We start from the raw sequence: 57345 nt of genomic DNA, 5'->3' as shown, positions 1-57345 counted from the left end.
TGAAGAATAAGCCGCGCCACGGTAAGTATGCAGGGCGAAATTACTGCTGCCTGTATCACGATGCTTCGGTAGTTCAACACTCTGTTTCAACTGACCAAAGAAGGTCATCTGTAACGGTTTTTCCGTCGTGTTATTAATATGGTAATCCACACTAATCGCGTATTCACCACGTTTCAGGACAAATGTTTTAACATAAACAATGCCATCTTTAGTGACGAAATTCATCGGAATACGCAATTCATCCTGCCCATCAGCCAATACATAGCTATCCTGTACTGCGGTATACAGCGGGCGTTCACTATTCAGCGGATTATCTGGGCCATCTTTCCCCGTTAATCCACTTTGTGCTTGATAAGTGAAAGCAGATGTTGTTTCCAACAGCTTGAATGGTTGGTTTGAACCTAGGGTATCAGGATAGGCTAACAGGTCAGCCTCTTCGATATCACCGCCACGAGTATTGATGGTCAAAGAGAGCACATCAGTTTTAACTGTGATAAGTTTACCTTTTCCACTGCCTGGTACAGCCTGATTCTCACTGCTCGGCATATCCGTTTGTTGCGTGGCCTGTACTGTCGTTGGCTGCGGATTTTTATCTGCTTCCCATGCTTGCCAGACCAAGAAAGAAACGAACAGCAAAGCGATGAGAAGAAGATTACGTTGCGAATCCATCGTTAGTGTTCTCTGTTATCGTTGTTTTTTACGGGTGGGACAGGATCATCACCACCTTCATGTAAAGGGTGGCATTTTAATATGCGTTTCACCGTTAACCAACCGCCTTTTATCACCCCAAATCGGCATAACGCCTCAATGCCATATTGAGAGCATGTAGGATTAAAGCGACAACGGGGTCCCAACAGCGGGCTTATGACCAACTGATATCCTCGGATTAATCCGATCAGGAAGCGCGAGCCAAGCGACAGTGACGACGCCATAATTTACCCAAAGCTTCCGTTAACGCACGGTTATCAAGCTCAGCAACGCCTTTCTTAACCAATACCACAAAATCCATAGGAGGCAACTGATGTTGGTTTAAACGGAAGCTTTCACGGGCCAACCGCTTAATCCGGTTACGCTCATGAGCACGTTTAACATTTTTCTTGGCTATAGTAAGACCGATGCGGGGATGCCCCAGCTCGTTAAGGCGGCCAAGGATCGTAATCTCTGGCGAACTTGCCCGTTGAGGTTGCTGGAAAACATAAGTGAAATGCTTGGGAGTTAACAAGCGTAACTCCCTCGGAAAAGCGAGCGTAACCACTAGATGGTTAGCTTTATTACTTAGAAACGGTCAGACGAGCACGGCCTTTTGCACGACGGCGAGCCAGAACCTGACGACCATTTTTGGTAGCCATACGAGCGCGGAAGCCGTGAGAACGGTTACGCTTCAGTACGGATGGTTGGAAAGTGCGTTTCATAGCGATTTCTACCTAACTTAAGATTATTACTGATTCAGTAAACGCGTTGGCAGCCAGTGAGCATAATAGACACCGATGCCTCAATCGCAACATCAATATAAAAGAAGCGGGATTGTAATAAAATGTACAGCTCTGAGTCAATTTACATAACACAAAGTCGGCCGGCTTTTCTACTGAGTTGGATGTTTACCAACACTCTGCTCATGCGTACACCAGAACCCTTCACTAAGAATTATCGGTAAAAAACTCTGGTATCGCACATAGGGTGCAACATTATACGGACTACTGAACAAAGCGCAACGATCACCGGCAGATCTTCGTTTTCTGTTATGATCCTTGGTTCGATTTTACTTTAAATATCAGCTTATTCTCGATCTGCATTTGACAACCGCCATAACTCCACTGCAACCCCTTTATAGTCCTTTATTTCACAGACAATTTTATCCTGTGGATAAAAAGCGCTTAAACTGTGTAAAAGAATGAAGATCTATATCGTCTTTTGCGCTATGATCCCCAGCCATGATTTGGATCTTATCCTCGGATCATGGGGGGAGCGATGACATTAAAAATCGCCATACACATGACAATCGATCCTTCCTCGCCTTAGAGGAATCGTTGTTTTGTACCCAATATAATGAGCTAACCACTCCGATTTCTTTAATTGTTAATTGGCCTTGTTTTAGGGGAGTCCACCGTGTCACTTTCGCTTTGGCAGCAATGTCTTGCCCGATTGCAGGATGAATTACCTGCCACAGAATTCAGTATGTGGATACGCCCCCTTCAGGCAGAGCTAAGTGGTAACACTCTGGCGCTTTATGCCCCAAATCGATTCGTTCTGGATTGGGTAAGAGAGAAGTATATCAATAACATCAATGGGTTGTTGAATGACTTCTGTGGAGCTGAAGTACCATTATTACGTTTTGAAGTTGGCAACAAACCTATTTCCCAAAACGATAGCCCGCCACAAAGGGTTGTTGCTCACACGCCGGTCGCACCCGCACCACAAAACACATCAGTACGACCTAGTTGGGATAACACCGCGGTACAACCAGAGCTATCTTATCGCTCTAACGTTAACCCGAAACATACTTTTGATAACTTTGTCGAAGGTAAATCCAACCAACTTGCTCGCGCCGCGGCAAGACAGGTCGCTGATAATCCCGGCGGCGCTTATAATCCACTATTTCTTTATGGTGGTACGGGTTTAGGTAAAACCCATCTATTACATGCCGTAGGCAACAGCATTATGGCACGTAAGGCAAATGCCAAGGTGGTCTATATGCATTCTGAACGTTTCGTTCAGGATATGGTCAAGGCATTACAAAATAATGCAATAGAAGAGTTCAAACGCTATTACCGCTCTGTCGACGCATTACTGATCGATGATATTCAGTTTTTTGCCAATAAAGAACGTTCTCAAGAAGAATTCTTTCACACATTCAATGCATTACTGGAAGGTAATCAACAGATTATTCTGACATCAGATCGCTATCCAAAAGAGATCAATGGGGTAGAAGATCGGTTAAAATCCCGTTTTGGCTGGGGGCTGACCGTTGCCATTGAACCACCGGAACTCGAAACTCGTGTCGCTATCTTGATGAAAAAGGCAGACGAAAACGAAATCCAGTTGCCTGGAGAAGTTGCTTTCTTTATAGCTAAACGTCTGCGTTCTAATGTCCGTGAACTCGAAGGGGCATTGAACAGGGTAATAGCGAATGCCAATTTTACCGGTCGAGCGATTACTATTGATTTTGTACGTGAAGCATTACGTGACCTGTTAGCACTGCAAGAAAAACTGGTTACCATTGATAATATTCAGAAAACAGTCGCTGAATATTATAAAATCAAGGTGGCCGATTTACTTTCCAAACGGCGCTCCCGTTCCGTTGCCCGTCCAAGGCAAATGGCAATGGCGCTGGCAAAAGAGTTAACCAACCACAGCTTGCCTGAAATCGGGGATGCCTTTGGTGGACGTGACCACACAACTGTGTTGCATGCTTGTCGTAAGATCGAGCAACTGCGTGAAGAAAGTCACGACATCAAAGAGGATTTTTCTAACTTAATCAGAACATTGTCTTCCTAGTGCTATGAAATTTATCATTGAACGCGAGCAATTGTTAAAACCACTGCAACAAGTCAGTAGCCCGCTGAGTGGGCGCCCTACTCTGCCTATCCTTGGTAATTTATTACTACAGGTTACAGAAGGTTCCCTGTTGCTGACCGGTACAGATTTAGAAATGGAAATGATGGCAAGAGTCACGCTTTCATTGCCACACGCAGAAGGTGCAACCACGGTACCGGCACGTAAATTCTTTGATATCTGGCGAGGTCTGCCAGATGGGGCCGAAATCAGTGTAGAACTGGATGGCGACCGCTTATTGGTGCGTTCTGGCCGCAGCCGTTTTTCGCTCTCCACATTGCCCGCTTCTGATTTTCCAAATCTTGATGACTGGCAAAGCGAGGTAGAGTTTTCACTGCCACAGGCCACACTGAAACGCCTTATTGAATCAACTCAATTCTCAATGGCTCACCAGGATGTCCGCTATTACCTCAACGGTATGTTGTTTGAAACCGAAGGAGAAGAGTTGCGTACAGTTGCAACCGATGGTCACCGTCTGGCAGTCTGTTCTATGGGAATTGGTCAAAAGTTGCCTTCCCATTCGGTTATCGTGCCACGCAAAGGCGTGATTGAACTCATGAGATTGCTGGATGGCGGCGATACTCCGCTACAGTTACAAATCGGCAGTAACAATATTCGCGCCCACGTTGGCGACTTTATTTTTACTTCTAAATTGGTGGATGGGCGTTTCCCTGATTATCGCCGCGTATTGCCAAAGAACCCGGATAAAACCCTGGAAGCCAATTGCGATATGCTGAAACAAGCTTTTTCACGCGCGGCAATTCTCTCTAACGAGAAATTCCGTGGAGTTCGCCTCTATTTCAGTGAGAACCAGCTAAAAATCACAGCCAATAATCCTGAGCAGGAAGAAGCCGAAGAGATTGTCGATGTCAGCTACCAAGGTGCTGAAATGGAAATAGGCTTTAATGTCAGTTACGTGCTAGATGTACTTAATACATTAAGATGTGAAGAGGTTCGTTTATTACTAACTGATGCTATTTCCAGTGTTCAGATAGAAGACTGCGCCAGCCACAATGCGGCTTATGTCGTGATGCCAATGCGCCTGTAACCGGATTTATATTTCAGGTATATGACTCTCACGCGTTTACTTATCCGCGATTTTCGTAATATCGCCGCCGCTGATTTGCCTCTGGCTACCGGATTTAATTTTCTGGTTGGATCTAATGGCAGCGGCAAAACCAGCGTACTGGAAGCGATTTATACGCTAGGTCACGGACGCGCTTTTCGTAGCATTCAGACAGGGCGGATAATCCGTCATGACTGTGATGAATTCGTTCTGCATGGGCGGTTAAGGCAACAAGAGAACAAGCGAGAGCGGTCTATCGGTCTGAGTAAAAACCGTCATGGCGACAGTAAAGTCAGAATTGATGGTAGTGATGGCTGTAAAATTGCCGAACTGGCTAAGATGTTACCTATGCAGCTCATTACCCCTGAAGGGTTTACCCTGTTAAATGGCGGGCCGAAGTATCGACGGGCCTTTATTGACTGGGGTTGCTTTCACAATGAGCCGCGCTTTTTTTCTGCATGGGTAAACTTAAAACGGCTACTCAAACAACGCAATGCAGCACTACGACAAGTTACCCACTATAGCCAGATACGGCCTTGGGATCAGGAATTGGCCCCACTTGCTAACCAAATAAATCAGTGGCGCGGTGAATATGTTGCAAACATTACTCAGGATATTACGGATACCTGTAAGCAATTCTTACCCGAATTTACATTAAGTTTCTCTTTCCAACAGGGATGGGACAAAGAGAGTGATTATGCTGAATTACTGGAACGCCAATTTGAGCGCGACAGAACGTTAACCTATACAGCTTCCGGCCCACATAAGGCAGATCTGCGCATTCGTGCGGAAGGAACGCCAGTAGAAGATATGCTATCCCGCGGTCAATTAAAGTTACTGATGTGCGCACTGCGGCTAGCACAGGGTGAATATTTCACCCGACAGAGCGGACAACAATGTCTGTATCTGCTTGATGATTTTGCCTCCGAACTGGATACCGGCCGCCGTCAATTGCTGGCCGCACGTCTAAAATCCACGCAAGCTCAGGTATTTGTCAGTGCGATAAATCCCGACCAAATAACAGACATGCTTGATGGAAATAGCAAGATGTTTCGCGTGAAAAATGGCAAAATAGAGGTTCAACCACAGGATTAAAAATGAGCGAGAAACGTTGATGTCGAATACATATGACTCCTCAAGTATCAAGGTATTAAAAGGGCTGGATGCGGTGCGTAAACGTCCGGGCATGTATATCGGTGATACAGACGATGGTACCGGCTTACACCACATGGTCTTCGAGGTTGTCGACAACGCTATCGACGAAGCCCTCGCAGGTCATTGTAATGAAGTTATCGTCACTATCCATGCTGATAACTCAGTCTCCGTACAGGATGATGGCCGCGGTATTCCTACCGGCATACACGAAGAAGAAGGTGTTTCAGCAGCCGAAGTTATTATGACCGTGCTGCATGCGGGGGGTAAATTCGATGATAACTCTTATAAAGTCTCCGGCGGTTTGCACGGCGTAGGGGTTTCTGTTGTTAACGCCTTGTCTGAAAAGCTGGAATTGGTTATCCGCCGTGACGGCAAAGTTCATGAACAGACTTATCACCTTGGCGTACCGCAAAGCCCACTGAAAGTCGTTGGAGAAACAGAACAGACAGGTACCCGTGTCCGTTTCTGGCCGAGCATGGATACTTTCCGTAATAACACAGAATTCCAGCACGACATTCTGGCTAAACGCTTGCGTGAATTATCCTTCCTGAATTCCGGTGTATCCATCCGCCTTATTGATAAACGCACTAATACGGAAGACCACTTCCATTATGAAGGTGGAATTAAAGCGTTTGTTGAATTCCTAAATAAAAACAAAACACCAATTCATCCAAATGTTTTCTATTTCTCTACAGAAAAAGACGGCATCGGCGTTGAAATTTCAATGCAATGGAATGATGGTTTCCAGGAAAATATTTACTGCTTCACCAATAATATCCCACAACGCGATGGGGGAACTCACTTAGTTGGCTTCCGTACTGCGATGACACGTACCCTTAATAGTTACATGGATAAAGAAGGGTACAACAAGAAATCCAAAGTCAGCGCGACTGGTGATGATGCTCGTGAAGGTTTAGTTGCTGTTATTTCCGTTAAAGTGCCTGATCCAAAATTCTCTTCTCAGACTAAAGACAAACTTGTCTCTTCCGAAGTAAAAACTGCGGTTGAAACGCTGATGAATGAGAAGCTGGTGGAATATCTGCTGGAAAATCCAAACGACGCTAAAACTGTCGTCAGTAAAATTATTGATGCTGCCCGCGCTCGTGAGGCAGCTCGCAAAGCGCGTGAAATGACACGCCGTAAAGGGGCGCTGGATCTGGCTGGACTGCCAGGCAAATTGGCTGATTGTCAGGAACGTGATCCGGCACTCTCTGAACTCTACTTAGTGGAAGGAGACTCTGCGGGTGGCTCGGCAAAACAGGGCCGTAACCGCAAAAATCAGGCAATTTTGCCGCTAAAAGGTAAAATCCTGAATGTCGAAAAAGCGCGTTTCGATAAAATGCTCTCTTCCCAAGAAGTGGCAACCCTGATCACCGCATTGGGCTGTGGTATTGGCCGTGACGAATACAATCCAGATAAGCTGCGTTACCATAGCATTATCATCATGACGGATGCGGACGTCGATGGCTCTCATATTCGTACTCTATTGCTGACTTTCTTCTATCGTCAAATGCCAGAAATCATTGAACGCGGTCATGTGTTTATTGCTCAACCACCGTTGTATAAAGTCAAAAAAGGCAAACAAGAACAATACATTAAAGATGATGAAGCAATGGATGAGTACCAGCTATCCATTGCACTGGATGGCGCTTCACTTTACACCAATGAGCACGCGCCAGCCCTAAAAGGTGAACCGCTGGAAAAATTGGTGACCGAATTTAATGGTGTTCAAAAAATCATTAAACGCATGGAACGCCTATATCCGCTAAGTTTATTGAATAACCTAATTTATCATCCGAAGCTGACCGAAGAAGCATTGTCTGATAAAGCGAAAGTTGAAGAATGGATTGAAATGCTGGTCACCCGTCTGAATGACAGTGAACAAAACGGCAGCAGCTACAGTTATCGCCTCCATGAAAATCGTGAGCGCCAAATGTACGAACCGGTTCTGTGTGTTCGTACACACGGTGTAGATACTGATTACCTATTGGACTTCGATTTTGTCCACGGCGGTGAATATCACCGAATCACTCAGCTAGGCGATAAACTTCGCAACTTGATCGAAGAAAGCGCTTATATCGAACGCGGTGAACGACGCCAACCCGTTAGCAGTTTTGAGCAAGCGCTAAACTGGTTGACTAAAGAGTCTCGCCGCGGGTTGTCTATACAGCGCTATAAGGGCTTGGGAGAAATGAACCCTGAGCAGTTATGGGAAACGACCATGAACCCGGAAACTCGCCGCATGATGCGTGTGACAGTAAAAGATGCCATTGCAACTGACCAACTGTTTACAACTCTAATGGGTGATGCTGTTGAACCTCGCCGAGCATTTATTGAAGAGAATGCCCTGAAAGCAGCCAATATTGATATCTAATTGATATTATTATCAATTTAAAAAAGCGCTCATATTAATTCTCTATGAGCGCTTTTTTTATCTGTTATTTATAACCAATAAAGTGTAATTTATTTAATGTTTCTGTAAAACATCACTTAAATATAATCTAAGGGTACAATATGGCTGACATGATTTACATGACAATAAAGGGAAAAAACAGGGATTAATATCTGCTGGATGTTCTTCTGTTGATTCTATTGGTAATAAATATCAAGCAAACCATCTTGATCAGATATTAGTTTATACCCTATGGATTTCAAGTTGCATCGCGGCGGCAAGGGAGTGAATCCCCGGGAGCATAGCAAACTATGTGACCGGGGTGAGCGAGTGCAGCCAACAAAGAGGCAGCTTGAAAGATGACGGGTATATAGCTTAAGCCATGCGATAACACAAACTCAAAATGTCGATCATCAACCCATTATTATCCAAAAACCTATCGACAAATCATCACCATTACTCGGTGTTGCTATTTCTGAGAATGAGTCTCTTGAATGCTCTATTGATTTTTACCGAACTAACTCAAATGGTGCTCAAGAACGTTATTACAATATAAAAATCACTGGCGCCACAATCACTGAAATAAGTGTCTTACATCCACATTCATTGAATCATAATGAGCTTCCACCACAGGAAAGTATCTCGTTAAAATATACAAACATTACCTGGAATCACCTTATCGCAGGTACTGGCGGTTATAGTATTTGGGATGATAGAATTTATTAAAAGAGCAAAACAAGGCGTTTTAATTTAACGCCTTGTTTCATTGACGAACTTTCTTGGTAGAACCAAAGCATATAAAATAGAAAACATCACACTACCTACTCTAATTACCTCACTATTTAAATTAATAAACATTGATATAATTTCATGATAACCACCATATTTCACAATAAACAATTGAATTGAACCCAACATTACTATAATAAAAAACCCAAGAACAGAGAGAATATAACTTCGTCTTTTCTCTATAGTAATTTTCATGAAAAGAAGAAAAAACAAAAGCGTTAACGATAAAAGATAGTACAGAAAAATATCCTGCCAAGTAGATTGAGTGGAAATTGTAACATCTATATAGTCCATTATTCTTTTTCACCAGTAATTTATTGTCAACATTTAAACTTCCTTGGGAACATCATCATGACTAAAATTGAAAATATCACCGCACTTACTCTTATTACCTCATCATTTAAATTCAAAAATATAAATGGTGGAATCAAGGAATAAATAAATTTAGATATAATTAATTGATCTGTACAAAAAGAAAATAAAAACAAAAGATTAATTACAAATAGAGAAATACTCTTTTTACTTTCCGTGTATTTTTTAATAAATAAAAAAAACATAGAAAAAATCATTATAAATAAAAAATATAATAAAATATCCATATCAGATGATTGAGTAGATATAATTAGTTCCTAACCCATATTATTTGGCTCATATAACGAGAAGATAACGTCCTTGCCAACTCCCTTAATTCTCTAACCTTTAAAGCTAGTAGTTTATCTTGTTCCATTCCTACCATCTCCATAAAAACGATTCACTATACATTTGGATAGAAGATCATAAATATAGATTATGAATATAACAAAAATAAACCAATAAAGAAACAATGAACAGAGCTATATGGATAAATCCACCCAAACAACGAGTGGATTTTTACATAAGTAAATGTATTAAAATAATTAAACCAAGATACGCAGCATACGACGCAGAGGCTCTGCTGCTCCCCACAGCAATTGGTCACCGACAGTAAAAGCAGATAAATACTCTGGACCTATATTCAGTTTACGTAAACGCCCTACAGGAGTATTCAAAGTTCCCGTTACCGCCGCCGGGGTTAATTCGCGCATACTCAATTCGCGATCATTTGGAATAACACGAACCCAGTCATTATGCGCAGCCAGTAATTGCTCAATTTCAGGAATAGAAATATCTTTTTTCAATTTCAGAGTAAATGCCTGACTATGGCAACGCAGCGCCCCAATACGCACACACAAGCCATCCACGGTAATGATGTTATTACCAGTATTGAGGATCTTGTTGGTTTCTGCCTGACCTTTCCACTCTTCACGGCTTTGGCCGTTATCAAGTTGTTTATCAATCCACGGAATCAAACTACCTGCCAACGGCACACCAAATTGCTCAGTTGACATAACTCCGCTACGGGTAAAATCCGTTACCTTTTTTTCAATATCCAGAATAGCCGATGCCGGATCTTGCAGCTCTTTTGCTACCTGGGTATGTAAAGCTCCCATCTGCACCAGAAGTTCACGCATATGACGAGCGCCCGCACCAGAAGCTGCCTGATAAGTTGCAACAGAAGCCCATTCAATCAAATTATTAGCAAACAAACCACCCAAAGACATCAGCATTAGGCTAACGGTACAATTACCACCAACAAAAGTTTTTATGCCTTCATTAAGACCTTGCTGAATATGCGCATGGTTAACTGGATCAAGAATAATGATAGAATCATCATTCATACGCAGTGCTGACGCCGCATCAATCCAATATCCCTGCCAACCCGTTGCTCTTAACTTTGGATAAATCTCATTAGTATAATCTCCCCCCTGACAGCTAATAATAATATCCAAAGCACCAAGAGCTTCGATATCGAAAGCATTCTGTAACGTACCTTGCTGACCAGTAAAATCAGGTGCTGGCTGTCCGTGTTGTGATGTCGAGAAGAATACCGGACGAATAACATCAAAATCCCGCTCTTCAATCATACGCTGCATTAATACTGAGCCGACCATCCCGCGCCAGCCGATAAAGCCCACATTTTTCATCATTATTGTCCTACTTCGGTGAGTGTTGATTCAGTGATTCTGATTACACCAAAGCTGACAAAATATGACCAAGGACGCAAGTGAATTTATTAACTAATTCACAAGATATTTAGCAACGTAGCTAGCAGCAAGATATATAACAAATCTGGCATCTGAGTAAAAAGCCACCGGCTGGTGGCAAATATTTACAATTAACTTTTAATTTTCAAGTCACATTCAATTGAGTTTTAGTTTTTTCTTTGGGATGCGGCTTAACACTTATTACTTCACCAGGTTTGGAAATAAAGCGGACAAACGTTTCATGGCTAACGAAAGTTGCGCCACAATTGATGTTTTGACATTGATTATAACGTTCTTTTGTATGGCTGGAATGCTCAAAGCTACTGCGTGCATGAGCCGCTTTACCACAAAGAGGACACTTGATCATATTTTCTTACCCTTAACTAAAACATGAACTCTCATAATGTGAACAATATAGCAATGAGATCTCATTTAAAGAACATTTATTTCATGTCGAGATCATCAATTTTTAATTCCAGAGTCAGTGCTGTTGTAAAACCACCAGATCCATTCACCGTGTGGGTAACTGTCGTTAACGTCCATTCGGCAGCATCTATTTCTGGTTTAAATCCAGTAACTTTGATGGGTATTTCAGGGTAGAGATCTGCACGCCCCTGAGCCAATTGAATCGAAAACGTCGCTGCTCCACGTTGCATTTTTTCCCAGGCAACCTTGGCTGCACGTTTAGCACTAGCCTCATCAGCATAAGTACGAGAAAGCTCTAATACGTTATCTTTGCTACCGATCAAATAAGATTTTAATTTATCAGCATTTTCCTGATTTTTTCGTTCAACGGTTAAGGTATGTTTTTTCTCCGGTTTACGGACATCCAACCAGTTTGCTACCACGCCGGTATAAGCCTCACGATCAGACAGAGTAAAATTGTGGTTGTCACCTGACCGACGTGTAATCACTAATGCAGGGATAACCGCACCACTGGCTGTTTTATTCTGTCCTTGCCGGATAAATATCAACTTACCATTTTTTACGGAAGCAATCGCCCCTTCCTGCCTTGCCAGGCGGGTAAGAAAACTACCATCTGACTCATTCGTCTGATCAATATGGTTAATAAATATCTTCGCAATATCCTGATGTAAATCAGCAGTAAGATTATTTCTAGCAGCGATAATATGGACAATATCACCTATCGTTTTCTTATGATAAGACTCTTCACGTCTCATATTAAGAGATTCACGGAAATCAGCACTACGGGCACGAATTGTTAATTTATCCGGTACTCCACTGTGGCCAATTTCATCCACAGTAAAACGTCCTTTACTAATCAGTGGTTGATCACGCCATCCCAACGCCAATGAAATCACATTACCTCTAGAAGGTAGCACCAAACTTCCATCTGCATCATCCAGTTCAATATCAAGCTGGTCGGCTTCAAAACCTCGATTATCTGTCATTGTTAGTGATATCAGGCGCGATTGAATGCGCCCGCTGATATCTTTATTATCAATTTCCAAAAGAAATGCCGGTGCATTGCCTTTTTCAGTTCCCCTGCCAAATTCAGACGTCATGACAATACCTCTCTGACTCTATTTGACAAATTGTCTGTAAGCATAGAGAACTGTTCTTGAAGATCACCGAACATTTCACTTAGAGAACTATCTACTCGCTTCAATGTCAACGTGAAATCAATTTTGCGTGCAGAACCATTCGACATAAATTCAGTTTTTGTCTGGTCGATACTCTCAATGACAAACATACCGTAAACCGTGCCGCTGCCATCTATAAAAGACCAAGCCTTACCGCTGTCAGCCATAACTTGTAGTACCGTCAATGATAAACGGCCACCAGTAATTTCTGGATATAACGAACCGGAAAGTGTCATTGTGTCGTTATCCGGCCCCAGAAATTGCCAGGCAGGCCGCACCCCGATACGGCTATTAAAAGCATGTCGCCATGACTGAGTATATTGCATACTCTGGTATGGCGTGGTTTTCAACATAAAAACAAATAAACCCAGTGCAGCCATCATAATTAGAATTCTCCTCTATCAGAGAATGAACTGCGTAAACGAGCCTGCTGTTTACGTTCCCGATCATCCAATTCGCGCCTAACTGCTGCTGCAATATCCTGCGCAGATTGCCCCGGCGCACCATAGATATTTATATGATAGACCGGCGATTCACTGCGGTATTCAACCACCTGACGTTTGTCCGTTTTCTTTTCCTGAATCTGAGGATAAGCATGAACCGGTAAACTCTGAACATGCAATGGCGCTGTTCTGGCGGCGGTAGAAGGCGCCATTACGCTTAAAGAAAATGCCGCAGCGGCAGCAAGTTTAGCAGTCTGTCGTCGGCTAATAACATTAACAGGGCCAGTGACAATCTCTGGTCCATATTCACCAACAATACCAAATCGACCAGCCGGAATAATGCCCCCTTTGTCATGTTTGGGCAGAACCGAATTAACATTAGGACTTACATTATTACTGGCATCTCTTGAAATATCTTCCTTTGACCGCATCCAGTCAGGGAGATACTCAGACAATGAAGTCAGTTTCTGTTTCAGGGCTTCCCATTTTTCATTAATCCCCTCCAATAAACTGTTAATTATCGCTGTGCCAACCTCTTTAAATTTACTAGGAAGATTCATTACGTCAGTAATAATTTCATTCCATTTATCCGAGATCGATATTTTAATATTCTCCCAGATATCCAATGTATTCTGTTTAACTAATTCCCAGGCATTACTAATATTAGTTTTAATACTTTCCCAAGTTTGCAGAACACTCTGTTTAATGGATTCCCATTTCTCACTGAGGCTAATTTTAATATTTTCCCAAAGCTGAGAAAATTTCGGCCCCAATGTTTCCCAATTTTGCCAAATATAAACAGCAGCCATCGCAATTACACCAATAATGGCGAGGATTGGGTTAGCCATCATCAAACGACCAACGATCATCATGGTGCTACCCAACATTTTCAGAGCATTCCCGACTAATCCGAGCGCTCTCACACCAGTACTACCAAAGAAAGTAAGACTATATTTCGCTACAGCTAATGGAAGCAATATCGAAGCGAGCGCCTGTGCCAATGCGCCAAACACAGTTAACATGCCTCCGACTACCACCGTAATAGTCGCAAGCGTTGCAGCCAAACGTGGATTAGCTTCCATCCACTCGCTGACTTTATTGACTACATTGGTTACTTGTTGAGTGACTTCTCTTGCAGGACCTTCTACGCCAGAAAACATCTGAACGCCTAGATTACTCCAAGCGGCATTAAGCTTTTGGATATCACCAGTAAGACTATTCGTCATTGCAGATGCAACTTTTTGAGATTCACCTTGAGCACTTTTTAGTTCAGCGATAAAAGATTGCAACCCTCCCTGCCCTGCCTGATTCGCCAACACATCTAGAGCAGGAGCAGACTTTTCACCACCAATTGCTGTGAAATAACTTGTACGTTGTTTACCGCTCATTGAACGGGTTTTATCATCTAGTTCAACGAGAATATCAGGTAACTGCCGTAAATTACCTTTAGCATCACGAGTTTTAATATCTAGTTGTTTCAATGCGACAGCAGCAGCTTTAGGTGGTTCAGCCAACCGGCTTAGTACACTACTCAGAGCCTCTCCAGCTTCACTTCCCTTGATATTGGCATCACTTAGCTTTCTTGTAGCAGCCGCAACGGTTTCAATATCAACCCCCAAAGAAGTAGCCGCTGGAGCGACAGATTTCATCGTATCACCCAATCCCGCCAACGTTGTTTTTGAACCAATAAACGTTGCCGTCAAAACATCACTAACATGCCCCATCTCTTTGGATTGTAATTTAAACCCTTCCAGTACCTCAGTGCTAATATCAACCACATTGGAAAAATCTGTACCACTTGCCTGAGACATTAGTACCGCACCAGGCATCACATTCTTTATCTGCTCAGGAGAATAACCCTTAGAGGCATACAGGCTCTGTCCCTGTGCAATCTGGCTGGCAGGAATCCCTGTACTTTTGCTCAACTCACGACTTTGATTGAGCAACATGACATATTCAGGAGAGTTTTTTTCAATATTGGTTTGTGCCTGAATTTTGGACATTTGAACATTAAGATCATAACCCGGCATCAGAAAGTTTTTACTGGTTGTCAGTATTTTACTACCGGCTGATTTTGCACTAACACCATATTGGCTAATGCGGTCACGAAGCTCTTTGATTTTGCTATAACGACCTTCACCGCGATTTTCTTCCTTTTTGTTACTGATATGCGCAGTTTCCTGCGCATATTCAGGAGCAGAATAAGGTTTAATTGCTTCATAAGTCTGATTTAATCGCTTGAATTCATCACGATTTTGCCGGAGAGAATCCGCCAACCTTTTATTATTTCGCTGGGCAGATTTCAAGGCGTTGGTCAGCTTATTAACGGACTGTATTACCAATTTAAGCTGTGACTGTGTATTACTCATTTTCTGCACCACTTCGTAAGATGGCCCGATGTCGCCAGTCCAGTAATTCCGGTAGTGACATTTCATCTGTCACTGCCGGAGACCAGTGGAAAACGGTGGCAATATCTGCCACCAATTCATCTACGGTTAGCCGGTCTGGAAACCGGACTTCGCCGACTTCGGTAACAAAAAATTGACCACCTCAACACTGAGATTAATCAGATCGCCGGGTGTCATTGACAACAGATCGCTTTTAGTGAGCGCTGGTGTGGTAACACGTGGTAAAACCAAAATCATTGAATCCACATCCATCTCCAGCAAAGCCTGTAGCCGAGCACCACGCAACGCGCCACTGTTCGGTTTGCGCACCACCACCTCAGTGATGTTGCTACTACCACGTGCAAGCGGTTCTTCTAATACGATTGTGCGCTGCTCGTCGTTTTGAGTAATTAGTGTTTCTGTCATGGTTCAACCTTGTTTATCCGATTAGATTAAAGACCCATAGCGCGACGGTGATCTGCCAAGCGATCTTCACCATTAACGACTTCAACCATGTTAACGGTATCCACTTCAATCAGAACTTCACCATCCCATGTCAATTTGAAATAGGTGTTTTTAGCACTGATTTTGGTCTGAGTATTATCACCCTGCTTATAGGTACCGTGGTCAAACTCATGGAAACGGCCGCGCATCACGATTTCAACAGCAATCACATCGCTGGTATCATCGCGCTGGCAGGAGCCTGCAAAGCGCAACATTACGCCATCGGCTTTGGTCAGACCCCATTGCCGATAATGTTGAGCTTCCATACCACCTAGAGTAAATTCAACGTCCAATGCACCTTCATCCAAGCCTAAGTCCACGGTTGCGCTACCGTTCATACCACCGCCACGATAGGTTTCCAGTTTACGACTCAGCTTAGGTAGAGTAAGTTCTTCCACTATTCCCTGATAACTATTGCCATCATTAAACAAGTTCAGGAATTTAAGTTTGCGAGGTAATGCCATCTGTGTCCCCTTAGCCGTTTATGCTTTTCGCGAAATCCATCAGGTAACGATCTGTAATACGCTGGCGTAACATCATGTTTTCCAGTGGTGGTACAGGTGTATAGTCGTAATCGAGGGTCAATTTACCCGCTTTCAAGGTGTCTTTATCATTGGCGTTTTCGTCATACCAACATTGACCGTCAATAATGTAGCCACCAGATTTCAGTTCACGGAACTTAGCATTGATACCTTCGATAATGTCTCGTACCAGTGAAGGAGTTAGTGGCTTATCGATTGCCCACATATGTGCTTCCGCCATAGTGTCAGCCAATACTTGGGCAGTACGAGTGTAACTTTCGAACTGGAACAATGGATCATCAGCGCAAGTACGTGAACCCCAGAAACGGAAGCCATTTTTACGGATAAGTGTCGTAATACCATTTTGGTTTAGCAGGCCTGAATCTGTTGCTGGATCTTGAAGATCCCAGAATACATCTGCTGAAAGACCGGTCACACCATTGACACCAATGTTCGACAGTGTTTTGTGCCAACCTGTTTCTTCATCAATTTTTGCACGCAAACCCAGTGCACGAGCTGTAGCGTAGGCGATAGTTTCCTTATTAGAAACAGTATCCCAACTTAAGAAATCAGGCCAAATCAGCATTAATTCGCGCTGACTGAAGTTTTTGCGATATTCGATAACTTCTGAGATAGTCTTACTACCATAGGCGCTGATATAAGCCATTGCTCTCAATTTTTGCGCGATACTCGCCAACTCAACAGCAACAGCCTTCGTATCCAGCCCAGGAACCCCCAGAATACGTGGCTTCACACCTAATTGGCTTTGTGCTGCCAACAATGCCTGTATACCGGTTTTCTTACCTTCATTAGTTGTAGTACCAATGATGTTGCTGGTAGTTTGCTCTTCCGTTTCACCTTGTGCTACACGGACAACAACAGTAACGGGTTTAGACTGGTCTGAGATAGCTTTGAGTGCCTGAGGCAATGTACCGGTTTTACCAGCTTTGCCAATGGCGAGTGAAACATCAGTAATCAAGACCGGAGTGTTTAGTGGAAAAGTTTTTTCGTCTGCTTCAGGACCAGTACACACCATACCAACAATAGCAGTGCTAACTGTGGTAATGGTACGTGTGCCTTCGTTAATTTCCTGTACACGGACGCCGTGATGATAATCTTGTGCCATATTAGCGGTTCTCCTGTTAAGGTGTCCCGCTATGTTGAAGTATCCGAATTATTAAATCATTTGATGGGAAATGTGTGAGAGATGATACAAATCAGGTTGCTTAATTTATTATTTTTTCTAATTATTTAATTATTTGTACTTCATAGATAGTGGAAAAAGAAACCTCTATAAATCAATATCTATTTCTTCTGGCGTGAACTTTTAGCTCTGTTCATTGATTATTTTTTCACAGATTTTTCCTACAAAAATAGATGATAATTTATACACATCAACGCATTTCTCTGTAAATCATTGTTCTGGTCATTTATTAACACCCGAACATAGCCAATCTTTGCCATATGTAACCCTGATTAATACCAATATGAGACTATTATTATAGAAATTATCACGGATTGGCGAGTTTTTAAAAACCTTGGTTTGATAGAAACGGTAAATTTGGCTCAGGGAGCAGTACCGAATAGCCGAAAAGTGAATGGCAAAGTTCTGACTGAGGATATCAATATTACGTCTCAGGATATTTTTCATGGGCAGGCTGTTTATTTGGGTGATAAGGCAAATTTGGATAACTACAAAATACCAGGAATTTATTTCCAAGATTACAATATTTATGCCCAAAATGGTGCTAACTACCCTGAATCGCTTGCTGGTTCACTTGTCGTTTTACAGGCTGCTGGGATCATTCAGCGTTATTTTGTTTATAACAGTAGCCGGATATATACACGCAGCCAATATCACAATTTACCCTGGACACCTTGGGCACGAGAATATAATACCCTGAATAAACCAACTGCGAGTGAGCTCGGTTTAATGGAAACCGTTACTAAAGCCGCGGACGCGTTGCAACGCAGCGGTGGCAATGTAACAGGCGACATAATTATTACTACTGACTCTGCACTGAGTTGGATCAGAAACACCGACTTTGCCTCTATCGGTTTTAAAAACACCGGAGATGGTGATGCAGACTCCTATATGTGGTTTAAAACGGGGGATAATGGCAACGAATATTTCAAATGGCAGCATGCCCTATCTGGGGGGCCAACTAATGAATGGATGAGCCTTAGACACGATAATCTTCGAGTTAGGGGGTATCAGGTCTATCATGAAGGATATAGACCAACCGCAGCAATTATTGGCGCTTATACAAAATCAGAATCAGACACGCGTTATATTCAAGACATTCGCTTTGGTGCCAAAGAGCTCGCGCAAGTACGGAAAAGTTCTGGTGATACAGACTCAAGTGGGTATGCCATCACTGCTGTAATAAATGGAAATAGAGATGAGTTAATTGACACCGTAAACCGTAGGCCAATACAGAAGAAGATTAACGGCATGTGGATGAATATATCCAATATTTAGTAAGGTGATAAATATATGCAAAACATTAAAAATTTTTCCCAATATACACCTGACTCAAAACAAGCCAGAAAAATCATCGAAGATTTTAATGTCATCTATTTGAAGTCAGAAGATGGTCAAGACTGGTATGAATGCCAGAAAAGCTTTAATCCTGACACAATTAAAGTAATGTATGATTTTAATAATGTAATCCGTTCTATATCAGGAGATGTATCAGCTTTTAACCCAGATGGAATGAGTGTGGCTGAGGTAAGTAATCTACCTGATTCTTGTGATATTTCTGGCAAATGGCAATATATAAACGGTGCTATTGTTTCGCGTGAGTACACAAAGGGTGAGTTAGTTGTTCAAGCGGAGAGACGCAAAGAAGAATTGCTAGTCCTTGCCAGCAATAATATTGCTCCCTTACAAGATGCCGTTGATTTAGATGAAGCAACTCAGGAAGAGATAGAACGGCTCAAAGCTTGGAAAAAATACCGAATGCAAGCAAACCGCATTGATCCCACCATAGCACCAGATATTGAGTGGCCCGCACAACCTGTGTAAATAATATAGGCCCGCAGTTCACAAACCTCGGGCCTTTTTTTATTCTGGTTTTTAGGGCAATCAATAAGTGCTTACCTAATGCGTCAGACCTTACTGGAATGGAGAAAATACCAAGTCATACTTAACCGGATTGATACTTCAAAAGCATCGGAAATCGACTGGTCAACATAACCTATCATAACTGAAAAAAGACCGGGGACAGAATAACACCCGGTCTTGATAATTGTATTATTCTGGTATTTGTGGCCACTCAATATTTGAAGCCATTGAAGTATCAACACGGCTCAGTAATACCACATACTTCTTCCAGGCAAGTAATAATGCTTTCTCTGTGTCTGAGGCCATCTCAGTCTCAATAGCATATTGTAATAAAGTCATGGCTTCATTAGCCTGTTGGCGAAGAGTGACACGTTGTTGTTCTGCCTGTTTAATCTGATTGGCTTTTTGAGCTTTAATGTCCGTTACCCATATTTCACCATTCCACTCATCAAAATCGGTGCTTGGTTGTTTTAATGTCAGCGTTTCTGGCAATTCACCCGGTTTAATGATTTCCTTCTGTTCCCCAGTTTGGGTGTCGTAAGCTATTTTTCCTCGATAATCCGGTACCATTTGCCAGCCGGTTAAATCAGATGAACGGCAAGCGATATATCCCTCTTGGGTATCAGGCGGCGCGTCTGTACAGGAATTAGCAGGAAGACCGATACCGACAGGAAGGTACTCATCAGAACTGTTTAAATATTCCAGCGTAATCGCATCGTAATTAAACACAACGATACTTCCAGTACTAATTGCAATATTATTTTTATCCAGTACAGCCTTATTCATTATGCAGCCCTTACAATGAAGTTAAACGCTACGTTACGTGGTCTTGATACCCCTATATAAGCAGCATTCGTAGTCCAAGTCGTTGCTGAGCCTCCAGAAGCTCTAGCTCTTAATTGAATATCTTTATTCTGGGGAGTATCCCACTGTAATTTCGTGCGTTCATTAACTGAGAAGTTAACAACATTATCAGCAGGTTGGTGAACTTCCTGTACTAAATAAGACCCTTCTTGCCATACCAATAATGTACGGTCTGGATCAACGCCACGCTTGTCATCCCAACCGCGAATAAATTCACCCCGTAAATCGGGCAAATTACCACCAGGATAAGCCTTGGCTAATTCCGGATATTTCGCTTTATCAAAGGCTGCACCATTACATTGCACCCACCCTTCCGGCGGTGTGGCGGTCGGCCAAGGAAGTGGCACCCCTATCGGAATTAGCTTTTCCAATAAACCAAGGTTTTTCACAAAAGCATTTTTATCTGGGATATCTGCGCCATTTTGGTTTTTTGCCAATTTACTATTAGCATTATCATAAGCTGCTTTTACCGCTTTGGGTGTTGCCGCTGTCGTTTCATCATTACTGTTAATAGCACTGTTAAGTTTTGTAAAACCTTTCTCTGTCAACGTGGCGTCTGGGTGATTACGGCTTTTTTCATGTTTCTGAATAGAGCTATCTACATAATCACGAGTCGCCAGAACGACAGAGGGATCGATTTTCAGCGTTACCGAATCCGTATTGCTAACAATCAAGATCATTCTGATAGTTTGTGTTCTGCCCGAACCTTCCTGTAATTGTGGTTTATAGGTTTCCGGGCAGTTTGCTACTGCAATCAAGTTACCTTCACTGTCAAACAGACCAATTTCACGCATCCACCAACCACCCTCACTTTCAGGGATAATTTGTTCAGCAATAATTTGGTTGGTGTTTACCGGATCAACGCCTAATGTATTAATTGCAGCACGACGCTTTTCATTAACTAATTTTGTCTGATTGACGTCAGGATCTGGTAATTTACCGCCACCGTCACCAACAGCCATGTGAGTAATATCGACTTTTGTCCCCAAAGCAGCGGCGTTCGCCAGTTTCGCCGCTCCCAGGTTAGTTAAAATTGCAAAGTATTTCATGGTGAAACCCTCAATGTATCTGTCTCGATCAAATGAATTGCTACCCCTAAAGGAGCATTGTCGCTAGTTGTGATGACGTCAGGGAGATATTGGTAAACAGTGAGGTCATCTCCACTATAACCTGTCGCAGCGCAATAAAATTCGCCTTTAACATCCAGATTGATTGACAAACCTATCAAATGACGACTTACAGGCTTGGCATCAGAAATTAGCCGTTCCAGCTCTAAAAAAGTTTCTTCGGTGATCCCGTTTTCCTGTACCCCTATCGCTAACCGGAATGTGCCCGGTGTTTCGTTGTTCAGCCACCATTCCTTTATTTGAATGAGATAGCCAAGCGGTTCTACTACACGACGGACGGCGCCAATGGTTCCCTTATGTTTGTGCAGAAACAGCGAGTTTTTTATCACGTCACGCTTAGTGCTTACCGACCACTTTTCGTCCCAGCGATCAACCGACCACGCCCACGCCAGATAGGGTAATAACTCCTCAGGGCAAGTATCAGGATTCCAGAGTTGGCGGAGCGGTACTGGAATATTCTGCAATTGCGAACATGCCTTAGCAGCAGCCAGCTCCAAAACCGTAGAACCTGTTGGTAACAGGCGGTCATTCATCAGAACCTCCCACTATCAAACCTGGATTTGGTTTGGAACAATCAGCAGTTTGTGTTTTCCCTATTTCCAGTTTTGCGCCAGTACAATAAGGAGCTTGATCTTTACACAGAGTTATGTCTTTAGTTGGAGCTCTCAGCTCTACCTGCTGTACTCCTGCGACATGCAACGCAGCATAAATGGCAGATAACCGAATATCTCTCCCCAATTTATGTTGATCTAGCACGTACTTATCCATATTTTGTTGAGCCAATTTACGGATAGGTTCAGATTCAGGTGTCGGGTAGAGATAAAGCACAGCATCAATTTGATATTCCACTATGTTGGCTGACTGCACTTTTACCCGATCGGCAACTGGTCTGACGTTTTCGTCATTAAGTGCCGCAATCACTTTATCCAGTAACTCTTGTGAAGCTACACCTTTGTGCTCTTTATCTTCTTCGTCTTCTTTATCTTTTTCCCATTTCCATTTCCGCGACAAAATAGTCACAGTCACATTGGCTGGTGATGGGCTGATGACGGAAACATCCGAAACAGTTTGATATTCACCTTTGTATTCATTTCTATTAGCATGAATACCTTCATTAACTTTAAGAGCATGATATTCATACGCACCAATCGGCCCTGCAACACTTAACCCTTCAAAGGCTCTTTGGATACGATCACGGAAGGTACTATCAGGCTCCATAACGGCCCGGGTAACGTTATAGTTCGCTCCTAATTGGTCCAAATCGCGATTGGTTGCATAGGCCAACATTACTGCACGGGCAGCTTCATTAACCCGTTGGCGCAATATCAATTCCCGGTAAGCGTTTTCCTCAAGTAACTTAACCAGAGGTTCGGATTCCAATTCCAATGTTCGAGTAATAGCATCCCGTTGTTCTTCAGGATAAAGAGATATTAATTTGGCTTTACGTTCAGCCAACAGGCTTTCATAATCTAGCGGCTCGACTACATCAGGTGGCGGCAACTGGCTTAGATCAATGGTCGGCATTGTTTTACCTCACAGGGATTGATAGAGAAAACCCCCCAGGGGACAGCTGATAATGACCAGATATATCTACTGTCATTTTGCCGTCTTGTTGGGTATTTATGGTGATAGCTGTCAGATTAATTCGTGGTTCCCAGCGGCTAATAGCTGTATAGGTGGCCGCCATAATTTGCAGGCGTAGAGCCGCATTCTGTGGCCAGTCAATTAATTCGGGTAACAGAGAGCCATAAGTGCGCCGTTCCAAACGACTACCAACAGGGGTTAGTAAGATGTCGCTGACAGACTGGCGTACATGATCCAGATCCGTCAGGCTACGACCGGTTTGTCGATTCATTCCAAGGTACATCATTATACTGGACCTCCTGTTGTCGCACCGCCTGCCATGACGCCGGTGTGCTGGTGCGAATGTAGGGTTACGCCGTTAGAACTGAGTTTTCCACCTGTGTTTTCAACATCACCTTCCAATTTAATTTTTGACGCTTTCAGACCCATTTCTTTTCCTGCTTTGAGTCCAATCTCGTTTTTTGAGTCCAATCCAATTTTATTAAGCGCTTCTAGTCCAATTTCGTTTTTTGAATCCAATCCAATTTTGTTGAACGACTCTAATCCAACTTTGTTGTATCCACTTATCCCAATTTCGTTGAACGACTCCAATCCAATTTTGTTGTATGCCTTTAGTGTTATATTCGTTGCCTCAAGTGTTATGGAATTTGCAGCTTTCACATTGGCAGTCTTAATACCTGTTACCGTTAAAGCACCTAATTTCGGCTCATACTCCATTACTGCCCCATCAGGGAAAACAATATGAACAGCTTGTTCAGAACGACCCGATGGTGCCGCAGATTGATCAGAATAAATGGCTTGTAATCCATCATCAGGAAAATCAATATGGCCAGCTTCTGTAAAAAGAGTCGATGGTTCTGGAAATTGATCAGAATAAACAGCCGGCAATACAAAGGAGGTGGTCAATTCACCGCCAACAGATAATAGCAAAACTTGCTCACCACGGCTGGGAGCCCACCAAGTTCGGGAATTACCTGCTCGCATTGTCAACCAAGGCCGCCAGTCAGTTTCGAGATTGCCTGTTGCAATCCGGCACACTCCCCGGTTGGTATCTACCTCGGTAACAACACCAGTTCTGATCAGATTACGCAATAAGCGCAAAAGTTCTGTTAGTTGTGTATCCATGTTTGGAAAAATGCCATTTGGTGGTTGTGGGTTTATGTATGAAAGAATGCCAGCAAAGGCAGTTGCCAACATCAAAGAGGAATTGTAAGAAAGACAAAACAAGTTTCTTGAAAATAGAAAATGTAACAACATAAATTAAAAAGCCCTTCTCGCAACCGAGAAGGGCCTTTATGTAATCTGTGCTATTTTATTAAAGCTTGACTCAAATAGTTCAAAAAATTCAGATTTGTGTTGCTTGACTATATATTAAGTATAATGTTCCAGTTCAACTGCTTATTTATCTACCCAGAAGAATAGATAAGTTTAATTTCCTGATATAGAGTGATAATTCTGTTTAAAAAAACATCAGCTTAGTATGGATATATTTAATCCCATAGTTGCAAAATAGGTTTCGTTGTAGCTGTCATAATTTCCGGCATCTCAACTTCGGTGCCATGTGGCAGGATTACACCGTATTCAGCCAAACCTGGGTTAACTAACAGTACCTGTTCTGTCATGCCTTGAGTCCGACCATAATGACGCCAGCATAAAGCATCAACAGTATCATTCTGCTGTGCAATTATTTTCATTAGGTATACCCTCTCTAATTTAGTCAATATTGTTAAGTTAAAGTGTTATGGTGCGCTGAATAGTGGGAGAGAACCAGTGAAACAATATTGTTAAGGAAACAGTACAAATGAGAAGCAAGAAGCCACTTTTCAGTGGCTAATTTAATAATTAATCATATTTTCCAAAATTTGCTGAATTCATAGGGAAAATCTATTTTTCAGCTCATTTTCCAATGCAATCATAATCAACTTAGAAACTTTAGATTATTTATCATACAGAATTTCCACATTTATCTACCGCATTTATTCTTCAAGCGTTTCGTGGTAGTTAATAAGTTGTTTTGCAAGTGGTGTCGACAACTCAGCAATCCAAACCAAAGCAAGTTCTTTATCCTCAGCATGATTACATTCACAGCTCGTTGCCATTCTAGCTATAAAATTAATACGTTGCGCTATTACTGATTCCATAAGAAAGTCCACTGACAAACTTACCTCCGCATAACATAACTGTATATAAGAACAGTACACTTTGATTAGAAAAATTTAAAGTGGTTTTTTATCTTTTTTGGGAACTATATTTGATAGTGTTAATATATTAATTATTGTTTTTACTGAAATAATTAATGATTAAAAAGGTTTCTTTTCGATCACAATTCGTTGTAATTAATAAATTTTTCTTATTTTATTGCTTAGAAGATTTTTTCTTTTTATTTAGATGATATAGTTTCACAAAGTATATAGATTGAAATTTATATGCCTATGATGCAATATCCCTTATCGGATCTAATAAATTTATTTGGGATCACTATAGCTCTTAATCAGAGGGCTTTGTGGAGACGGCAAACTCACTAAACTGTACTTTCAATGAAAAAAAACATAACTGAGATAAAAATGGGTGTAGATAGTGGAGGAAAACAAGCTATCGAACGCCTTGTTAGTGCATATGGGTTTAAATCACGTCAAGCATTGAGCGACCATTTAGGTGTGTCTAAAAGTACAATGGCGAACCGTTATTTAAGGGACAGTTTTCCAGCAGACTGGGTTATCCAATGTAACCTTGAAACCAATGCTTCATTGTTATGGCTAAGCACAGGACAAGGAGAAATGTTCCCTGATGGAGAAAAGAAAAAGGGATCTTTAGAAAACATTATTGTTCCGACAATACAACGCGTTAAATTGATTGGTGGAAAGCTGAACGATGACTACCCAGTGATCTTAGATAATCAACTTATTGCTAAAGAAATAAAAAAGCCTCTGATTGTAGATAACAATAACGCTTGGTATTTGCTAGATACAGAAGAACCTGATGTTCAGGATGGTTTATGGTTAATTGATATTGAAGGTATGCATAGCATTAAAAAAATCACAAAAATCCCAGTTAGTAAGATCCGGGTTTGTGATAACGACGTAACTTTTGATTGTGCAATTAATGAGATCAACTTTATTGGTCGCGTTTACCTAGTGATTTCTAGGTACTAACACACTTCTCAAGTGTAAATAAATTAACTTACTTAGATATGTAAATTCTATTCTGATGGCAATTCGTTACCCAAAAACCTCCAGATGCAGTGGATTTTATACACAATAAGTTCTCTTGCCAGTAATAGCTAATTGTTAACTTATTCTGTTGTTCCTTTATAGTATGTATAGTGCGGCGGAAGTTTTTTGCATAGATAAATAAACTTGATATATTTTGCATAAATTAAGAACCAATTACTTGGGTATTACGAATACAAAATTAAACGTTCAACTAGCCGCACTTTAAATACTAGTTTGATCGACAATTTGCTTTATTTACTGGGAAATATTTATATATTGTGGATAACGATGTGTTGTAAATTAATGATAACTGTTTCCGTGTGTGGCCTTTTGCCAACAATCTCGCTGCTTGTTGTTGTTCAATGAATGAAAGTGACACTGGTCTACCACCAATTCTCCCTTGGGCACGAGCAGCTATTAATCCTGCATTTGTTCTTTCAACGATTAATTCCCGTTCCATCTCAGCCAGTGCACTCATAACATGAAAGAAAAATCTCCCCATAGAAGTGCTGGTATCAATGCTATCAGTCAAGCTTTGAAAATGAATACCGCGTTCACTCAAATCAGAAATTAAAGTTACCATATTTTTTACGCTACGCCCCAATCTATCCAGTTTCCAAACAACTAGAGTGTCACCTTTTTTAAGTTGTTTTAAAGCTCGCTTTAAACCTGGTCTGTTGGATGTTTTTCCGCTAATTTTATCCTCAAAAATTTGCTCACAATTTATACTTATCAATGCGTTTCGTTGCAAATCACTGTTTTGGTCATTTGTTGACACCCTAACATAGCCAATCTTTGCCATATGTAACCCTATCTAATACCAATATGAGACTATTATTATAGAAACTATCACGGATTAGCGAGTTTTTAAAAACCTTGGTTTGGTGGAAACGGTGAATTTGGCGAAAAATGCTCTTCCTAAAGACTCAACTGAATCACTCATATCAGGCAATCACAATATTAAAACAGGTGGAAATTATTCCAACTTGTCACTAACAAAGAGCGATGGTCGATATGTCTTCATAGAAACCACTTCTCATGAAGCAGATTCTTTTTGTGCAATAGGATATCGTGAATCTGATTCCTCAAATATAAATGTTGTTCAACTCCCTCGAAAGAACGGCTATGTTGCAATAGCGAATGAGCATTATTCTAAATCAGAGTCTGACAGTCGATTTATTCAGTTAAATACGGATACAAAAACATCAGGTTATATATTAGCTAAAACTGCAAACTATTATGATGATCCTAATTCACGTCATTTGGGCCATTCGGGATTTTTGAGACCTAATGGAATTGATAATCTGGGGGCATTAGCAATTCATATAGCTCACCCTAGATTTGATAACTCTCAGCACGCTCGCGGGCTTTCTTTCGGATATGGGGGTTATTCAGAAGCATTTAGCATTTCTACTTACGCTTTCGATGAAAGTGGTAACTTCAGGGGGAAACGTAAAATATTAACAGAGGATGATATTCTGATTGGTATTCCGCTACCGTGGTCTAAGCCAACCGCACCAGTAGGTTATCTTATTTGTAGTGGTCAGCAGTTTGACAAATCTGTATACCCTAAATTAGGAGAAGCATATCCCTCTGGCACACTCCCTGATTTACGTGGTGAATTTATTCGAGGTTGGGATAATGGGAGAAGTATTGATTCTGGGCGGGAGATATTATCTCATCAGAATTCAACAAAGTTACCTAATCTTTACACCTATGCATCCTCTGAAAATATAGGACTACTGGTATCCCCTCCTATTAATCGTTTTTCAAGTAGTTATCCATCAGAAATTATGGCTAGTGATTTTGAGGAAGCAGAATTCGGGAGCGGCCAATATTTTTCGACCCCATTAAATCCTACTGGTGCAGTTTCATTATCTACATTTAGAGTACGTCCCCGTAATATCGCATTTAACTACATAGTGAGAGCAGCGTAATGACAACACAGAAACAAAAATATTCCCTAGAACCAGAAATCGCAATATTGGGAAATAACAGATTATCAACCAAGGCTGGTTGGTTGATAATCTACCATGCGGAGCCTTATTCCAGAGAATTTATTGGCGTTAGACCAGAATATCTAATGGAAGGAGTGGGACTTCCTGCCAATTCCTATCCAGATGCACCAGAACTTCCAGATTCTGATGATATGGCTATTTGCCGCAGTGAAGATAAAAGTTGTTGGCAAATAGTACCTGATCACCGAGGAAAAATAGTTTATAACACGCAAACCCTAGCACAATATGAAATTACAGAGTTAGGTGAACTACCAGAATCTCTGACATTCAAACAACCTGCCACTGATTTTGATAAATGGGATGGTAAACAGTGGGTAACTGACAAAGATGTTATAAAGGATAACCAGATTAAACAGGCAGAAAATCAGCAGGTAGCACTATTACGACAAGCAAATGAAACAGTTACATTGCTACAACATGGCGTAGATACTGAGCTAGCTTCAGAAAAAGAAAAGCTATTGTTGATAGATTGGAAAAAATATTTAGTATTGCTGAGTCGTATTGACATTTCATCAGCGCCAGATATTAACTGGCCTGAAAAACCAGAATAAAATAAGAACGGCCTGTTTTTCAGGCCGTGAATTTACTAAATTGTAATTATTAGTCGAATCCGCCTCTTAAACTTAATTACGCTAACTTCATTCCCAAACAAAGTTTAGGTCAGTTATTTTCAAGATAATCAGAAGTAAAATTAAATATGGACAATAAACCCGCAGTTATAAGCTGCGAGTTCTACCATTAGTAATTGAGCATCAGCGTTTCTTTTTCTTCCCTTGAACTGCCTTAAAACGCGGATTAGATTTACAAATAACATATAATCGACCACAACGGCTTACGATTTTGCAATCCGGATGGCGAGTTTTTGCTGTTTTAAGTGAACTTAACACCTGCATTTTTATAATCTCTCAATTTATTTATTACCAATAAAACGCCCGAATTTTTTCTGGAATCGCGCAATACTTCCTTCCTGAGATAAAGTTTTCTGCTTACCCGTATAGAAAGGGTGTGATTCCGATGACACATCAACAGTGACATATGGATACTCTTCCCCATTCAAGGTAATTGTCCGTTCTGTGCGAATCGTGGAGCCAGTTGTGAAATAAGCATTAGCACTGGTATCGTGAAATACAACTACCCGGTAGTTTGGATGGATATCTGGTTTCATAATTTCACCATATTGTAATAATATAACATTACAATGGCGTGATTTATTTTTATCGGTAAGAAAATAATGATAAATTTTCTCAGTTCAAAAAAAGCCTCTGTATTTTTAATGTACAGAGGCTTATTTCAATTTCTTATTATAAAACGATTATTCTACGGTCACTGATTTAGCCAAATTACGAGGCTGATCAACATCAGTTCCTTTAATCAGAGCAACATGATAGGAAAGCAGTTGCAGTGGCACGGTATAAAATATTGGTGCAGTCAACTCTTCAACATGTGGCAACGGAATAATCTTCATTCCTTCACTATCGGTAAAACCCGCGTCCTGATCAGCAAACACATATAGCAATCCACCACGGGCACGGACTTCTTCGATATTAGATTTCAGTTTTTCTAGCAGTTCATTGTTCGGAGCTACAATGATAACCGGCATATCTGCATCAATCAGTGCCAGTGGACCATGTTTTAATTCACCAGCAGCATAAGCCTCAGCATGAATATAAGAAATCTCTTTTAATTTTAGAGCGCCTTCAACCGCAATCGGATATTGATCACCACGGCCAAGGAACAAAGCATGGTGTTTGTCAGAAAAATCTTCCGCCAACGCTTCGATAATTTTATCCTTCGACAGCATACTTTCGATACGGCTTGGCAGTGCATGTAATGCATGGACAATTTCTTGCTCCTGCTCTGCATCAACACCTTTCAAGCGTCCAAGGTAGGCCACCAGCATCAGTAATACTGTCAGCTGAGTTGTAAACGCCTTAGTTGAAGCAACGCCAATTTCTGCACCGGCTTTGGTCATCAGAGCAAAATCAGACTCACGCACTAAAGAAGAACCCGCTACGTTACAGACAGTCAATGATGTGAGATATCCAAGTTCTTTGGATAAACGCAGCGCTGCTAATGTATCTGCGGTTTCACCCGATTGAGACAAGGTGATCAGTAAGCTTCCTGAACGGCGTGCTGATTTGCGGTAACGGAATTCAGAAGCAATTTCCACATCACAAGGAATACCTGCCAATGCTTCAAACCAATAACGGGAAACCATACCTGCGTTATAGGATGTACCACAAGCAACTATCTGAATATGCTCTACTTGAGATAATAATTTAGCTGCGTTAGGACCAAGTTCAGATAGATCTACCTGCCCATGACTCAAGCGTCTTTCCAAAGTGCTTTTAATTGCCATTGGCTGTTCATAGATCTCTTTTTGCATGTAATGACGGTAGACACCTTTGTCACCAGCATCATACTGAATATTGGATTCAATCTGTTCCCGCTCAACCGGTTTACCCTGAGCATCAAAAATGCGCACAGTACGACGAGTTACTTCAGCAATATCCCCTTCCTCAAGGAAGATAAAACGACGAGTAACAGGCAATAGCGCCAACTGATCAGACGCCAGAAAGTTTTCTCCAACACCCAAGCCTATAACCAAAGGACTACCCGATCTTGCAGCAATTATTGTTCCAGGATCACGGCTATCCATGATGACTGCGCCATAGGCACCTCGCAGCCGAGGAATAACTCGTTGAATAGCTTCTAACAAAGTACCACCCTGTTTTTGTTCCCAATGAACAAGGTGGGCAATAACTTCTGTATCAGTATCCGAGATAAATTGATAACCGAGTTCAATTAATTGAACTCGCAACTCTTCATAGTTTTCAATAATACCGTTGTGAACAACGGCAATATAATCAGATATATGCGGGTGAGCATTTTTCTCGTTTGGTTCACCGTGTGTAGCCCAGCGGGTATGAGCAATACCTGTCCCACCAAGGACCGGCTGCTTATCAACTTTATCAGCAAGTACTTGTACCTTGCCGACTTCTCGCAGACGGAGCATATTTTTTTCGTTATCAACAACCGCTAAGCCGGCGGAGTCGTAACCACGGTATTCCAAACGACGCAATCCTTCAATCAGGATTTCTGCAATATCTCGTTGTGCTACTGCACCAACAATTCCACACATCAGTTTTATTCCTAAAAATAGGGCTGATGAAAGCCCTTTATATGTCAAGAGCCTGATTGTTTTCCGGTTTTTCCGGTCCCCGAGCCTGTAGAGTGGGGATTATTATTTTATTTTTTTTCCTTCACAGGGCGTTTCCACCCCTGAATATGTGTTTGTTTGGTTCTACTTACTACTAGTTCATTTTCAGCTATGTTTTTTGTCACTGTTGTCCCTGCTCCGATTGTAGCGCCTTTAGCAACAGTCACTGGAGCAACAAGCTGAGTATCGGAACCAACAAAAACATCGTCACCAATAATGGTTTTGAATTTATTAGCGCCGTCGTAGTTACAGGTAATAGTACCTGCACCAATATTTACATCACGACCAATGTCTGCGTCGCCAAGATAAGTCAAATGTCCAGCTTTAGAACCTTTACCTAGATAAGATTTCTTCATCTCAACGAAATTCCCTACATGGGCTTTTTCAGCGAGCTTAGAACCGGGACGCAAACGAGCAAAAGGCCCAACAGTACAACCCATTTCCATTTCAGAATCTTCAACAATTGTATAAGGGCTAATAGTAGAATCATCACCAATGATGCAATTCTTTAATACACAACCGGTACCAATCTGTACGTTATTACCAAGGGTTACATTACCCTCAATGATGACATTAGTATCAATAACCACATCATGGCCGTGAATTAGTGTGCCACGTAAATCAAAACGAGCAGGATCCAACAACATAACACCCGCTAGTAATAATTGTTCCGCTTGCTCAGATTGATAAATGCGCTCAAGAACAGAAAGTTGAAGGCGGTTATTTACACCTTCCATTTCACTCAAGCGAGTTGGGTGCACCGCTTCAATTTTTCTGCCTTCTTTATAAGCTAGCGCAATCACATCGGTCAGGTAATATTCACCCTGAACATTGTTGTTATCTAACTGGGACAACCAACGTTTTAAATCACCACCATTAGCAACCAAAATTCCTGTATTTATTTCATTGATTTTACGTTGATCTTCAGTTGCGTCTTTTTGCTCAATGATGCCAGTTACTTCCCCGTTTTCACGAATAATACGACCATAACCTGTTGGATTATCCAAAATTGCTGTCAATAAACCTATACCACCCTCAGGTTTAACCGCCAGTAAGCGTTCAAGAGTATCCGCACCAATAAGAGGTACGTCGCCATACAATATTAAAATATCTTCATCATCAGCGAAATGTGGTGCTGCCTGCTGCATTGCATGGCCAGTCCCTAATTGCTCTGCTTGTAATACCCAATTCAGTGTCTGATCAGAAAGGGTTTGCTTCATCAGGTCACCACCATGTCCATAAACTAGGTGAACATTTTCAGCGCCCAATGCCATTGCAGTATCAATCACATGCTGAACCATCGGTTTACCGGCCAGCAAGTGCAACACTTTAGGGAGATCAGAGTACATGCGGGTTCCTTTACCCGCGGCAAGGATCACAACACTTTTTGCACTGTTAGACATAAGAAACCCGATAACTCCAATTTAAGATAGAAAAGTAAACCTGTTTGTAAGATAAATTACTACATATTTCGCAATACAAAAAAGCCAGTTAGTTTTCACCAACTGGCTTTTTTATTTAACCGCCTGTATTACATCGCTTTTTTTGTTAATTCGATTACACGAAGTTTTGCAATCGCTTTAGACAATTCAGCAGATGCCTGAGCATAGTCAACATCACCGTGAGAATTACGGATGTGTTCTTCAGCTTTACGCTTAGATTCCAACGCCTTAGCTTCATCCAAATCTTTACCACGGATCGCAGTGTCAGCCAGCACGATAACGCCGCTCGGTTGTACCTCAAGGATACCACCAGAAAGGTAAATGACCTCTTCTTCACCGAACTGCTTAACAATACGTACCATGCCAGGTTTTATGGCAGTCAGTAGCGGAGCATGTCCCGGGTAAATACCCAGCTCACCTTCACTACCTGTCACCTGAATTTTCTGCACCAAACCTTCAAACATCTGGTTCTCAGCACTGACAACATTCAGATGGTAAGTCATCGCAGCCATGTCAACCTCCGGTCAGCCGTATTAAAGTTTCTTCGCTTTTTCCACAGCTTCTTCGATGGTGCCAACCATGTAGAACGCCTGTTCTGGCAAGTGGTCATAGTCGCCGTCTAAGATACCTTTAAAGCCACGGATAGTGTCTTTCAAGGAAACGAATTTACCTGGTGAACCTGTAAAGACCTCTGCAACGAAGAATGGCTGAGACAGGAAGCGCTGGATCTTACGAGCACGCGCAACTACCAGCTTATCGTCTTCTGACAGTTCATCCATACCCAAGATAGCGATAATATCTTTCAGTTCCTGATAACGTTGCAGGATAGACTGAACGCCGCGAGCAACGTTATAGTGCTCTTGACCAACAACCAGTGGATCGAGCTGACGGCTGGTCGAATCCAACGGATCAACCGCAGGGTAAATACCCAAAGAAGCGATCTGGCGGCTAAGTACTACGGTCGCGTCCAAGTGGGCGAAAGTCGTCGCCGGAGATGGGTCAGTTAAGTCATCCGCAGGTACATAAACTGCCTGTACGGAGGTAATAGAGCCGGTTTTGGTAGAAGTAATACGTTCTTGCAGAACACCCATTTCTTCCGCCAGAGTTGGCTGATAACCTACCGCAGATGGCATACGACCAAGCAGTGCGGATACTTCAGTACCTGCCAAAGTATAACGATAGATGTTATCAACAAATAGCAGAACATCGCGGCCTTCATCACGGAACTTTTCAGCCATTGTCAGACCAGTCAACGCAACACGCAGACGGTTTCCTGGCGGCTCGTTCATCTGACCATATACCAGAGATACTTTATCCAGTACGTTAGAGTCCGTCATTTCGTGGTAGAAGTCGTTACCTTCACGGGTACGCTCACCTACACCGGCAAATACAGAGTAACCCGAATGCTCAATAGCAATGTTACGGATCAACTCCATCATGTTTACGGTTTTACCTACACCCGCACCACCAAACAGACCAACTTTACCACCCTTAGCGAATGGGCAAATTAGGTCCATTACCTTAATACCGGTTTCCAGTAGTTCTTGAGAGTTAGATAACTCTTCATAGCTTGGAGCCGGACGATGAATGGCCCAACGCTCTTCTTCACCGATATCGCCTTTCATGTCGATTGGTTCACCCAATACGTTCATGATACGACCCAATGTCGCTTTACCAACCGGAACTTCAATTGGGTGGCCTAAATCAGTGACACTTAAACCACGGCTTAAGCCATCAGAAGTACCCATTGCAATACAACGAACAACGCCGCCGCCCAACTGCTGCTGAACTTCCAGCACCAGCTTAGCTTCGCCGTTTTGAACCTCAAGAGCATCGTATACTTTTGGTACGGTATCTTGAGGGAATTCGACGTCCACCACGGCGCCGATTACCTGGATAATCTTTCCAGTAGCCATCTTGAATCCTCTACGTAATTCATAAACCTAGCTGTTAAACCGCGGAAGCGCCCGAGACAATCTCGGTCAGCTCCTGAGTTATGCTGGCCTGACGAGCTTTGTTATAAACCAACTGCAACTCTTTGATCAGGCTGCCACCATTATCAGTTGCGGCTTTCATCGCCACCATTCGTGCGGCCTGTTCACTAGCCAGGTTTTCAACGACGCCCTGATAAACCTGCGATTCTACATAACGACGCAGCAATATATCCAGCAACGCCTTAGGATCAGGTTCGTATAAATAATCCCAGGATTTCTTCTTCAGTGTCTCATCATCTCCGGCAGGCAGAGGTAATAACTGAGTAATAGTCGGTTCCTGGGACATTGTATTGATGAACTTGTTTGTCACCACATACAATTTATCCAGACGCCCCTCATCGTATGCCCGCAGCATGATATTCACTGGCCCGATCAATTCGGATAGTGAAGGGTTATCTCCCATGCCTGTTACCTGAGCAACAACGTTGCCCCCAACAGAAGCAAAGAAAGAGGTAGCCTTAGAGCCGATAAGCGCCAGATCACACTGGACACCTTTATCAGACCAATCTTTCATTTCTGAAAGCAGTTTTTTGAACAGATTAGTGTTCAAACCACCGCACAAGCCACGATCGGTAGAAACAACCAGATACCCAACACGTTTGGTTTCACGTTCTTCAAGGTATGGATGTTTATATTCCAGATTACCTAACGCAAGGTGACCAATCACATTGCGTATGGTTTCTGCATAAGGACGGCTGGCCGCCATGCGATCCTGCGTTTTACGCATTTTGGACGCTGCAACCATCTCCATCGCTTTAGTGATTTTTTGCGTGTTTTGCACGCTGGCGATCTTGGTACGTATCTCTTTTGCGCCGGCCATTCCTGATTCTCCTCATTAACCAGACGGCCCATGTTTAATTAAACCGGGCCGAATAGTGTTACCAGGACTGAGTTGCCTTGAAGGAATCCAGCAGAGCTTTTAGCTTTGCTTCGATCTCTTCATTGTAACCACCAGACTGGTCAATCTCTTTTAGAAGATCAGCATGTTCACGGTTGGCATATGCAAGCAACGCAGATTCGAAATCAATAACCTTAGCAATTTCGATATCTTCCAGATAACCACGTTCCGCAGAAAACAGAGACAACGACTGCTGTGCAACAGACATTGGGGCATATTGTTTCTGTTTCAGCAATTCAGTTACTTTTTGACCATGATCCAACTGCTTACGGGTTGCATCATCAAGGTCGGAAGCAAACTGAGAAAATGCTGCCAGTTCACGATATTGAGCCAGAGCAGTACGAATGCCCCCAGACAATTTCTTAACGATTTTAGTCTGAGCAGCGCCACCCACACGGGATACGGAAATCCCTGGGTTAACTGCTGGACGAATACCCGCATTGAACAAACTAGATTCCAAGAAAATCTGACCATCAGTAATTGAAATAACGTTTGTCGGTACGAATGCTGATACGTCGCCTGCCTGAGTTTCAATGATAGGCAGGGCCGTCAGAGAACCGGTTTTACCTTTCACTTCACCATTGGTGAATTTTTCCACATATTCAGCATTAACACGTGCCGCACGTTCCAGCAAACGAGAGTGCAGATAGAAAACGTCACCTGGGAATGCTTCACGTCCTGGCGGACGACGGAGCAACAGAGAAATTTGACGATAAGCTACAGCCTGCTTAGACAAATCATCGTAAACAATCAGCGCATCTTCACCGCGATCACGGAAGTATTCGCCCATTGCACAACCCGAATATGGCGCCAGGTATTGTAATGCCGCAGATTCTGAAGCAGTCGCAACAACCACAATAGTATTGGCAAGAGCACCATGCTCCTCTAACTTACGAACAACGTTCGCGATAGTAGAAGCTTTCTGACCAACCGCGACATAGACACATTTTATGCCTGAGTCACGCTGGTTAATGATTGCGTCAATAGCCAGTGCTGTTTTACCCGTCTGACGGTCACCGATAATCAGTTCACGTTGACCACGACCAATAGGGATCATAGCATCAACGGATTTATAACCAGTTTGTACCGGCTGATCAACAGATTGACGGTCGATAACACCTGGAGCAATCATTTCAACAGCAGAGAAACCATCATGCTCAACAGGGCCTTTACCATCAATTGGCTCACCCAACGTGTTTACTACACGACCAAGCAGGCCACGACCAACAGGTACTTCAAGAATACGGCCAGTACATTTAACCTTCATACCTTCTGCTAAGTCAGCATACGGGCCCATCACAACCGCACCTACGGAGTCACGCTCCAAGTTCAATGCGATTGCATAACGATTGCCAGGCAGTGCGATCATCTCACCCTGCATAACTTCGGCTAAACCGTGAATACGAATGATACCGTCGTTAACGGATACAATCGTACCTTCATTGTGAGCTTCACTCACTACATTGAACTGAGCAATGCGCTGCTTGATCAGTTCGCTGATTTCGGTGGAATTCAGTTGCATATGCTCCAGTCCCCTTAAGACTGCAAGACGTCTGTTAAGCGATCTAAACGGCCACGAATACTACCATCGATCACCAAATCACCTGCGCGGACAACCACACCAGCAATAACAGACTTATCAATTTTGCAATTCAGCTTAACTTTGCGTGACAGACGTTTTTCCATCGCTACAGCAATTTTAGTCAGCTGTTGTTCTCTCAGTTCGGCGGCAGAAATTACTTCAACATCAACGGTTGATTCAAGTGATGCACGCAATTGAATAAATTGCTGCAAAACTTCCGGTAACGCCAGTAAGCGACCGTTCTCTGCCATAACACGAATAAAGTTCTGAGCATGTTCATCGACCTGTTCACCGCAAATTGCGATAAAGGTATTAGCTAATGTTTCCGATGCCAATGAACCGGAAAGCAGCTCGCCAACTTGCTCATTACGAGTCACTTCAGCCGTGAACGCCAGCATATTCTGCCATTGTTCAAGCGATTGTTTTTCCACAGCAAAGTCAAAAGCTGCTTTGGCGTAGGGGCGAGCTACAGTAGCGAATTCAGACATGCCCCTCCCTCCTTACAGTTCAGCGACCAGTTTATCAACGATGTCGCTATTAGCAGCTTCATCCACGGAACGTTCGATGATTTTCTCGGCACCTGCGATAGCCAACATAGCGACCTGCTTACGCAACTCTTCCCGAGCACGCTTACGTTCGGCATCAATTTCTGCCTGAGCTTGCGTTACGATTCTGTTACGTTCCTGCTCAGCTTCCGCTTTTGCATCATCAAGGATCTGGGCTTTTTGTTTATTAGCCTGTTCAATGATGACCTGAGCTTCCGCTTTCGCTTTCTTCATTTGGTCGGTCGCATTGGCTTGCGCTAAGTCCAGGTCCTTTTTGGCACGTTCTGCAGAAGATAAACCGTCAGCAATTTCTTTTTGACGTTTTTCTATGGCCGCCATGATCGGTGGCCATACGAACTTCATACAGAACATAACAAACAAGACAAACGCAATGGCCTGGCCGAGGATTGTTGCATTAATATTCACAGCACAATACCTCTTTTAAAATTAATGAGTTGACGTAGTTTCAGATTATTTCCACAAACTACGCGACAGCAAACATTACGTACAAGCCAAGGCCCACAGCAATCATTGGGATGGCGTCAACCAGACCCATAACGATAAAGAACTGTGTACGCAGAAGAGGGATTAAATCTGGCTGACGAGCAGCGCCTTCCAAAAATTTACCTCCGAGGATGCCGATACCGATCGCAGCACCGATTGCCGCTAGGCCCATCATTACAGCGGCAGCCATGTACAGCAGATCCATATTCAGGTTTTCCATGACAGTCTCCAGTTTGTTTCAGTTAAAACACAGTTAGTTATTGTGGTAAAAAATTAATGTTCTTCAGACGCCATCGACAGATAAACAATCGTCAGAACCATGAAAATAAAGGCTTGTAACGTAATAATCAGTATGTGGAAAATAGCCCAAGGCAGGCTGAGTAACCACTGCGACCACCACGGTAACAGACCAGCTATAAGAATAAAGATCAATTCACCCGCATACATGTTACCAAACAGTCGCAGACCGAGTGATACCGGTTTTGAAAGCAGGCTAACTCCTTCCAGAATTAAGTTAATTGGAATGAATAGCGGATGATTAAAAGGCTGTAAAGTCAGCTCCTTTGTAAAACCACTAATCCCTTTCATCTTAATGCTGTAGTAGAGGATGAGGACAAAGACACCAATAGCCATCGACAAGGTAATACTGACATCTGCTGTTGGCACGACACGCAGAGCCGGTAAACCAAAGAAATGCTCACCGATATAAGGGAGAAAATCGATTGGCAATAAGTCCATCACGTTCATTAATAACACCCAAACGAACACTGTCAGTGCCAAAGGGGCAATAACTTTGCTCTTCCCGTGATACATATCACGAACGCTGTTATCAACAAAACCCATGATCAATTCTATAGCAGTCTGAAGTTTGCCAGGTACGCCACTGGTGGCATTAACCGCAACCTTTCTGAATACATACAGAAATAAGATCCCTAATACGACTGAGAAAAAAAGCGAGTCAATGTTCAACGTCCAGAACGTTGCAGAACCACCAGAGTTGGGATCGACCAACTCAAAGGTACGTAGGTCCAACTGAAGGTTATTCAGGTGGTGGCCTATGTAGTCCCTTGCAGTTGAAACTTCTCCTGATGCAGACATGATGCCTCTTACCCTTTTATTGTTGAAAACCTAACCGTTTATCACAGCAGGTGCGATGATTTGCACAATCAGCACCGCTAAATAAGTTAAACCTAGTGGTGCAAACGCCGCTTTAAACACGCCTAAAGCAACAACCAGCACAGCTATTGTAATAATAACTTTCAACCCTTCGCCAACAGCGAAAGACCATGCAATACGTACAGGAACCTCTTCTTCTTTTGCTTTTTGAAAACTGGCAAACAGCATAAATATGGCATTAGGTAACCAACATGCTAGCCCACCAGCAAAAGCAGAAGCGCCCCATTCTATACTTTTGGTACAAAAAGCCACACTGAGAACAACAAAAGTCATTAACTGCAAAAAAAGCAGCTTCAGTGCAATTTTACCGCTGTAAAGGGATACAGACATGACTTTTGTTTTCTCCCCTTGCACGTCTTGCATATCAGGTTTTGCTAAATGTTGTATAAAACTGCCTTTGCTTAAGAGTGTCAAGTGACAAAAACGTGCAAATTATACGGGCCGCCAAAATGAATTCAATCCATAAGTAGCGAAAAGGTGAACAATTATTTAAATTTTTTATTTTGGCGCCAGATTGCAAGCTAATGATTGTACTGATTTCTTGTTTTTAATCATTTCATACATTTCGGACTTAAACGTGACTTAAATCACATAAATTTTTCATTTGTTAATTATCTTTAACATTCACAGTTAATAAAAATAAAACAAATTAATAATAAAATCAATTCGTTAATTTAATTTCATACAAAAGCGTGATTATATTATTGACTTAAATCACCTAGCTAATTTCTGGCTAGTTAAAAAAGTGAATCTGATGAAAAAACGCTTTATTTGATTTTAAAAGGTTCAACTATCTTAATATCAAGATAACGTTATTTTTGTGTAATAACTCGGTAAATTAAAGCTGAAACGAGGCAAACCATAATTAATGATGCTGATTACAGTACAATTGTGCTCAACATCACTAATTATTTATAACTTTATTGACAAATAACAAAATCAGTTTGATTTAAGGATAACCAAATGACGTTGCCCTTCCAGTTCAGGAACATCTAATTTAATAACCGAATCAACGGAAATTCCAAGAGGCAACATAGTCAGTTCCTCTTCTGGAAGCACACCTTTAAGCGCGTAGAAACGCCCATGAATAGGCTTAGGCAAATGACTGCACCAAGAGACCATATCTTGTAACGACGCAAAAGCACGGCTTACTACGCCATCAAAAGGTGGCTCAGAAGAATATGCTTCAACTCTACTTTGTACTGGTTCGATATTTACCAAATTAAGTTCATGCTGAACCTGACGCAAAAATCTCACCCTTTTACCTAAACTATCCAATAACGTGAAGTGAGAATCGGGACGAACAATAGCTAACGGGATACCAGGCAATCCCGGGCCTGTTCCCACATCGATAAAACGATGACCTTGCAAATAAGGACTGACAACAATGCTGTCCACGATATGACGTACCAACATTTGTTCCGGATCACGTACTGATGTGAGATTGTAAGCTTTATTCCACTTATTGAGCATGTCAACATAGGCTACAAGTTGTTGCTTCTGCTGTAGTGACAGCTCTATTCCTGCTTTGGTCAGCAGCAATTCTAGTTTGTTAAGCACAATTAAAATCCTCTCAGGCACTGCGGCGCAATAATCCTTGTTTTTTCAACCACACAAGTAAAATTGAAATTGCAGCAGGTGTTACCCCTGAAATACGAGAAGCCTGACCAATTGAACTTGGCTTATGATCATTGAGTTTAGCGACAACTTCATTGGAAAGACCACTGATTTGACGGTAATCAAGATCAACCGGTAATGATGTGTTTTCATTACGTAGCTGCTTTTCGATTTCTTCTTGCTGGCGTGCAATATATCCCTCGTATTTGACTTGAATTTCAACCTGATCAGCAGCTTGTGGTTCTTCAAGTCCCGGAGAAAACAGGGGTAATGAGGTTAAAAGTTCATAGTTCATTTCAGGACGACGCAGTAGATCTTCACCATTAGCCTCTTTCGACAATGGCATTTTCAATATATTGTTTATGTCATCAAGATTATTTGAATTAGGGTGAATCCAAATATTACGTAAACGCTGACGTTCCTGTTCAACCATTTCGACTTTATGGCAATAATGTTCCCAGCGTGAATCATCTACCAACCCTAATTCACGGCCTTTTTCTGTTAAGCGCAGGTCTGCATTATCTTCACGTAGCATCAAACGATACTCAGCTCGGGAAGTAAACATACGGTATGGTTCTTTAGTCCCTAAAGTACATAAATCGTCAACTAAAACGCCAATATAAGCTTGATCACGGCGAGGGAACCAACCTTCTTCTTCTGAAGCATGACGAGCTGCGTTAAGGCCAGCCAAGAGTCCTTGAGCAGCAGCTTCTTCATAGCCCGTGGTGCCATTAATTTGCCCAGCAAAGAATAGACCGTGGATAAATTTACTTTCTAGTGTTTGTTTCAGATCTCTTGGATCGAAGAAATCGTATTCTATTGCATAACCAGGACGAATAATGCAAGCATTTTCCATTCCTTTCATGGAGTGAACAATTTGCATCTGCACGTCAAATGGCAAGCTGGTAGAAATACCATTTGGATAGATTTCATTACTAGTCAGTCCTTCCGGCTCAAGGAAAATCTGGTGAGCGTTACGATCTGCGAAACGCATCACTTTATCTTCGATTGAAGGACAGTAGCGTGGACCGATCCCTTCAATGATCCCTGCATACATTGGGCTACGATCCAAATTATTTCGGATCACATCGTGAGTTTTTTCATTCGTATGAGTGATGTAGCACGGTATTTGTTGTGGATGTTGCTTCACACTTCCAAGGAAAGAGAATACCGGCGTTGGGTTATCACCTAGTTGTTGTGTTAACTGACTAAAATCAATAGTTCTGGCGTCAATGCGTGGTGGCGTTCCTGTTTTTAATCTGTTTACACGTAAAGGTAATTCACGTAAGCGTTGTGCCAACGAAATTGCAGGAGGATCACCAGCCCTTCCACCACTGTAATTTTCCAGACCAATGTGGATCTTACCGTCAAGAAATGTTCCTACGGTTAGAACAACAGCTTTGGCTCTGAATTTAAGCCCCATGCGTGTTACTGCGCCAGTAACTGTGTCATTTTCAACAATGAGATCTTCTACAGGTTGTTGGAAAATCATCAGATTAGGTTGATTCTCCAATGCCATGCGCACAGCTTGGCGATAGAGAACTCTATCCGCTTGAGCTCGTGTTGCACGAACTGCTGGCCCTTTACTGGCATTCAAAGTTCTAAATTGGATACCCGCTTGATCAGTGGCTTTAGCCATTAAACCACCAAGCGCATCAATTTCTTTAACCAGATGTCCTTTACCGATCCCGCCAATAGCTGGGTTACATGACATTTGGCCCAAAGTGTCAATATTGTGGGTCAGTAATAAGGTTTGACGGCCCATACGAGCGGCTGCCATAGCAGCTTCAGTACCGGCATGGCCACCACCGATAATGATGACGTCAAATTGTTCTGGATAAAACATGGTGATGAACCTTTTGTTATAAGAATGCTCAGTGTTGCATTAGGGAAGAGAATTCTACTCAAGTTTTAGCGATAGACCAAGTAGGTGAGATCACCGGTAATTAAAAGAAGATCTTTTTTATTTAAAGATCTGTTTATTAGATCTTTTATTAGGATCATGATCTTTTGTGGATAAGTTATTTTTCCTTAGAAAGATCATAAAGCTGCAAAGGATCATTTGTTGTGAATGATCCGTGATCCCACAAGGTATAAACTGGGATCTAAATCGGTGGTTATTCACAAGGCGATCATTGTCAGAGAGTTATACTATGGATAACTACGGGTTAACCCCGGGTTTTTAGATAAGTTATCCACAATCGTTTGCTGTTTTTTTGTTCTTATTAGAGTAGCTTTGCCCAATTTTTGACCCATTCTTCCGCGGGATCTTCGGGGATCTCGTGTTGTTGAATATCAATTTCCAGACGATCACCGAGGCGTTTAGCTCCGTTTTCTATTAATAATTGGTCAAATGATCTTATTGCACCGCAAAAAGTATCGTATTCAGAACTACCAAGGCCAACAGCGCCAAACGTTACCTTGTGGAGATCAGGTTTTTGTTCAGAAATTTCTGCGGCCAATGGTTGTATATTTTCCGGCAATTCTCCTGCTCCATGTGTGGATGTGACGACTAGCCAGATCCCTTCCTGAGGGAGTTCATCTAAAGAGGGGCCATGTAGCATTTCAGTGGAGAAGCCTGCATCTTCCAAAATTTCAGCCATATGTTCAGCTACGTATTCAGCACTGCCCATTGTGCTACCGCTGATTAAGGTAATAGTGGCCATAGTGATCCCAACAGATTTCAAGAGCCGCTATTGTACGCTGTGAATCTGTTGGGATCTACCTGTGGATAATGTGGTTATAACAAATTTTATTTTATGGCTTGATTGTCCGCATGATCGGGTTTTGTAAGGAGATTAGGGTTTCTGTTGATTGAATTTCATCGATAGTCTGTATTTTGTTGATAAGTACATCTTGAAGGGATTCAATTGAACGGCACATAACTTTAATAAAGATGCTGTAGTGGCCTGTTGTGTAGTAAACCTCAACTACTTCATCCAGGTTGTCTAGTTTTTTCAGGGCTGATGGATAATCTTTAGCACTTTTAAGAATAATGCCAATAAAGCAACACACATCATAACCAAGTTGTTTCGTGCTGATATCTACTCTGGTGCCGGTGATGATTCCCGCTTGCTTCATTTTTTCCACACGAACGTGAATTGTTCCTGGGCTGACCGCAAATTTCTTTGCTAGTTCGGCATAAGGTGTACGTGCGTTGTCCATTAAGGCGTGAAGTATGTCACGGTCTAAATTGTCGATCTGATAAATTTCTGCCATTTTCAGCCCCATTTTTTAATGAATTTTCATTTTTTGCATCTTAAAAATGAATTTTATGAATCATAATGGCTATTTTTATTAAAGTATATTGAATTTATCCATCGTTTTATTGCTTAATGTTTCCAACAGGACATCAGGGCTACCTAAAAAATTAGAGAATAACATTATGAAAAAGTCGTTTATTGAAAAGCAGCAACAAATCAGTTTCGTGAAATCCTACTTTTCCCGTTTGCTGGAAAGCAAACTGGGTCTGATTGAAGTACAAGGGCCAATCCTAAGTTGTTTGGGAGATGGTATTCAGGACAACTTGTCTGGTCATGAAAAAGCTGTTCAGGTAAAAGTAAAAACTTTACCGGATTCAACTTTCGAAGTAGTGCATTCATTGGCTAAATGGAAACGTAAGACACTGGGACGTTTTGGCTTTCAGCCTGAACAAGGGCTTTATACTCACATGAAAGCATTGCGTCCGGATGAGGATCGCTTAACGCCAATCCACTCTGTTTATGTTGATCAATGGGATTGGGAAAAAGTGATGGGAGATGGGCAACGCTCACTTGCTTATCTTAAACAGACAGTAGGTAAAATTTACGAAGCAATAAAAGAAACAGAAAAAGCTGTCAGTAAAGAGTTTGGTCTGGCGCCGTTCCTGCCAGATCAAATTCACTTTGTCCATAGTGAAACGCTTCTGAGCCGTTATCCGGATCTGGACGCAAAAGGTCGTGAACGTGCTATTGCTAAAGAATTGGGTGCTGTCTTCCTCATAGGTATTGGTGCGAAATTATCTGATGGTCAATCTCATGATGTGCGTGCGCCTGATTATGACGACTGGACGACGCCAAACTGCGATGGTTTTTTTGGTCTAAACGGCGACATCATTGTCTGGAACCCTGTTTTGGAAGATGCGTTTGAGATCTCTTCTATGGGCATCCGTGTTGATGCAGAAGCACTGGAGCGTCAGTTAGCACTGACTGGTGATGAAAAGCGTTTACAATATGATTGGCATCAGGCGTTACTCAAAGGTGACATGCCACAATCGATTGGTGGTGGTATTGGTCAATCTCGTTTAGTGATGTTACTGCTGCAAATGAAGCACATCGGTCAGGTTCAGTGCAGTATCTGGTCACCAGAAGTACGCGAAACTGTAGAAGATATGCTTTGATTCAATTAGTGACGCCATTTTCGCAGTAAACGACTTTTAAGTCCGGTATCAAAGCGCCAGATATGATCGAATATCTGCATAATATCTGGCTTACCATATTGGGACATGGAGACCGCATGGAAGCGGTGTTGCTGATGCAGTTGCAGATTTTTTATCTGATGGATTAGTGAGTCCGGCAGGCGCTGGGCAATGAAATCTGAGATAACAACAGCATCAGCGTCTTTCCAACGTTGTTCTTTCATTTTTTCTATTGTGCTTGTCAGACAGAAAGCGAGATCTGTTCCTCCTTTGAAAGTCTGGCTGAGAAAACGAATAGCTTGCTCCAGACCATCTGGTGAGGATAGTTCATAGTGCACAATTTCTGTCGTAAATAGCATGATATGACAGTTGCGATTATCAGCTAAAGCAATGCGTAACAGTGCCAGACAAAAAGCTTTGGCGCATTTTTCATTAAATCTCCCCATAGAACCGGAAGTATCTACACAAATAATAAATGGTCCTCGAGGTTTTTCTTCCTGGCTATAATGAGTGACTGGCCGTAATGTTGTTTTTTCTTGCCAGTTATCACCTTGTAATCGATAGGTCAGGAGTTTTTTTTCCACTAATTTGCGATAAAACTCATATTCCAGATCTTCAATTCCTAATATCGCCAATTCTATTGGCAGTAGGCGTAGAATATCATCACTTTGTCCGATTCCATTTACCTGTTCAGGAACGGTATCAGGTGTTCGTTCGATTGTGGTAAATGGTTCGAAAAAATGATTTTCCTGTGGTTTTGATTTTACAGATTGGCTGCGTCCGAGTAATTGAGCTAATTTTTCCAGTTCCGGCTGTTGGCGAAGAAATTCGCTATAGCGAATCAATAACTGTTTATCATTTGGGAGATGATTTAACTGACTTTTACTCATGTCCCATAATCGCCCTGCCGCCCTATCATTTTCACTAAAAATAGGATCAAGATTACCGCTTAGTGCCAGCCTTTGTTGCAGTTCTGCCAGTAATTGCTCTTTTTCTTGTTCCAGCAATTGTTTATGGAAGGTTGTGGTCTGTAGGATCAAACTCATCCTCCATTGTTGAATAAATAGGGCTTGCAGTGTATTTGAATCAGCAATGGTGTTGGTTGCGAGTTTCTGTGCTTCTTCACTAAAAGGGGATTCAATTCGGTTCAGAATTTCTAAAATATCGGGAAGCTTAAGGTAAAAATGATTTGTATTGGCAGAGAGCAATTGTTGATATAACTGAAATTCTTCTGCCAGAGTTGCAGGAATGAGCGCTTCTTTAATCCTTTGTTGTAAATCGAGTTTCCAACCAGGGATATCTTTTAGTAGCGCACGTTTCAAACGAGGATATTTTTCAAAAAAGATAGCTAACTGAGGTGAAGCTAGAAGCGTTAATATGATCTCTTCTATCATCTCTCCTTCATTTATTGATAGTAAAAGATCAAGGGTTGTCAGACTAATCATTTAATTAGTTGCCCATTTTAATTTTCAATTGATTAATTTTATCGGCTAACTGGATAAAGCTTTGCTCTATCGTAGCAAGCCAATGACTTTCAATAAACAGACATGGTTGATGGTGATTAAACAATTGGTGTTGGCGATGGATTTCTTGATTAATTTTTTCCAATCTTTCCAGCCACTCGTTGTTTTCTTCATTTTGCTGATGCTGGCGGTCTGGTAAATATAGCGTGGATGAACGACGGCTGATATCAAAAATCTCTGGCTGGTGTGTTGAATTAATTTCGGCTGCTATATTTTGTGGGAAACCAATACCATTCAGACGAGCTGATAGTTCTCCGCCTTTGTTTATCCAGTTATTCAGCGCTTTTTTATCCAATTCAATGAAATTAACTTTAATATCATGGAGATGAAGAGGTGTGTGTAGGAATAAAATTAATTTTTCTTCATTGATATGATCGGGTAGCGAATATTGTATTTTATGTCCAAACAGACTAGTTTGTTTTTCCAGCTTTAACGCTTGTTGATCATTTTTATTCTGACTGGCTTGAGTCCATTGATGATAGAGCGAATCAATTTGTTGAGATAATACTCTTTGCTGATATGCCTGTTCGGTCATGATAGTATTCAGGTACCGAGGTAGTAATTTAAAAGAGTGAAGATCATGCCACAAACAATCTTTCAGCAATATTAAGTCAATAGGGGATATCTCTTTTCTACCATTAAAGAAAGCACTGGCTTGTAATAAATGAATGGCTTTCTTCCAGCGTCGATCTGAAATGTAAGGTGAATGTTCTGCCGTATCAAGTTGCTGGCGTAGATGATAGATAATATCAAAACAACTATCTGGTAGAACTACTTTATCAATCTCCTTTTGCCATTGATGAAATTCTTCACTTGTGATCTGAATGTCTACTGGGACAGGGTTATCATTTTCATTTTTGTGGCTAGTGAGTAACGCTCGGAAATTCTTTTTTTCTTGAATTTTGTCCAACCAGATACGAATTAGCATTCTGTCATAGAGAGCTTCCAGGCTGTTATCTGCTTCAGGCAGCTCATTGGATGCTGTTACAAGTAATCGCATTGGAATTTTCTCTTCTGTATCGCCATTTCTGAATTTTCTTTCATTAATTGCGGTCAGTAGGGTATTAAGAATTGCTGGACCGGCTTTCCATATTTCATCAAGGAAGACAATTTCGGTTTCAGGTAAATATCCGTTAGTTAGACGTTGGTAACGTCCTTCTTCTTTCAATGCCTGAATAGAAAGAGGACCGAAAATTTCTTCAGGAGTTGAAAAGCGAGTCATCAGATATTCAAATGCTCTGGCATCACGAAACGCAAATTTCAATCGTCGGGCTATCAGGCTTTTTGCGATACCAGGAGGACCGAGTAGAAAAACACTTTCCCCACACAATGCCGCTAGCAAACATAAACGAATAGTCTGTTGTCTTTCATACAGACCACTTTCCAGATAGTGACTTAAGCAAACTATTTTTTCTGCTAACAACATAATTCGTACCAATATTATCTGTTGGATTAGATGAAACCTAATTGGCCTTCTCCATAGATTTTAATCATTATTTGTTGATGTAGACAATATTTACCTTAAAAATCGATTCAGCGTCAAATATTCAATAAGTTAGCATTTGTTTTCGTTTCTTTCATTATCGAAACGTTTCGATAGTGATCACACTTTTGTATCACTAATGTTGTATTTTAAATATTACTTTCTATATTACTAAATAGCGAAACGTTTCGCTAATGGAATAAAAAAATGAAAAAAGGCGTATTACTTAATTCTGAAATTTCAGCCGTAATTTCTCAGCTAGGGCATGCTGACCAGATTACAATTGGTGATGCTGGATTACCAATTCCTTCTTTAGCCCAGCGGATTGATTTAGCGCTAACCCAGGGAATTCCTAGTTTTATATCCGTTCTTAATGTTGTTACACACGAAATGCAGATTGAAGCTGCATTTTTAGCTGAGGAGATCATTGACCATAATCCTTTGATACATCAATTAATATTGACTCAAATTAAAGAGCTTGAGAAACAGCAAGGGAATTCAATTACTGTAGACTATATTAGTCATAATATGTTGAAAGAGAAAACAGAACATAGCCGAGCGGTGATTCGCACAGGAGAGCATTCTCCTTATGCCAATATTATCCTTTGTGCTGGCGTGACTTTCTGAGGTGATTATGCAGCCTGTACTGGAACTAAAAGGAATTAGTAAATCTTTTCCTGGTGTCAAAGCATTATCTGGCGCGGCACTACGTGTTTACTCGGGTAAAGTGATGGCACTGGTAGGGGAGAATGGTGCAGGTAAATCCACTATGATGAAAGTGTTGACTGGGATATATACCAGAGATACAGGCACGGTTCATTACCTGGGAAAAGAAGTAATTTTTTCTGGTCCTAGATCCTCTCAGGAAGCGGGGATTGGGATTATCCATCAGGAATTAAATCTTATTCCCCAACTGACTATTGCTGAAAATATTTTCCTGGGACGCGAATTTGTTAATAAATTCGGTGCGATTGATTGGAGAAAAATGTATCTGGAAGCAGATCACCTGTTAAAAAAATTGAATCTGAGTTACAGCAGTCACCGTTTAGTCGCTGAACTTTCTATCGGTGATCAACAAATGGTTGAAATTGCTAAGGTACTGAGTTTTAAATCCAAAGTTATCATTATGGATGAGCCAACTGATGCGCTGACCGATACAGAAACTGAATCATTATTTAGTGTAATACATGAACTAAAATCTCAGGGATGCGGTATTGTTTATATCTCCCATCGTTTGAAAGAAATTTTTGAAATTTGCGATGATGTGACGGTATTCCGTGATGGACAATTTATTGGTGAAAAGCCGGTAAAAGAGTTAAAAGAAGAAGCTCTGATTGAAATGATGGTTGGGCGAAAACTGGAAGATCAATATCCTCGCCTGAATTTACCTCGGGGTAAAAAACGACTTGAAGTTAAGCAGATTTCTGGCCCCGGTGTGACAAACGCTAGTTTTTCCCTTTATAGCGGGGAAATTTTGGGTATATCAGGGCTGATGGGGGCTGGTCGCACTGAATTGATGAAAATTATTTATGGTGCGTTGCCGAAAACTCAAGGACAAATCACACTGGATGGAACACCCATTGTAATTCGTAACCCTCAAGATGGGCTAGCTTGTGGGATTGTGTATATTTCAGAAGATCGTAAACATGATGGTTTAGTTTTGGGAATGTCAATTAAAGAGAATATGTCTCTTACTGCCTTACGTTATTTCAGTAACCGGTTAGGGGGTCTTAATCATAAAGAAGAACAGAGTGCAGTTAGTGACTTTATTAAATTGTTTAGTATCAAGACACCTTCAATGGGACAAACTATTGATTTGCTTTCTGGTGGTAATCAGCAAAAAGTAGCCATTGCCCGTGGATTAATAACCAGACCAAAAGTTCTTATTCTGGATGAACCTACACGTGGTGTAGATGTTGGCGCAAAAAAAGAAATTTATCAGTTAATTAATCAGTTCAAGAAAGAAGGGCTAAGTATTATTCTCGTTTCTTCTGAAATGCCAGAAGTGATGGGAATGAGTGACCGTATTTTGGTTATGTGTGAAGGCCAGATCAGCGGAGAATTTTTTGCTGAACAGGTAACTCAAGAAGTTTTGATGGCGGCGGCTGTAGGCAAACAATATGGAGCAATTCAGGGGTAATTCAGTATGAATTCTAATATATCACCGACGTTTAAACGTTGGTTTACTAAAGAGTGGTTACTGAAACAAAAGTCACTGATTGCATTGTTAGTGCTGATAGCAGTAGTTTCTTCTCTTAGCCAAAATTTTTTCACTTTAAATAATTTGTTTAATATTCTGCAACAAACATCAGTCAATGCCATTATGGCCGTTGGGATGACATTAGTTATTCTGACATCGGGTATTGACCTGTCTGTTGGTTCATTGCTTGCGTTAACAGGTGCAATAGCTGCTTCATTGGTTGGTACGGAAGTTAATGCTCTGGTGGCTATCGTGAGTGCTTTGGCTTTAGGTGCTGCAATTGGTGCTTGTACAGGAATAATAATTGCTAAAGGTAAAGTACAGGCCTTTATTGCCACTCTAGTCATGATGTTATTACTTCGTGGAATAACCCGTGTCTATACTGATGGTAGCCCAATAAATACAGGATTCAGTGATAACGCAGATCTGTTTGGTTGGTTTGGTATCGGTCGTCCACTGGGAGTTCCTACTCCAGTATGGCTGATGTTGATAGTTTTTATTATCGCATGGTATATCCTGCATCACACTCGCTTAGGTCGTTATATTTATGCCTTGGGGGGGAATGAATCGGCTACCCGTTTATCTGGTATCAATATCGATAAAATTAAAATTATCGTTTACTCCTTATGCGGTTTACTGACGGCATTGGCAAGTATTATTGAAGTCGCTCGTCTTTCTTCTGCTCAACCTATGGCGGGAGGCGGTTATGAATTAGATGCTATTGCTGCCGTAGTACTGGGAGGAACCCGCCTGGCTGGTGGTAAGGGATTAATTATTGGTACTCTGATTGGTGCGCTAATTCTCGGTTTTTTAAACAATGGCTTAAACTTATTAGGTATTTCTTCTAACTATCAGATGATTGTTAAAGCAATTGTAATATTGTTGGCAGTTCTGGTTGATAACAAAAGTGGTAAATAACCTCACCCTACAGGAAATAACACGATGAAAGTGAAGAAATTAGTAACAATTTTATCTGCTGTTGCGCTAAGTATGACTGTAAGTGTAAATGCATTGGCGAAAGACACTATCGCGTTAGTCATTTCTACACTGAATAATCCATTCTTTGTCACAATGAAGGATAGCGCTCAAAAGGAGGCGGATAAGTTGGGCTATGACCTAATTGTGTTGGATTCTCAGGATAATCCAGCGAAAGAATTAGCTAATGTTCAGGATTTGACAGTACGTGGTACGAAACTCATGTTAATTAACCCGACTGACTCCGATGCTGTTGGTAATGCCATTATGATGGCTAACAATGCCAAAATTCCGGTCATTACTCTAGATCGGATAGCGAATAAAGGTGCTGTTATCAGTCATATTGCTTCTGATAACCGCTTGGGGGGTAAAATAGCGGGTGATTTTATCGCCGAGAAACTGGGGAATGAAGCCAAAATTATTCAGTTGGAAGGTATTGCCGGCACTTCTGCCGCCCGTGAACGTGGTGAGGGGTTTAATAAGGTAGCACAGGAACATAAATTCAATGTGCTGGCTAGTCAGCCTGCTGATTTCGATCGTACCAAAGGACTGAATGTTATGCAGAACTTACTGACGGCTCATCCGGCTGTACAAGCTGTATTTGCTCAGAATGATGAGATGGCGTTAGGTGCCTTACGTGCTTTACAGACCGCAGGTAAAAGCGATGTATTAGTTGTTGGTTTTGATGGTACTGGAGATGGTATCAAAGCTGTTCAAAGTGGAAAACTGGGAGCGACGATCGCTCAGCGGCCTGATCAAATTGGTATCGTTGGTGTTCAGACTGCAAATAAAGTGCTGAGAGGCGAAAAAGTTGAAGCCGTCATCCCCGTGGAATTGGAGTTAGTTATTAAAAAATAAATCGGTATTTATGCCGTTACTCATTGATGGTGGTGACGGCATAATTGAAAAGGAATAAATGTAATGAGTACAGCAAAACTTGCGGTGCTTGGCAGCATTAATGCTGACCATATTTTGAATCTTAAGTCATTCCCTCGTCCGGGGGAAACGGTGATCGGGGAGCAATATCAGGTTGCTTTTGGTGGTAAAGGTGCTAATCAGGCGGTAGCAGCAGGCCGCAGTGGTGCTGACATTACATTTATAGCTTGTGTTGGTGAGGACGATATTGGTTTTCGCATCTATCAGCAATTAGCAAAGGATAATATTAAAACTTCTGGCATTGAAGTGATTAAAGGAGAAACAACGGGTGTAGCGTTGATTTTCGTTAATCAGCAAGGTGAAAACGTTATTGGTATCAATGCTGGTGCTAATGCAGCGTTGACACCGGAATATTTCTATCGCTATCAAAATATTATTGAAGAAGCTGATGCATTATTAATGCAACTTGAGTCTCCATTGGAAACAGTACAACTTGCTGCAACAATAGCTAAACAAAATAATACAAAAATAATACTCAATCCGGCGCCGGCCCAAAAATTATCTGATCAATTGCTTTCGCTGGTGGATATCATTACACCGAATGAAACTGAAGCGGAGTACCTCACTGGAATTAAAGTAGAAAATGATTTAGATGCGGAAAATGCGGCTCGAATACTGCATGATAAAGGTATTGAAACGGTAATTATCACATTAGGTAGCCGTGGTGTATGGTTGAGTGAAAGAGGTCAAAAAGGAAAAATTGTTCCGGGATTTAAAGTTAACGTTGTAGATACTGTTGCGGCAGGAGATACTTTCAATGGTGCGCTGGTGACAGCTTTGTTGGAAAGAAAATCCATGTTATCTGCCATACGATTTGCTCATTCTGCTGCTGCAATAGCGGTAACACGTCAGGGCGCTCAGCCTTCTGTCCCGTGGCGAAATGAAATTGATGCATTTTTAACTGAACAGGACTAACTGTGGCTACAATGAAAGATGTTGCTCGTTTTGCAGGCGTTTCTACATCGACTGTATCTCATGTTATTAATAATAATCGTTATGTCAGTGATGGTGTGAAAAAGAAAGTTAATGATGCAATTGAGCAATTGAATTATGCGCCATCAGCGCTTGCACGAAGTCTTAAGATCAAGCAAACCAAAACCATTGGTATGCTGGTGACAACCAGTAATAATCCTTTTTATGCTGAAATTGTAAGAGGGGTTGAACGAAGCTGTTATGAGCGTGGTTATAGCCTTATCTTGTGTAATACAGAGGGGGATGCCAAACGAATGGATTACAGCATGGAAACTTTGCTGCAAAAGCGAGTAGATGGGGTGCTGATTATGTGTACTGAAAATCAACACAGCTCCTGTGATGTTTTGCGTCGTTATCCTCCTTTACCGATGGTTATGATGGATTGGTCTCCATTTGATATTGTCAGCGATATTATTCAGGACAACTCCTTGTTGGGGGGTGAGATAGCGACTAATCACCTTATTAGCTGTGGTTTTAAAAAAATAGCTTGTATTGCGGGTCCACAAGATAAAACACCTGCTAATCATCGATTGAAGGGATATAGAAAGGCAATGGCGAATGCTGGCCTTATTATTCCTGACGGATATGAAATTTATAGTGATTTTGAATTTGCTGGTGGTTTTAAATCAATGCAGAGATTACTACAACATCCAGAACCGCCAGAAGCTGTTTTTGCCGGAAATGATGCAATGGCTGTTGGCGCTTATCAGGCTCTGTACCAAGCAGGGCTTTCTATACCGGATGATATTTCCATCATAGGTTATGATGATATCGACCTTGCTCCTTATATGATCCCACCGTTGACAACCATTCATCAGCCAAAAGATAAATTAGGAAAGCTAGCTGTTGATACTTTGCTTTATCGGATGAATAACCCAGAAAGTGATCCTAAATTATTAGTATTAACTCCGACACTGATTGAGCGTAGCTCAGTTTCTCGTACTTAGGTGTTCTTTTTCTTGATCATGTTATCTCCATCTTCCTTATGTAATAGCAGGAAGGTGGACGAAGAGAGTAAAGTGATTATTCCTACGGTAATAAAAGTGTTGTGGAAGCTATCAATGGTTGTTCCATAATGTATGGATTCATAGAAACGAAGAATAGCGGCACTTACCGCAACACCGAAGCTAATAGATAACTGCTGAGTTACAGCTAATAAACTATTTCCTGAACTGGCATTATTATCGGTCAGATCAGCAAGAGTAATAGTATTCATCGAAGTAAATTGAATGGATACAGCCATGCCCAGTAAGAATAGTGGAATAGACAGAAGGACAGCGGACATTTCTGGTGATTGCAGTGAAAATTGAGAAATCATTAATCCAATAATGATTGTTATGCTAACCAGCGTCTTACGATATCCAAAGCGAGTTAATACATTAGTAACGAAAGATTTGGCTATAACAGAACCAATAGCTGTTGGCGCCATCATCATTCCGGCAATGACTGCTGAATAGCCAAATCCAACTTGTAGCATCAAAGGCATTAGGAAAGGAATGCACCCAGTTCCCAAGCGTGTAACAATATTACCTATAATACCGATAGAGAATGTACGAACACGGAATAATTTCAGACTAATAAGGGGTTGGGTCTGTCTTCTGGCATGCATTAGATAACCAAATAATATCATAAAACCACCGACCATCATTGTCAGAGGTATATAACCTGGTAACGTACTCTCCCCTAGTAAATCTAAACTGACAGAAACCATTATTAAACTCAGGCCAAAAAGTATAAAACCGAAAAAGTCAAACGAACGTTTTGGCATTGTAAAATTAGGCATATGTTTTTTAGCATAAATAATTCCCAATAAACCGATCGGAATATTGATAATAAATATCCAGTGCCAGGTAGCATAAGTGACTAATAACCCACCGAGCATAGGACCAAGAATTGGCCCTACTAACCCGGGCATGGTGACAAAATTCATAACGGGTAGAAGTTCGCTGCGTGGGTATGCACGTAATAAAGCAAGGCGAGCAACCGGCATCATCATTGCGCCACCAATTCCTTGAATTACACGGGAAGCAACTAGGAAAGCTAAATTACCTGACAAAGCACAGGCAAGAGAGCCTAAAGAAAACAAGGATACAGCAAACATAAATACCCGGCGGGTACCGAAACGATCTGCTAACCAGCCGCTGACTGGAATTAGCAAAGCAACAGTCAGAGTATAGCTGACAACAGCAGATTGCATCGCCAGAGGTGAATGTTTGAGGCTTTCAGCAATAGCGGGCAATGCTGTGTTGAGAATTGTTGCATCTAAAGCTTGCATAAAGAAAGCTATTGCAGCAATCCAGGGTAGCCCCGCCATATTACGAGCGGTTTTTACCATTAATAATCCTACTTATTTTATCTAGTTAATGTTTGGTTAGATATTAATCTAATACACTACTATATAAGATCATTCGCGCTCTGTTAATAACTTTTGGCAAGCGAGAAGTGCACTGTGACTGTCACCTTGGATGATAGAATTAACAATTGTTTTATGAGCTTCCAGTTGTACAACTTGATCGGAAATAATAGCTTCAAAGTAGTTCTGGTAAACTAGATGAAATAAATTGGCAAAAGAGCATAAGAGTGGATTTCCACAAGATTTGTAAATAGTATAGTGAAACTGGTAATCAATCTCTATCCATTTTTCCCGGTTAAAATTTACTTTTAGTAGATACATTTCATCTATTACCTGTAAGAGCTGCTTCCTTTGTTTTTGTGTGGCATTTTGTGCAGCAAGAAAGCAAGCTTGTGGCTCTATTGCTAATCTTACTATATGGAAATGTTCAACCACTTGGTTAAGGTTGTCACGACTCATCCACCACTTTAATAAATCCTGATCAAGGAAATTCCAATGAATGGTTGGCATGATTCGAGTACCAATACGTGGGCGAGGTAATAGCATACCTTTGGCTGCAAGTATTTTTATTGCTTCACGAACAGAGGTTCTGCTGACGTTAAATTGTTCAGCGAGTTCTATTTCACCAGGAAGGATAGTTTCAGCTTTATATTCACCAGATAAAATCTGTTGTCCGATTTTTTCAGCTAGAAGATAAGAAAGGTTTTTCTGGGAAGCTTTTCTTTGTTCTTTAAATTGCATAGTGGATTTGAACCCTTTCCCGTATTTGTCTACTTAATAGTACCTTAGTTTGGGAATAATTATTGTCGACGCCATCAATCTTGTATAAAAAAAACGCAAAAATGCAGGTTTTGTTGAAAAAATCTGCGAATGGCAGTTTTTTTTCAATAAATACTTGCCAGCGTCAAAGAACTCCCTATAATGCGCCACCACTGACCGACACAACGCTGATAAACATTGTGAGGTCAGGCAGAAGGAAAGCGAATAAGCGCTTGACTCTGCGGGCGAAAAGCGTAATATACGCAGCCCGGCTGAGCGAGAATGTTATTTTTTGATTCAGCCTGCTCTTTAACAATTAATCAGACAATCTGTGTGGGCACTCACAAGACCGTATCACAAAAAAATACGTTTTAAAGTCTTGAAGAGTGAACAACAGTTAATTCATTACGAACTAATTAGTC

Annotated in this window: 60 protein-coding genes and 2 pseudogenes (1 of these 62 only partly in view); 19 read left to right on the top strand and 43 right to left on the bottom strand. The window is 41.6% G+C overall.

Features of this window, described 5'->3' with window-relative positions:
• The 4 genes in view from yidC to rpmH are tightly spaced (at most 16 nt apart) and all read right to left on the bottom strand, a layout consistent with a single transcriptional unit that may run on beyond the window.
• Positions 1 to 669, bottom strand: partial view of a membrane protein insertase YidC gene (gene yidC / locus EAE92_RS16800; RefSeq protein ID WP_214068910.1) — the start only. 972 nt of this gene lie to the left of the window's left edge; 669 of the gene's 1641 nt are visible here — the first part of the coding sequence; the start codon lies at positions 667 to 669; its stop codon lies beyond the left edge, outside the window.
• Between the two features lie 2 nt (positions 670 to 671).
• A complete protein-coding gene (gene yidD, locus EAE92_RS16795) occupies positions 672 to 932 on the bottom strand; it encodes a membrane protein insertion efficiency factor YidD (RefSeq protein WP_214068909.1) in 261 nt (86 codons plus the stop codon).
• Positions 896 to 1255, bottom strand: coding sequence for a ribonuclease P protein component (gene rnpA / locus EAE92_RS16790; RefSeq protein ID WP_071647078.1), 360 nt, complete (start codon positions 1253 to 1255; stop codon positions 896 to 898). The genes yidD and rnpA overlap by 37 nt, the downstream gene beginning before the upstream one ends.
• Positions 1256 to 1271: 16 nt before the next feature.
• Positions 1272 to 1412, bottom strand: a complete 141-nt coding sequence (rpmH, locus tag EAE92_RS16785; protein ID WP_000831330.1) for a 50S ribosomal protein L34 — start codon at positions 1410 to 1412, stop codon at positions 1272 to 1274.
• Positions 1413 to 2106: 694 nt separating this feature from the next.
• Between rpmH and dnaA the strand changes: the two genes are divergently transcribed.
• From dnaA to tssD, 6 genes and pseudogenes are all read left to right on the top strand, one after another.
• A complete protein-coding gene (dnaA, locus tag EAE92_RS16780) occupies positions 2107 to 3495 on the top strand; it encodes a chromosomal replication initiator protein DnaA (protein ID WP_088372748.1) in 1389 nt (462 codons plus the stop codon).
• Positions 3496 to 3499: 4 nt separating this feature from the next.
• Entirely contained in the window at positions 3500 to 4600 is a 1101-nt protein-coding gene (dnaN, locus tag EAE92_RS16775; protein ID WP_214068908.1) for a DNA polymerase III subunit beta, read from the top strand.
• A 21-nt stretch (positions 4601 to 4621) separates the two neighbouring features.
• Positions 4622 to 5713 carry a DNA replication/repair protein RecF gene (recF, locus tag EAE92_RS16770; protein WP_214068907.1) on the top strand — a complete coding sequence of 364 codons (1092 nt, stop codon included), beginning with the start codon at positions 4622 to 4624 and terminating at the stop codon, positions 5711 to 5713.
• 19 nt (positions 5714 to 5732) lie between these two features.
• Complete coding sequence (gyrB, locus tag EAE92_RS16765; protein WP_214068906.1) at positions 5733 to 8147, top strand: DNA topoisomerase (ATP-hydrolyzing) subunit B; 2415 nt, start codon at positions 5733 to 5735, stop codon at positions 8145 to 8147.
• A gap of 140 nt (positions 8148 to 8287) precedes the next feature.
• Positions 8288 to 8406, top strand: a pseudogene (locus EAE92_RS24705) (type VI secretion system tube protein Hcp); the annotation flags it as partial.
• A 125-nt stretch (positions 8407 to 8531) separates the two neighbouring features.
• Positions 8532 to 8891 (top strand): annotated as a pseudogene (gene tssD / locus EAE92_RS16760) (type VI secretion system tube protein TssD); the annotation flags it as partial.
• 959 nt (positions 8892 to 9850) lie between these two features.
• On the opposite strand, the gene asd reads toward tssD, so the two are convergent.
• The 9 genes from asd to EAE92_RS16715 all read right to left on the bottom strand — a co-directional run bounded on the left by asd (position 9851) and on the right by EAE92_RS16715 (position 17602).
• Positions 9851 to 10957, bottom strand: coding sequence for an aspartate-semialdehyde dehydrogenase (gene asd, locus EAE92_RS16755; RefSeq protein ID WP_214068923.1), 1107 nt, complete (start codon positions 10955 to 10957; stop codon positions 9851 to 9853).
• A gap of 205 nt (positions 10958 to 11162) precedes the next feature.
• A complete protein-coding gene (locus EAE92_RS16750) occupies positions 11163 to 11384 on the bottom strand; it encodes an ogr/Delta-like zinc finger family protein (protein ID WP_036782400.1) in 222 nt (73 codons plus the stop codon).
• A 76-nt stretch (positions 11385 to 11460) separates the two neighbouring features.
• The gene (locus EAE92_RS16745; protein WP_214068905.1) at positions 11461 to 12543 is read right to left on the bottom strand and encodes a phage late control D family protein; all 1083 of its coding nucleotides are present in this window, start codon (positions 12541 to 12543) and stop codon (positions 11461 to 11463) included.
• Positions 12540 to 13004 carry a phage tail protein gene (locus tag EAE92_RS16740; RefSeq protein WP_105397432.1) on the bottom strand — a complete coding sequence of 155 codons (465 nt, stop codon included), beginning with the start codon at positions 13002 to 13004 and terminating at the stop codon, positions 12540 to 12542. The genes EAE92_RS16745 and EAE92_RS16740 overlap by 4 nt, the downstream gene beginning before the upstream one ends.
• 2 nt (positions 13005 to 13006) lie before the next feature.
• Positions 13007 to 15433 carry a phage tail tape measure protein gene (locus tag EAE92_RS16735; protein WP_246545261.1) on the bottom strand — a complete coding sequence of 809 codons (2427 nt, stop codon included), beginning with the start codon at positions 15431 to 15433 and terminating at the stop codon, positions 13007 to 13009.
• Positions 15426 to 15545: a GpE family phage tail protein gene (locus EAE92_RS16730; RefSeq protein WP_011144425.1), complete on the bottom strand. Its 120-nt coding sequence runs from the start codon at positions 15543 to 15545 to the stop codon at positions 15426 to 15428. The genes EAE92_RS16735 and EAE92_RS16730 overlap by 8 nt, the downstream gene beginning before the upstream one ends.
• A 14-nt stretch (positions 15546 to 15559) precedes the next feature.
• Complete coding sequence (locus tag EAE92_RS16725; protein WP_214068903.1) at positions 15560 to 15877, bottom strand: phage tail assembly protein; 318 nt, start codon at positions 15875 to 15877, stop codon at positions 15560 to 15562.
• Positions 15878 to 15903: 26 nt separating this feature from the next.
• Positions 15904 to 16419 (bottom strand): phage major tail tube protein, encoded by a 516-nt coding sequence (locus tag EAE92_RS16720; protein WP_036782412.1) that lies wholly within the window; start codon positions 16417 to 16419, stop codon positions 15904 to 15906.
• A gap of 10 nt (positions 16420 to 16429) precedes the next feature.
• A complete protein-coding gene (locus tag EAE92_RS16715) occupies positions 16430 to 17602 on the bottom strand; it encodes a phage tail sheath protein (protein ID WP_036782415.1) in 1173 nt (390 codons plus the stop codon).
• A 435-nt stretch (positions 17603 to 18037) separates the two neighbouring features.
• Here EAE92_RS16715 and EAE92_RS24700 point away from each other — a divergent pair, with 435 nt between their 5' ends.
• From EAE92_RS24700 to EAE92_RS25420, 3 genes are all read left to right on the top strand, one after another.
• Positions 18038 to 18958 (top strand): pyocin knob domain-containing protein, encoded by a 921-nt coding sequence (locus EAE92_RS24700; protein WP_246545260.1) that lies wholly within the window; start codon positions 18038 to 18040, stop codon positions 18956 to 18958.
• A 15-nt stretch (positions 18959 to 18973) separates the two neighbouring features.
• Positions 18974 to 19504 (top strand): tail fiber assembly protein, encoded by a 531-nt coding sequence (locus tag EAE92_RS16700; protein WP_214068902.1) that lies wholly within the window; start codon positions 18974 to 18976, stop codon positions 19502 to 19504.
• A 78-nt stretch (positions 19505 to 19582) separates the two neighbouring features.
• A complete protein-coding gene (locus EAE92_RS25420) occupies positions 19583 to 19675 on the top strand; it encodes a tail fiber assembly protein (protein WP_214068901.1) in 93 nt (30 codons plus the stop codon).
• A gap of 57 nt (positions 19676 to 19732) precedes the next feature.
• Here EAE92_RS25420 and EAE92_RS16690 read toward each other — a convergent pair whose 3' ends face one another.
• From EAE92_RS16690 to EAE92_RS16655, 8 genes are all read right to left on the bottom strand, one after another.
• The gene (locus tag EAE92_RS16690; RefSeq protein ID WP_214068900.1) at positions 19733 to 20329 is read right to left on the bottom strand and encodes a tail fiber assembly protein; all 597 of its coding nucleotides are present in this window, start codon (positions 20327 to 20329) and stop codon (positions 19733 to 19735) included.
• Positions 20329 to 21456 (bottom strand): phage tail protein, encoded by a 1128-nt coding sequence (locus EAE92_RS16685; protein ID WP_214068899.1) that lies wholly within the window; start codon positions 21454 to 21456, stop codon positions 20329 to 20331. The genes EAE92_RS16690 and EAE92_RS16685 overlap by 1 nt, the downstream gene beginning before the upstream one ends.
• Positions 21453 to 22067, bottom strand: coding sequence for a phage tail protein I (locus tag EAE92_RS16680; RefSeq protein ID WP_214068898.1), 615 nt, complete (start codon positions 22065 to 22067; stop codon positions 21453 to 21455). The genes EAE92_RS16685 and EAE92_RS16680 overlap by 4 nt, the downstream gene beginning before the upstream one ends.
• The gene (locus EAE92_RS16675; protein WP_214068897.1) at positions 22060 to 23058 is read right to left on the bottom strand and encodes a baseplate assembly protein; all 999 of its coding nucleotides are present in this window, start codon (positions 23056 to 23058) and stop codon (positions 22060 to 22062) included. The genes EAE92_RS16680 and EAE92_RS16675 overlap by 8 nt, the downstream gene beginning before the upstream one ends.
• A gap of 4 nt (positions 23059 to 23062) precedes the next feature.
• The gene (locus EAE92_RS16670) at positions 23063 to 23404 is read right to left on the bottom strand and encodes a GPW/gp25 family protein (protein WP_036783323.1); all 342 of its coding nucleotides are present in this window, start codon (positions 23402 to 23404) and stop codon (positions 23063 to 23065) included.
• Positions 23404 to 24243, bottom strand: a complete 840-nt coding sequence (locus EAE92_RS16665; RefSeq protein WP_214068922.1) for a phage baseplate assembly protein V — start codon at positions 24241 to 24243, stop codon at positions 23404 to 23406. Before EAE92_RS16665 ends, EAE92_RS16670 begins: the two co-directional genes overlap by 1 nt.
• A 365-nt stretch (positions 24244 to 24608) precedes the next feature.
• Positions 24609 to 24812 (bottom strand): tail protein X, encoded by a 204-nt coding sequence (locus tag EAE92_RS16660; RefSeq protein ID WP_011144439.1) that lies wholly within the window; start codon positions 24810 to 24812, stop codon positions 24609 to 24611.
• A gap of 282 nt (positions 24813 to 25094) precedes the next feature.
• Positions 25095 to 25259, bottom strand: coding sequence for a hypothetical protein (locus EAE92_RS16655; RefSeq protein WP_167337845.1), 165 nt, complete (start codon positions 25257 to 25259; stop codon positions 25095 to 25097).
• Positions 25260 to 25655: 396 nt separating this feature from the next.
• Between EAE92_RS16655 and EAE92_RS16650 the strand changes: the two genes are divergently transcribed.
• A complete protein-coding gene (locus tag EAE92_RS16650; protein WP_214068896.1) occupies positions 25656 to 26270 on the top strand; it encodes a phage repressor protein CI in 615 nt (204 codons plus the stop codon).
• Between the two features lie 289 nt (positions 26271 to 26559).
• Here the strand turns inward: EAE92_RS16650 and EAE92_RS16645 are convergent, their stop codons facing one another.
• The gene (locus EAE92_RS16645; protein ID WP_214068895.1) at positions 26560 to 27132 is read right to left on the bottom strand and encodes a recombinase family protein; all 573 of its coding nucleotides are present in this window, start codon (positions 27130 to 27132) and stop codon (positions 26560 to 26562) included.
• A 91-nt stretch (positions 27133 to 27223) separates the two neighbouring features.
• Here EAE92_RS16645 and EAE92_RS16640 point away from each other — a divergent pair, with 91 nt between their 5' ends.
• Together EAE92_RS16640 and EAE92_RS16635 are read left to right on the top strand one after the other, a co-directional pair.
• A complete protein-coding gene (locus tag EAE92_RS16640) occupies positions 27224 to 28267 on the top strand; it encodes a phage tail protein (RefSeq protein ID WP_339959394.1) in 1044 nt (347 codons plus the stop codon).
• Positions 28267 to 28899 carry a tail fiber assembly protein gene (locus EAE92_RS16635; RefSeq protein ID WP_214068893.1) on the top strand — a complete coding sequence of 211 codons (633 nt, stop codon included), beginning with the start codon at positions 28267 to 28269 and terminating at the stop codon, positions 28897 to 28899. The genes EAE92_RS16640 and EAE92_RS16635 overlap by 1 nt, the downstream gene beginning before the upstream one ends.
• A gap of 201 nt (positions 28900 to 29100) precedes the next feature.
• Here EAE92_RS16635 and ykgO read toward each other — a convergent pair whose 3' ends face one another.
• The 17 genes from ykgO to asnC all read right to left on the bottom strand — a co-directional run bounded on the left by ykgO (position 29101) and on the right by asnC (position 44545).
• On the bottom strand, positions 29101 to 29241 hold the full coding sequence (gene ykgO, locus EAE92_RS16630) for a type B 50S ribosomal protein L36 (protein ID WP_214068892.1): 141 nt from the start codon (positions 29239 to 29241) through the stop codon (positions 29101 to 29103).
• Positions 29242 to 29258: 17 nt separating this feature from the next.
• Positions 29259 to 29513, bottom strand: a complete 255-nt coding sequence (locus EAE92_RS16625; protein ID WP_214068891.1) for a type B 50S ribosomal protein L31 — start codon at positions 29511 to 29513, stop codon at positions 29259 to 29261.
• 147 nt (positions 29514 to 29660) lie between these two features.
• Complete coding sequence (glmS, locus tag EAE92_RS16620; RefSeq protein WP_214068890.1) at positions 29661 to 31490, bottom strand: glutamine--fructose-6-phosphate transaminase (isomerizing); 1830 nt, start codon at positions 31488 to 31490, stop codon at positions 29661 to 29663.
• 107 nt (positions 31491 to 31597) lie between these two features.
• Positions 31598 to 32971 (bottom strand): bifunctional UDP-N-acetylglucosamine diphosphorylase/glucosamine-1-phosphate N-acetyltransferase GlmU, encoded by a 1374-nt coding sequence (glmU, locus tag EAE92_RS16615; RefSeq protein WP_214068889.1) that lies wholly within the window; start codon positions 32969 to 32971, stop codon positions 31598 to 31600.
• A gap of 128 nt (positions 32972 to 33099) precedes the next feature.
• The gene (locus EAE92_RS16610) at positions 33100 to 33522 is read right to left on the bottom strand and encodes a F0F1 ATP synthase subunit epsilon (RefSeq protein ID WP_065388794.1); all 423 of its coding nucleotides are present in this window, start codon (positions 33520 to 33522) and stop codon (positions 33100 to 33102) included.
• A gap of 21 nt (positions 33523 to 33543) precedes the next feature.
• Positions 33544 to 34926 (bottom strand): F0F1 ATP synthase subunit beta, encoded by a 1383-nt coding sequence (gene atpD, locus EAE92_RS16605; protein WP_011144453.1) that lies wholly within the window; start codon positions 34924 to 34926, stop codon positions 33544 to 33546.
• Between the two features lie 34 nt (positions 34927 to 34960).
• A complete protein-coding gene (atpG, locus tag EAE92_RS16600; protein ID WP_036814819.1) occupies positions 34961 to 35824 on the bottom strand; it encodes a F0F1 ATP synthase subunit gamma in 864 nt (287 codons plus the stop codon).
• A 58-nt stretch (positions 35825 to 35882) separates the two neighbouring features.
• On the bottom strand, positions 35883 to 37424 hold the full coding sequence (gene atpA, locus EAE92_RS16595) for a F0F1 ATP synthase subunit alpha (RefSeq protein ID WP_036814820.1): 1542 nt from the start codon (positions 37422 to 37424) through the stop codon (positions 35883 to 35885).
• Positions 37425 to 37438: 14 nt separating this feature from the next.
• Entirely contained in the window at positions 37439 to 37972 is a 534-nt protein-coding gene (gene atpH / locus EAE92_RS16590; protein WP_036782026.1) for a F0F1 ATP synthase subunit delta, read from the bottom strand.
• Positions 37973 to 37984: 12 nt separating this feature from the next.
• Complete coding sequence (gene atpF / locus EAE92_RS16585) at positions 37985 to 38455, bottom strand: F0F1 ATP synthase subunit B (protein WP_036782028.1); 471 nt, start codon at positions 38453 to 38455, stop codon at positions 37985 to 37987.
• Positions 38456 to 38513: 58 nt separating this feature from the next.
• A complete protein-coding gene (gene atpE, locus EAE92_RS16580; protein WP_000429386.1) occupies positions 38514 to 38753 on the bottom strand; it encodes a F0F1 ATP synthase subunit C in 240 nt (79 codons plus the stop codon).
• Positions 38754 to 38806: 53 nt separating this feature from the next.
• Positions 38807 to 39631, bottom strand: coding sequence for a F0F1 ATP synthase subunit A (atpB, locus tag EAE92_RS16575; protein ID WP_036772331.1), 825 nt, complete (start codon positions 39629 to 39631; stop codon positions 38807 to 38809).
• Positions 39632 to 39661: 30 nt separating this feature from the next.
• Entirely contained in the window at positions 39662 to 40039 is a 378-nt protein-coding gene (atpI, locus tag EAE92_RS16570; protein WP_036814862.1) for a F0F1 ATP synthase subunit I, read from the bottom strand.
• A 609-nt stretch (positions 40040 to 40648) separates the two neighbouring features.
• Positions 40649 to 41269 (bottom strand): 16S rRNA (guanine(527)-N(7))-methyltransferase RsmG, encoded by a 621-nt coding sequence (gene rsmG / locus EAE92_RS16565; RefSeq protein ID WP_214068888.1) that lies wholly within the window; start codon positions 41267 to 41269, stop codon positions 40649 to 40651.
• Between the two features lie 13 nt (positions 41270 to 41282).
• Positions 41283 to 43172, bottom strand: coding sequence for a tRNA uridine-5-carboxymethylaminomethyl(34) synthesis enzyme MnmG (mnmG, locus tag EAE92_RS16560; RefSeq protein WP_214068887.1), 1890 nt, complete (start codon positions 43170 to 43172; stop codon positions 41283 to 41285).
• Between the two features lie 379 nt (positions 43173 to 43551).
• Positions 43552 to 43992 carry an FMN-binding protein MioC gene (gene mioC / locus EAE92_RS16555; RefSeq protein ID WP_214068886.1) on the bottom strand — a complete coding sequence of 147 codons (441 nt, stop codon included), beginning with the start codon at positions 43990 to 43992 and terminating at the stop codon, positions 43552 to 43554.
• A gap of 91 nt (positions 43993 to 44083) precedes the next feature.
• Entirely contained in the window at positions 44084 to 44545 is a 462-nt protein-coding gene (gene asnC / locus EAE92_RS16550) for a transcriptional regulator AsnC (protein WP_011144463.1), read from the bottom strand.
• 166 nt (positions 44546 to 44711) lie between these two features.
• Between asnC and asnA the strand changes: the two genes are divergently transcribed.
• Positions 44712 to 45704, top strand: a complete 993-nt coding sequence (gene asnA / locus EAE92_RS16545; protein ID WP_214068885.1) for an aspartate--ammonia ligase — start codon at positions 44712 to 44714, stop codon at positions 45702 to 45704.
• A 5-nt stretch (positions 45705 to 45709) separates the two neighbouring features.
• Here asnA and viaA read toward each other — a convergent pair whose 3' ends face one another.
• On the bottom strand, positions 45710 to 47167 hold the full coding sequence (viaA, locus tag EAE92_RS16540; protein WP_214068884.1) for an ATPase RavA stimulator ViaA: 1458 nt from the start codon (positions 47165 to 47167) through the stop codon (positions 45710 to 45712).
• Positions 47168 to 47171: 4 nt separating this feature from the next.
• A complete protein-coding gene (gene ravA, locus EAE92_RS16535) occupies positions 47172 to 48671 on the bottom strand; it encodes an ATPase RavA (RefSeq protein WP_214068883.1) in 1500 nt (499 codons plus the stop codon).
• 264 nt (positions 48672 to 48935) lie between these two features.
• On the opposite strand from ravA, the gene rbsD reads away from it, so the two are divergent.
• The 6 genes from rbsD (at position 48936) to rbsR (ending at position 54758) form a co-directional block, all read left to right on the top strand.
• Positions 48936 to 49355 carry a D-ribose pyranase gene (gene rbsD / locus EAE92_RS16530; RefSeq protein WP_036782045.1) on the top strand — a complete coding sequence of 140 codons (420 nt, stop codon included), beginning with the start codon at positions 48936 to 48938 and terminating at the stop codon, positions 49353 to 49355.
• 7 nt (positions 49356 to 49362) lie between these two features.
• Positions 49363 to 50868: a ribose ABC transporter ATP-binding protein RbsA gene (gene rbsA, locus EAE92_RS16525; RefSeq protein WP_214068882.1), complete on the top strand. Its 1506-nt coding sequence runs from the start codon at positions 49363 to 49365 to the stop codon at positions 50866 to 50868.
• A 6-nt stretch (positions 50869 to 50874) separates the two neighbouring features.
• Positions 50875 to 51846, top strand: a complete 972-nt coding sequence (rbsC, locus tag EAE92_RS16520) for a ribose ABC transporter permease (RefSeq protein ID WP_214068881.1) — start codon at positions 50875 to 50877, stop codon at positions 51844 to 51846.
• Positions 51847 to 51870: 24 nt separating this feature from the next.
• The gene (gene rbsB, locus EAE92_RS16515) at positions 51871 to 52761 is read left to right on the top strand and encodes a ribose ABC transporter substrate-binding protein RbsB (protein WP_214068880.1); all 891 of its coding nucleotides are present in this window, start codon (positions 51871 to 51873) and stop codon (positions 52759 to 52761) included.
• A 63-nt stretch (positions 52762 to 52824) separates the two neighbouring features.
• On the top strand, positions 52825 to 53754 hold the full coding sequence (gene rbsK / locus EAE92_RS16510; RefSeq protein ID WP_214068879.1) for a ribokinase: 930 nt from the start codon (positions 52825 to 52827) through the stop codon (positions 53752 to 53754).
• A 2-nt stretch (positions 53755 to 53756) separates the two neighbouring features.
• Complete coding sequence (rbsR, locus tag EAE92_RS16505) at positions 53757 to 54758, top strand: ribose operon transcriptional repressor RbsR (RefSeq protein ID WP_040148583.1); 1002 nt, start codon at positions 53757 to 53759, stop codon at positions 54756 to 54758.
• Here rbsR and mdtD read toward each other — a convergent pair.
• Together mdtD and EAE92_RS16495 are read right to left on the bottom strand one after the other, a co-directional pair.
• Positions 54755 to 56146 (bottom strand): multidrug transporter subunit MdtD, encoded by a 1392-nt coding sequence (gene mdtD, locus EAE92_RS16500; RefSeq protein WP_046396714.1) that lies wholly within the window; start codon positions 56144 to 56146, stop codon positions 54755 to 54757. The two genes, rbsR and mdtD, sit on opposite strands and share 4 nt — an antisense overlap.
• A gap of 69 nt (positions 56147 to 56215) precedes the next feature.
• On the bottom strand, positions 56216 to 56905 hold the full coding sequence (locus tag EAE92_RS16495; RefSeq protein ID WP_214068878.1) for a FadR/GntR family transcriptional regulator: 690 nt from the start codon (positions 56903 to 56905) through the stop codon (positions 56216 to 56218).
• Between the last annotated feature and the right edge of the window lie 440 nt (positions 56906 to 57345).

This window comes from Photorhabdus hainanensis, from assembly GCF_018448965.1.
Classification (GTDB): Bacteria; Pseudomonadota; Gammaproteobacteria; order Enterobacterales; family Enterobacteriaceae; genus Photorhabdus; species Photorhabdus akhurstii.
The sequence above is the reverse complement of the archived record's forward strand: the minus strand, read 5'-3'. Positions and strand labels throughout refer to the sequence as shown.

What these genes read in the sequence shown, in the direction of transcription:
- EAE92_RS16660 (WP_011144439.1), bottom strand. Translation starts at nt 24,812, where the DNA reads ATGAAAATAATTGCACAGCAGAATGATACTGTTGATGCTTTATGCTGG.
- EAE92_RS16645 (WP_214068895.1), bottom strand. Translation starts at nt 27,132, where the DNA reads ATGGCAAAGATTGGCTATGTTAGGGTGTCAACAAATGACCAAAACAGT.
- atpI (WP_036814862.1), bottom strand. Translation starts at nt 40,039, where the DNA reads ATGTCTGTATCCCTTTACAGCGGTAAAATTGCACTGAAGCTGCTTTTT.
- EAE92_RS16685 (WP_214068899.1), bottom strand. Translation starts at nt 21,456, where the DNA reads ATGAAATACTTTGCAATTTTAACTAACCTGGGAGCGGCGAAACTGGCG.
- asnC (WP_011144463.1), bottom strand. Translation starts at nt 44,545, where the DNA reads ATGGCAGAAATTTATCAGATCGACAATTTAGACCGTGACATACTTCAC.
- EAE92_RS16735 (WP_246545261.1), bottom strand. Translation starts at nt 15,433, where the DNA reads ATGAGTAATACACAGTCACAGCTTAAATTGGTAATACAGTCCGTTAAT.
- rbsC (WP_214068881.1), top strand. Translation starts at nt 50,875, where the DNA reads ATGAATTCTAATATATCACCGACGTTTAAACGTTGGTTTACTAAAGAG.
- asd (WP_214068923.1), bottom strand. Translation starts at nt 10,957, where the DNA reads ATGAAAAATGTGGGCTTTATCGGCTGGCGCGGGATGGTCGGCTCAGTA.
- EAE92_RS16495 (WP_214068878.1), bottom strand. Translation starts at nt 56,905, where the DNA reads ATGCAATTTAAAGAACAAAGAAAAGCTTCCCAGAAAAACCTTTCTTAT.
- EAE92_RS16715 (WP_036782415.1), bottom strand. Translation starts at nt 17,602, where the DNA reads ATGGCACAAGATTATCATCACGGCGTCCGTGTACAGGAAATTAACGAA.
- EAE92_RS16750 (WP_036782400.1), bottom strand. Translation starts at nt 11,384, where the DNA reads ATGATCAAGTGTCCTCTTTGTGGTAAAGCGGCTCATGCACGCAGTAGC.
- EAE92_RS16675 (WP_214068897.1), bottom strand. Translation starts at nt 23,058, where the DNA reads ATGCCGACCATTGATCTAAGCCAGTTGCCGCCACCTGATGTAGTCGAG.
- gyrB (WP_214068906.1), top strand. Translation starts at nt 5,733, where the DNA reads ATGTCGAATACATATGACTCCTCAAGTATCAAGGTATTAAAAGGGCTG.
- EAE92_RS16720 (WP_036782412.1), bottom strand. Translation starts at nt 16,419, where the DNA reads ATGGCATTACCTCGCAAACTTAAATTCCTGAACTTGTTTAATGATGGC.
- rpmH (WP_000831330.1), bottom strand. Translation starts at nt 1,412, where the DNA reads ATGAAACGCACTTTCCAACCATCCGTACTGAAGCGTAACCGTTCTCAC.
- EAE92_RS16700 (WP_214068902.1), top strand. Translation starts at nt 18,974, where the DNA reads ATGCAAAACATTAAAAATTTTTCCCAATATACACCTGACTCAAAACAA.
- glmS (WP_214068890.1), bottom strand. Translation starts at nt 31,490, where the DNA reads ATGTGTGGAATTGTTGGTGCAGTAGCACAACGAGATATTGCAGAAATC.
- atpB (WP_036772331.1), bottom strand. Translation starts at nt 39,631, where the DNA reads ATGTCTGCATCAGGAGAAGTTTCAACTGCAAGGGACTACATAGGCCAC.
- EAE92_RS16610 (WP_065388794.1), bottom strand. Translation starts at nt 33,522, where the DNA reads ATGGCTGCGATGACTTACCATCTGAATGTTGTCAGTGCTGAGAACCAG.
- rbsB (WP_214068880.1), top strand. Translation starts at nt 51,871, where the DNA reads ATGAAAGTGAAGAAATTAGTAACAATTTTATCTGCTGTTGCGCTAAGT.
- atpE (WP_000429386.1), bottom strand. Translation starts at nt 38,753, where the DNA reads ATGGAAAACCTGAATATGGATCTGCTGTACATGGCTGCCGCTGTAATG.
- viaA (WP_214068884.1), bottom strand. Translation starts at nt 47,167, where the DNA reads ATGATTAGTCTGACAACCCTTGATCTTTTACTATCAATAAATGAAGGA.
- EAE92_RS16665 (WP_214068922.1), bottom strand. Translation starts at nt 24,243, where the DNA reads ATGGATACACAACTAACAGAACTTTTGCGCTTATTGCGTAATCTGATC.
- EAE92_RS16650 (WP_214068896.1), top strand. Translation starts at nt 25,656, where the DNA reads ATGAAAAAAAACATAACTGAGATAAAAATGGGTGTAGATAGTGGAGGA.
- rbsD (WP_036782045.1), top strand. Translation starts at nt 48,936, where the DNA reads ATGAAAAAAGGCGTATTACTTAATTCTGAAATTTCAGCCGTAATTTCT.
- mnmG (WP_214068887.1), bottom strand. Translation starts at nt 43,172, where the DNA reads ATGTTTTATCCAGAACAATTTGACGTCATCATTATCGGTGGTGGCCAT.
- atpG (WP_036814819.1), bottom strand. Translation starts at nt 35,824, where the DNA reads ATGGCCGGCGCAAAAGAGATACGTACCAAGATCGCCAGCGTGCAAAAC.
- EAE92_RS16725 (WP_214068903.1), bottom strand. Translation starts at nt 15,877, where the DNA reads ATGACAGAAACACTAATTACTCAAAACGACGAGCAGCGCACAATCGTA.
- ykgO (WP_214068892.1), bottom strand. Translation starts at nt 29,241, where the DNA reads ATGCAGGTGTTAAGTTCACTTAAAACAGCAAAAACTCGCCATCCGGAT.
- yidD (WP_214068909.1), bottom strand. Translation starts at nt 932, where the DNA reads ATGGCGTCGTCACTGTCGCTTGGCTCGCGCTTCCTGATCGGATTAATC.
- glmU (WP_214068889.1), bottom strand. Translation starts at nt 32,971, where the DNA reads ATGTCTAACAGTGCAAAAAGTGTTGTGATCCTTGCCGCGGGTAAAGGA.
- mioC (WP_214068886.1), bottom strand. Translation starts at nt 43,992, where the DNA reads ATGGCCACTATTACCTTAATCAGCGGTAGCACAATGGGCAGTGCTGAA.
- atpA (WP_036814820.1), bottom strand. Translation starts at nt 37,424, where the DNA reads ATGCAACTGAATTCCACCGAAATCAGCGAACTGATCAAGCAGCGCATT.
- recF (WP_214068907.1), top strand. Translation starts at nt 4,622, where the DNA reads ATGACTCTCACGCGTTTACTTATCCGCGATTTTCGTAATATCGCCGCC.
- EAE92_RS16745 (WP_214068905.1), bottom strand. Translation starts at nt 12,543, where the DNA reads ATGACGTCTGAATTTGGCAGGGGAACTGAAAAAGGCAATGCACCGGCA.
- EAE92_RS25420 (WP_214068901.1), top strand. Translation starts at nt 19,583, where the DNA reads ATGCGTCAGACCTTACTGGAATGGAGAAAATACCAAGTCATACTTAAC.
- EAE92_RS16635 (WP_214068893.1), top strand. Translation starts at nt 28,267, where the DNA reads ATGACAACACAGAAACAAAAATATTCCCTAGAACCAGAAATCGCAATA.
- ravA (WP_214068883.1), bottom strand. Translation starts at nt 48,671, where the DNA reads ATGTTGTTAGCAGAAAAAATAGTTTGCTTAAGTCACTATCTGGAAAGT.
- EAE92_RS16655 (WP_167337845.1), bottom strand. Translation starts at nt 25,259, where the DNA reads ATGGAATCAGTAATAGCGCAACGTATTAATTTTATAGCTAGAATGGCA.
- mdtD (WP_046396714.1), bottom strand. Translation starts at nt 56,146, where the DNA reads ATGGTAAAAACCGCTCGTAATATGGCGGGGCTACCCTGGATTGCTGCA.
- EAE92_RS16625 (WP_214068891.1), bottom strand. Translation starts at nt 29,513, where the DNA reads ATGAAACCAGATATCCATCCAAACTACCGGGTAGTTGTATTTCACGAT.
- rbsA (WP_214068882.1), top strand. Translation starts at nt 49,363, where the DNA reads ATGCAGCCTGTACTGGAACTAAAAGGAATTAGTAAATCTTTTCCTGGT.
- EAE92_RS16690 (WP_214068900.1), bottom strand. Translation starts at nt 20,329, where the DNA reads ATGAATAAGGCTGTACTGGATAAAAATAATATTGCAATTAGTACTGGA.
- EAE92_RS16740 (WP_105397432.1), bottom strand. Translation starts at nt 13,004, where the DNA reads ATGATGGCTGCACTGGGTTTATTTGTTTTTATGTTGAAAACCACGCCA.
- asnA (WP_214068885.1), top strand. Translation starts at nt 44,712, where the DNA reads ATGAAAAAGTCGTTTATTGAAAAGCAGCAACAAATCAGTTTCGTGAAA.
- atpD (WP_011144453.1), bottom strand. Translation starts at nt 34,926, where the DNA reads ATGGCTACTGGAAAGATTATCCAGGTAATCGGCGCCGTGGTGGACGTC.
- atpH (WP_036782026.1), bottom strand. Translation starts at nt 37,972, where the DNA reads ATGTCTGAATTCGCTACTGTAGCTCGCCCCTACGCCAAAGCAGCTTTT.
- EAE92_RS16680 (WP_214068898.1), bottom strand. Translation starts at nt 22,067, where the DNA reads ATGAATGACCGCCTGTTACCAACAGGTTCTACGGTTTTGGAGCTGGCT.
- EAE92_RS16670 (WP_036783323.1), bottom strand. Translation starts at nt 23,404, where the DNA reads ATGATGTACCTTGGAATGAATCGACAAACCGGTCGTAGCCTGACGGAT.
- dnaN (WP_214068908.1), top strand. Translation starts at nt 3,500, where the DNA reads ATGAAATTTATCATTGAACGCGAGCAATTGTTAAAACCACTGCAACAA.
- rbsK (WP_214068879.1), top strand. Translation starts at nt 52,825, where the DNA reads ATGAGTACAGCAAAACTTGCGGTGCTTGGCAGCATTAATGCTGACCAT.